Raw genomic sequence first — 57,671 nt, forward strand, 5'->3', positions numbered from 1 at the left:
GTATAAAGAAGAACAATTACCGGTTAAGCCACATGAGGCACCTTTTATGATGCTATTGTCACCTATCATTTTAGTTACTGGCGTGATTGTCATTGGACTTTTCCCTAGTCTGTTCAACAATGGCTTATTAACACATGCAGCCGACGCAGTCTTCGGTGATGAAGTGACAAAAGAAATTAGTTTTTGGCACGGGTTCATCCCACCCCTGTACATGTCTTTAACAGTGGTCGTACTTGGAACAATTCTTGTCTTAACAAAAACAAAATGGGAAAAAGTCTACAATATCTTACCTGGAAACTTTTCTTTCAATCAAATTTATGATTGGGGAGTTAATCAGTTAGAAGCTGCTAGTAATCGAATCACATTCACATATATGAATGGTTCCTTACGGCTATATATGGTGTTGTTATTAGCTTCTGTAACAGCTATTACCGGAACTGCTTTATTTATTAGTGATGGAATCAATTTCGAAGTAACGGATGTGGCTCCTGTCACCGTACACGAAGTGCTCATTGCAATTGTCATGGCAATTGCAGCTATTGCAACCATTTTTGTAACCAATCGCCTTGCTGCGATCTTAGTAGTTGGTGTTGTTGGATATGGTCTAGCTATTTTATTCGTACTTTATAGTGCACCAGATTTAGCACTGACACAACTGATTGTTGAGACCGTTACGGTTGCTCTGTTTTTGCTTTGTTTCTATCACTTACCAAACTTGACCAAACGAACAGAGTCAATCGCCCAACGTGGTGTAAACATAGTCATTTCAATCGGTTTCGGAGCATTGATGCTCGTCATGTCCATCAGTGCTTATAATAGCCAATTCTTTGAGACGATTTCCGATTACTTTACAGAAAACTCCTATAAGCTAGGCGGAGGAGATAATATCGTCAACGTGATTTTAGTCGACTTCCGTGGCTTAGATACACTTTTTGAAGTGTCTGTGCTATTTGGAGCCGGACTCGCCATATACACATTAATTCGATTTAGAAAAAATAAGGGGGCGAAATAATATGGAAATCTTGATGGCTATCTTGGCGTCCATTTTGTTCGCCACCGCCATATATAACTTATTGCAAAAGCAGTTTTTAAGAATCATTATAGGTACGGTACTACTGTCGCATGCTGCCCATCTTTTCTTGCTTACGATGGGAAAGTTGAAACGAGGAAATCCTCCTGTGTTGGTTGAGGGTGTAACGAATTATACAGACCCTCTTCCACAAGCTCTCATTCTGACATCAATTGTCATAAGCTTTGGGGTAACTAGTTTTCTACTCGTATTAGCTTACCGAACCTACACACTGAACAAATCGGATAATATGGATGAATTGAGAGGTAGTAGTGATGAGTAACTTAGCAGTTTTACCTATTGTAATACCTTTAATAGCTAGTGTTATCTCAGCGTTTATACCAAAAAAACTCGGTCTATCACGGGTCATTGCAAAACTATTTGCGATCATCTTTTTAGTATATGCGGGATACTTAGCTTGGGTTGTTTTCACGGACGGAATCATCGTTATGCAGTCAAGTGGCTGGGCCGCGCCGTTCGGCATATCGATTGTGGCAGATTATTTATCGGTGACGTTAGTTTTGATTACGTCCATCGTGACGACTGCAGCCGTCTTCTATGCACCTAGTTCATTAAGTCAACTACAAGAAACCTACTATTTTTATACATTTATGTTCTTAATGATCAGTGGTGTTGTCGGTGCATTTTTGACCGGAGACTTGTTTAACTTATTTGTTTTCTTTGAAGTATTGTTGATGGCCTCGTACGGACTCATTGTACTAGGTGGAGGAAAAGTACAATTAAGAGAATCTCTGAAATATGTTCTATTTAATGTATTTTCTTCCATGCTATTTGTCACGACGATTGGTTTTATTTATGCCTCAGTAGGCACGGTTAATATGGCCCACTTAGCTGAAAGAATTCAAGAAGCTGAGCAAGCAGGCGTATTAACGGGGCTTGCTGTCTTGCTGTTTTTCGTGTTTGCTATCAAAGCAGCCATTTTTCCACTATATTACTGGTTGCCTAACTCATATATCGTTCCAAATCCAGTCGTTTCAGCTTTATTTGGAGCATTACTTACGAAAGTCGGAATCTATTCGATCCTCCGTATGTATACTTTGGTTTTCAATAACGATGTCGGCATTACCCATGAGATCTTCATTTGGTTAGCGATGTTCACGATGTTATTCGGTGTCATTGGAGCCTTATCAACGCAAAATGTTAAACTGATTGTTACGTATAACATTATCCCAGCAATCGGATTCATTTTAATGGGAATTGGCTTATATTCAACATCCGGTATTGAAGGTTCAGTTTATTACTTAATCCATGACATGGTCATCAAAGCCGCCTTATTCTTTCTTGTTGGTGCTTTAGTTGTAGCGGCAGGTACAGATGATTTACGGAAAATGGGCGGCTTAATCACCCGATATCCTGTTCTAGGTTGGCTGTTTTTTGTCGGTTCTCTCGTACTGGCAGGTGTCCCACCGTTTAGTGGTTTTATAGGAAAGCTGTTATTATTAAGAGGTTCATTAGAACAAGAAGAGATCCTTTTAACGATCGCAGCCCTTATCACAAGTTTATTAATCCTATATTCCATGATTCGTATTTTCGTACGTGGCTTCTGGGGAGACACTGTTGAAGAGTTACCCGAAGGACAAAACAAAAAAGTTCGCAACTTAACCATTCCTGCTGCAATACTACTAGCGATCAGTATTTTTCTAGGAATTGGCGCTGAGTTTATCTATCCTCATGTTGAAACAATTGCCAATATGTTATTAGATCGCGCAGAATACATTAATGCCGTACTAAGGGAGTAAGATTTATGGCTATTCAAATTATATTCAATTTACTTATTGCATGTTTATGGATGTTTTTGACTGAGTCTTATACATTCGTCACTTTTCTGATTGGTTATATCATCGGTATAGCTTTATTGTTTTTACTTCGTCGCTTCATACCAGATGCGTTTTACTTTAAGCGAGTCTTATTGATGATCAAGTTGGTTTTACTCTTTTTTAAAGAATTAATTGTATCAACATGGCAAATTGCTAAACTCGTATATAAGCCTAAGTTGAATGTACAACCTGGAATTTTTGCACTACCAACAGATCTTCGGACGAATTGGGAAATTACGTTGCTAGCCAACTTAATTTCTCTAACACCTGGAACGTTGAGCGTATCTATTTCAGAAGATCATACAAAGATTTTTATCCATGCGATGGATATGCCGGACATTGAGAAAGAAATTGAAGGAATAAAGGAAACCTTTGAAAAAGCGATTATGGAGGTGACAAGATAATGTTTGAAGATTTTGGAGGTCAACTATTGGAATGGACAGTCATCATTTGTTTGATTGTCATTGCTATTTCGGTAGTTATCTTATTGATTCGCATTATCATTGGTCCAACGAATGCGGACCGTGCTGTCGCCTTGGATACAATGGGGATTAATTTGATGGCATTTGCTGGACTGACAGCAATTCATCTCGTGACGACTAAGTTAAATGATGTTATTTTATTGATTGGAATTTTGTTGTTTATCGGTACAATCGCAATCGCGAAATTCATTGAAAAGGGTGTTATCATTGATCGAAATAATCATTAGTCTATTTTTATTGATTGGCACCTTTTTCATTTTTTCAGGATCACTGGGAATTCTACGTTTTCCTGATGTTTATACGAGGCTTCACGCAGCTACAAAGGCTTCTACACTCGGTGTAGCGAGTGTCTTATTGGCAGCTTTCTTATACCTCTATGTAGACCATGGAATTATTAGTGGAAAGCTTTTGATCGGGATATGGTTTATTATGCTTACTGCCCCAATCAGTGGTCACATGATATCCAGAGCTGCTCATAATGCCGGAGTCAAGCTACATGAAAGTAGTATCCGTGATGAATTACAAGAAATGAATGAACAAAATGAAGCCGAACGCCAATCTGAATAACAGTTGTTTAATCATCATACGAAAAAACTGTACTCCTTTCGATGGAGTGCAGTTTTTTTATTGTTTTTAAGTTGGACAAGCACAAATTAAAATCTCCGCCATATAATTGGGATGTAGGCAAATATCTAGTCAACCGGGAGTGATGTTTTGCTTAGTTTTTTAAAACTACTTTCATTGTTCGTCCAGCACCCTTACTTTTTTGCCCTCTATATAAAGGGACAGATTTTTCCTCAACCGCTTTCAAAAGAAGATGAAAAAAAGTACTTAGACCTTTGGCAAAATGGAAACTTGGACGCTCGCAATAAACTAATTGAACATAACTTACGACTTGTAGCGCATATCGCAAAAAAGTATGAAAATAATAAAGAAGATCAAGAAGATTTAATTTCTATTGGTACAATCGGTCTAATCAAAGGTGTAGAAAGCTTTTCACCGGATAAAGGCACAAAGCTAGCAACCTATGTAGCAAGATGTATCGACAACGAAATACTGATGTTTCTTCGTTCCACAAAAAAAAGCAATAAAGATATGTCCCTACAAGACCCAATCGGTAACGATAAAGAAGGAAATGAGATTAGTCTTATAGACATATTACAATCAGATCAACCTGACCTCGCTGAAAAAGTTCAGACGACGATGGAAATCGAAAAAATATTCCAATATATTCATTTATTAAATCAGCGTGAAAAAGAAGTGATTGTAAAAAGGTATGGATTGAATAATCAAAAAGAATACACACAGCGAGAAATTTCTCAGTCACTCGGCATATCACGTAGCTATGTCTCTCGGATTGAAAAACGCGCACTTATGAAAATGTTTCATGCATTTTATCGTGAAAAAGAAAAAATTAAAAAGCAAAAAGAATCCTAAATGTTCAATAATCAAGCACGATTTGCTGGCATTATTTTGGACATATAATAAACCCTAGACGAAAATCGGTTTCATTGATCTTTGTCTAGGGTTTTCATTTATAACATATTCAATATAAAACTCGCACTGTTTTCTGCCGCTTTCGTAAGAAACCTTTCAAAACTGACTTCTGATGTTTTACCTGCAATGTCAGATAAAGAGCGAACAATCAAAAACGGTGTTCCGTATTGGTAACAAACTTGCGCGATGGCGGCTGCTTCCATCTCCAATGCTTTTACTTCTGGAAACCGACTGACAACCTGGCTCACACGATTAGCATCAGACATGAACGTGTCAGCTGTACCTATAATCCCAACAACCTTCTGAAAATCGCCTGTAAGCTCTTCAATGGAATCTTTGGCTCGTTGGATCAGTTGCTCATCAGATGTAAACACTTCAGGCATTTGGGGAATTTGACCAAATTTATAACCAAATGCGGTTGCATCAGCATCATGATGTAAAATCTTTTCACCGATGACTACGTCTCCAACTTCCAATGACGGATCCGTTCCACCAGCACTTCCTGTATTAATGACATAATCAGGCTGATACCGTTCATGTAAAATTGCTGTCGATAAAGCTGCATTCACTTTTCCGATGCCGGACTGCAATAAAATAACCTCATGCTCGCCATAGCTTGCAATATCATACTTGCAATTTGCTATCGTTTCTGATGATTGGACGGTTATCCGTTTCTTGATCGCTTCTACTTCTTCTTCCATTGCCCCTATAATTGCATATTTCATTTCTTAACTCCTTAGTACTATTATTCAAATCGATGTTTTTGATCGTTTTCTTCTAGAACTTTTACGAGTTGTGGTTGCCAGCCTTTATTTTCGATCCATTCTAAGTGGACACGATAGATTTCCCCATCTGTCTGGTTTTCAATTGTCGCTTCCACATAATTTGGTCTTCCGTCGCTTCCGAACCACCAATAAGTAATGTTCTCTGAATTAGCATTAATCGCCATCGCTGAAGCTTCTTCTAACTCTTGGCGGTCCTGACTGCCATCACCTAAATCAATCGAGTGTGGCTCATTTTGATTCGTTGGATAGGCATCCCAATTCCCTTTAATAACCTTAGTTACATTCTCTTCATCGGATTGCTCAACTTCAACATTTTCTCCGAAGCTGTTATATTCACCTGCATCTTCATCTGACGACTCTTCAGTTTCTTCCTCATCTGACTGTTCTTGTTCATCTGTAGATTGGTCTTCATCAGATGATGAATCCTCGTTACCTTCATCTGGATTCTCATTATTTTCTTCTTCCTGGTCTGATGATTCGGTTTTGTTCGATTCCCCGTCAGAAGACTCATTTAACTCCATACCTTCCTCAGAATCTTCATTTTCAGCCTCATCTTCACCAGAAAAGAAAAATAACATCACTAATAACAGTATTAAAATTCCTGCTAATATCAACATGTAATTGAGCATCTTTGTTGTTCTTCTTCTTTTTTCAAAACGTTCAGCTCTTGTATGTTCATTTTGATATTCATCTGCCATAACACGGACCTCCACGAAATGGATTTATTTAAGTAGTTGAATATGTAAATGTCCTACACAACAATGCGTAGGACAATACATATATAACACTTTCTTATTTCACTTCAGTAATTCGAACTTCCAATTCGCCACCTGGTGTAACGACGGTTACTTCTTCACCGACTTTTTTACCAAGTAAGCTTTGTGCCATCGGGGAATCATTTGAAATTCGACCCTCAAAAGGATCCGCTTCCGCACTTCCGACAATTTGATATTCTTCTTCGTCTCCGTCTGGTAATTCAACGAATTTAACAGTTTTACCTAACTGGACAATATCAGATACGTTTTCATCATTTTCAATAATGACAGCATAGCGAAGCATCGTCTCAATTTGAGAAATCCGGGATTCAACAAATGCTTGTTCATCTTTCGCTGAATCATATTCAGAGTTCTCGGATAAGTCACCAAAATCCCTAGCTATTTTAATGCGTTCAACCACTTCTGGTCGTCGAACGGTAATTAAATCATTTAATTCATCTTCTAGCTTCTTTTTCCCTTCTTCTGTCATAAAAAACTGTTTCTCTTCTGCCATTTCTAACACCTCTTTATATTTTCTAATCTGTTTGTCACTAATCCATTGTTATGAATGTTTGTCCTCAATAATACTTTTAATTTTTGTTGTCAATAAGTCGATTGCAACGTAGTTATGGCCGCCTTCTGGAATAATAATGTCTGCATACCTCTTTGCTGGCTCGACAAATTGCAGATGCATTGGTCTCACTACATTGACATATTGATCAATGACAGATTCAATCGATCTTCCACGTTCATTGATATCTCGCATCATTCTACGAATAATTCGTAGGTCAGAATCCGTATCAACGAACACTTTGATATCCATCATCTCACGTAATCTTTCGTCTTCAAGGACTAAAATTCCTTCTAAAATGATAACATCTTTTGGTTCAACGGTAATTGTTTCGTCAGACCGTGTATGCATTTCATAATTATATACCGGCTTTTCAATCGATTGACGATCTAAGAGCTTCTGTAAATCTTCCCTTAGTAAGTCATTGTCAAATGCTAGTGGATGATCATAATTTGTTTTTAATCGTTCCTCAAACGGTAAATGTGATTGATCCTTATAATAATAATCTTGTTCAATCACTAGCATGGATGTGTCTTTGAATTGATCATAAATTGCTTTTGTTACAGTCGTTTTGCCTGAGCCGCTTCCTCCAGCGACACCAATTATAATAGGTTTCTTGCTCACGGGAATCCGAAGCCCCTTTCTATTTTGTCTGTTTGATTGCCACTGTGATTCCGTCTCCGGTTTCCACAATCGTCGTTTCAAAACGTTCATCGTTCATTAACCATTGATTGAAGGAGTTAATTTTCGAACCTAGCTTGGATAACCGTTTGGATTCATTATTCTCTCCAGAAACATACCCCTTAAATAATACATTGTCAACTACCAATAAGCCATTCTTTTTTAAGAAAGGTGCTGTATAGTTTACAAAGTCTTTATTTTTTCCCTTGGCCGCATCTATTAACACAAAATCAAATTGTTCAGCTTCTGTCCGCTCTTTTAAATAATCGATTGCGTCTTGATGTATGGCTTTTATTTGATTCTCATAATTTAATGTTTGTATGTTTTTCATTGCTTGTCGATACCTAGTTTCGTCGACTTCCAAGGTTGTAATTTGAATACTCGAATCTACTTTCGCCATCTGTATAGCGGAATAACCGATTGCTGTTCCGATCTCAAGTATTTTTTTAGGCCGATGAATTCGAATCAACTGTTTGATGAATTGGATGCCGTCAACTTCCATAATCGGAACATGATGCTCAACTGCATATTCTGTAATTCTCCGTAATTCAGAGTCGGATCCTTCATACAATGACTGGATGTAACTTTGCGAAGCACGCATGACTTTCCTCCAACAGTGCATTATTCTTCAATTCCGTTATTTTATCATAAAAAAAGGTGGGAACGCGAATTCCAGGCGCTCCCTAAAATTTCTGTCCATTAGTCTTTCGGTGGACGGTATTCTTGAATATTTTGTTCATGTTCAGCGAATGTTTCTGCATAATACACTTCGCCTTCATACGATGCAACAAAATAAAGATACTCATGTTCTTCAGGATTCAATGCCGCTTCCATCGAATTTTTGTGGAAATTGGCAATCGGTCCAATTGGTAATCCTTTTATATGATACGTGTTATAAGGAGATTCAATCTCCAAGTCAGAATATAACACGCGCTCCTTATGTTCGCCATGAGCGTATAATGCAGTAGGATCTGTCTGCAGTTTCATATCTTCTTCTAAACGATTATAAAAAACGCCAGAAATCATTTTTCGGTCTTCCTTACTAACAGCTTCTCGCTCAAGTAATGAAGCCATTGTAATGGCATCATGAACATTAAAATCCGATGCTTCTATTTGGCTCATAAACGGTTGTAGTTGATTAGATGTTTCGGTCAACATCATGTTGACAACATCATCAATCGTTAGATCTTCCTGATAGATCGGATACGTAATAGCATATAAATAACCTTCTAGTGGATACCTAATTTCGTCCTGTAAAATATCTTCTCCAAGAATCGTTGGGTACCGTCCGATTAGGGATTGAATATATTCACGATCTTGCATTTTATCTAAAAACTCTTCTTCATTGATTGGCGTCTCTTTATCCAAACGGGCAGCTATTTGTTCCACTGTGAACCCTTCTGGAATGGTTATCGTATACAAAGGATCGACGAGTATCTTACCTGTTTTTAACGTTTCAATAACTTCATCAAGCTCCATGTTCTGTGCCAATAAATACTCTCCAGCTTGGAAGCCCGATTCATTTTTGAATTTCACATACAAACGAAAGATTAAACCGTTATTAATGATGTCTTTTTCTTCAAGGATGCTGGCGATCCCTTCTGTACTCGTACCTAATGGTATCTCTACTTCGATAATCTCCTTATTATCAGGGTCGACTGGACTAAGACCCTTGTCTATGTAGTTATAAATAGACAGTCCACCAATGATTAGAGCAATGATTACGAAAAAAAGGATGGTTATAATCCATTTTCGTGCAATCTTTGCTTCCCATATTCGCTTTTTCTTTACTTCTTTATAGGTTAATTTTGAATCATCATTGGAAGTTGACATGTTCTCTTCCCCCTATCTACCCGCTTCATTATAAAGTATTCATAGAATAATTTCTATAATTTCAGTAGAGTTTCCAAAAAATTGTCTAATAAATTGTCTTTCACAAAGAAATTGTTACGTGGAAATAGGGTGAAATAATGCTACCGTCCTTGTAAAAGCTCTTATAAAAAAATAAATTAATCTATAAAAAAGCCGGTCCTTGATGGACTCGGCTTTTTTTAGATCAATGAACCATCTTACTCTGTATCTTCTTCCTCGGAAAAAGTTGCGAGCATTTCTTCGACCATTTCCCATTCTTCATCCGTTTCGATTTCGTAAAGAGCCATGTCATCTTCATTTTCATCGCTTTCTTCATAGCGGAATGCATAAACTTCTACTTCATCTTCATCCACTTGATCGGAAGGGACAACGACGATATATGACTTTTCTGTTTCATCTACATCAAACGAGAACAACACATCAAAAAGATGTTCCTCACCATTTTCGTCCGGAATAATAATTCGTTCTTTCTCTTCCATTTTCAACACTCCTTTTTAGTTGGATTGATCCAGATAACCTTGAAGGATCAATACGGCTGCCATTTTATCAATGACTTTTTTTCTCTTCTTGCGGCTCATATCTGCTTCAAGTAATACACGTTCGGCGGCCATTGATGTCAATCGCTCATCCCAAAGAACCGTTTTGATTCCTAGTTCATTTTCCAGAAACGTGGCAAATCTTTTTGACGCTTCTCCACGGTCACCAATCGTACCATTCATATGCTTTGGAAGGCCAACGACAGCTTTGCTAATTTCGTGTTCTTTGATGATTGCCTCCATTTTGGGCAATATTTGTTCAAAACCTGCATGCTCATCCCAAGAAATTGTTTCAATTCCTTGAGCTGTGAAGTGTAGGGCATCAGAGACAGCAACCCCGATGGTTTTCTCCCCAACATCTAATCCTAATATCCTCATCTATTATCCTCTTTATTCGTTTTTAAGTAGTGCTTGACCACTTCCTCAATCAACTCATCCCGTTCAACTTTTCGAATCATATTCCGTGCATCTCGATGACGAGGGATGTAAGCAGGATCTCCTGACAATAGATAGCCGACAATTTGATTAATCGGATTATAGCCTTTTTCTTCAAGCGACTCATACACAGAATGCAAAATTTCATTTACGACTTGTTCTTGAGAGTCATCAGAAAACTGGAACTTCATCGTATGGTCTTGATTATCCATAATTGATCCCCCTCATTTCTACTTACCTTCATTATAAACGTAAATGCGTTCAAGAAGAAACATTTTTAATGTAGTCTTTTGCTGATTCTAATGCTTCACCAATTTTTTCAGGGTTTTTACCGCCTGCTTGGGCCATGTCTGGACGGCCTCCACCGCCACCTCCGCAAATAATGGCTGCTTGTTTAACCATATTCCCGGCGTGGTATCCTTTTTTCACTAAATCTTCTGATACACTACCAGCTAATTGAACCTTTTCACCATTTTCAATTGCTAATAAAATAATTCCTGACGTTAATTGTTGTTTGAATTCATCAACCATTTGTCTAAGTGCATTCATATCCTTAACATTAACTTTCGCTGCCAGTAGCGGTATACCTTCTACATTTTCTGTCTGCTCAATTAACTCGGCCGCTTCGACATTCGCCAAACGGGCTGATAAAGATTCATTTTCTTTTTGTAATGACTTAATGTCAGCAAACAATGTTTCTATTCGATTTGGAACTTCTTCTTCTCTTGTCTTCAGTAGGTTTGCTGCTTGGTGTAAATAGGATTGTTTATCTTCAAAAAATTCAAAAGCGCCTTTGCTTGTTTTTGCTTCAATACGTCTCGTTCCTGCACCAATACCAGATTCAGAAATAATCTTAAATAAGCCAATTTCCGCCGTATTTGTAACATGGCAACCACCACATAGCTCAAGGCTGTATTCACCAATAGAGACGACACGAACTTCTTTTCCGTATTTTTCACCAAATAGTGCCATCGCACCCATTTTCTTGGCTTCTTCTATATCATGGTAACTAACACGAACATGAATAGATTCCCAAATTTTTTCATTCACGTTTTTTTCAATTTCACTCAGCTCTTCTTCCGAGACTGCATTGAAATGAGAAAAATCAAATCGCAATCGATCCGGTGCAACCAGTGAGCCTGATTGATTAACGTGGTCACCTAATACATCCTTAAGTGCTTGGTGTAATAAGTGTGTCGCTGTATGGTTTTTAATTACTTTCTTACGTTTCGATTGGTCAACTTCTGCGGTAATGACATCGTCGGTGTGCAATGTACCTTCGTCTACTCTGACTCGGTGAAGGTTTTGACCATTCGGTGCTTTTTGGACGTCCAATACTGAAGCTTTTCCTTGCTCAGATTGAATGATTCCTTCATCGGCTACCTGTCCACCACTTTCTGCATAGAACGGCGTCTCTTTAAGAAATAGATAAACTTCATCACCTTGCTTTACTTCCTGAACCTCTTGTTTATCTTTAATCAATGCTGCAATAGTCGTTTCAACTTTCAATTGGTCATATCCAGTAAATTTACTGCTTACATGAATGTCTCTAAGAACTTGATCTTGAACTTGCATGGAGTCAACGTTTTGTCGAGCATCGCGTGCACGTTGACGCTGTGCCGCCATTTCTTTCTCAAATCCAGCTTCATCAATTTCAAAGCCTTCATCTTGGATATATTCTTCGGTTAATTCTTTCGGAAATCCATACGTATCATAAAGAACAAACACTTCATTACCCGGGAAGATATAACTTCCTTTTTCTTTCTCTTGTTTCATGATTTTTTCTAAAATAGCAAGTCCCTCTTGGAGTGTTTCGTGGAAACGTTCTTCTTCCGTCCGTATGACGTTTTGAATGAAATCACTTTTTTCACTGACTTCTGGATAAAAGTCTTTCATAATATTTGCAACGACTTCAACCAACTGATGAATAAATGGTTGGCTCATACCCAACTCTTTAGAAAAACGCACTGCTCTACGTAATAGTCTTCTTAAGACATAACCTCTTCCTTCATTTGAAGGTAATGCTCCATCTCCAATTGCAAATGCGACGGTTCTTACATGGTCGGCAACGACTTTAAATGCTGTATCGATTTCTTTTGATTGACCATATGTTTTTCCACTGATGTTTTCGATTTTTTCTAGGATTGGTTTAAATAAATCCGTCTCAAAATTCGTTGGCGTGTCTTGAATGACAGAAACAATACGCTCCAAGCCCATACCAGTATCAATGTTTTTATTCGGCAATGGTGTATACGTATGGTCTGGATTGTGGTTAAACTGAGAAAATACTAAATTCCAAATTTCTAAATAACGTTCATTTTCACCGCCTGGATATAGCTCTGGATCTTTGGGATCGTTTCCATATTTCTCTCCACGATCGTAAAAGATTTCTGAGTTTGGGCCGCTCGGACCTTCTCCGATATCCCAGAAATTTTCTTCAATCCGAATAATTCTTTCTACAGGCAGTCCGATTTTTTCTGCCCAAATCTTGTACGCTTCTTCGTCTTCTGGGTGAACAGTAACTGACAATTTTTCTGGATCAAATCCAATCCAATCTTTACTCGTTAGAAACTCCCATGCCCACTCAATGGCTTCTTCTTTAAAATACTCACCAATTGAAAAGTTGCCGAGCATTTCAAAAAATGTGTGGTGTCTTGCCGTAAAACCAACATTTTCAATGTCATTTGTTCGAATTGCCTTTTGAGCATTAACGATTCTTGGATTATTAGGGATTACGCGTCCATCAAAATATTTCTTTAATGTTGCTACCCCACTATTAATCCATAACAAAGTTGGGTCCTCATGGGGAACCAATGACCGGCTTGGTTCGACAGAGTGATTTTTTTCTTTAAAGAAATCTAAAAACATTTGTCTTACTTCACTAGATGTCAATAATTTCATCGTTCTTCCTCCTCAAGGTTTTCGTAAATTATAAAGCTTTGTTAGAGTCCGTTGTCGATCTTGTGATTCATCTTCACGATTTTTCGGCGGAGTCGATTGATTTATCGGCGGCTTCGCTCGATTTTTCGGCGGCGTCGATCGATTTTGCGGCAGTGCTTTTAGCGGAAGTTCTGTTAGTTCAAGATCCGCTGAAGTCGCCCCCGACACGATTCACAATTCTACAAATCAGTGCTACATCATTAAGAATTTAAATTGTGCCAAACACAAAAAAGCCCCTACAATAATATGTAGGGACGGTTATCCGCGGTGCCACCCTGATTATAGATTTTTAACAACACCAACCTTATTTACCTCATAAGTTGGTGATTGGAAAATCTATCAGCTCAATCACTGTAACGGAGTGGACCGGCGGGGATTAGCCGCTCTCTGGAATAGCGTTCAATGACATTCACTTAGCGTCTTTTACAGCCAGGAAGACACCTCTCTTGGAAGTGGCTATGTCATTTACTCGTTTCCTTCATCGATTTCGTAAATTTTACTTCTCTCGCTATTATATTGAATCTCTATCAGGCTGTCAATTTCTACTATCTTTCATCGGAAAATAAATCCTCTAAAAAATACTCAGGTTGTTGTACTTGGCTTACCAATTCCCTTGATTGTTGCTCATGATCGATTTCAACGAGACAATTCCAACAATAAAATCGCTCTTCGCCAATCATTCCAATGTTGCACGTATGACAGTTTGGGCATTTCATGGAAAATAACTCCTTTGTATTTTCCTCTCATTTTTTGTCATGAGGGCCCAAATTATGCATATTTAGATATATTCGTTTTGGCTGTTCGACATTCGCCTTCACTATGACTCAATTTTTGTATATTAATCCATAAAATCATATGGTGATAAACCATCATCATGTTTTTCAGCATCTTCTAATGGTAGTCCTTCGTAATCGTCTTCTGATTCAATTTTTGGCTTTACTTGTTTTGTCTCGATTATTTTATCAGATGAAGCTTCGTCTTGTGATCCACTCAGCTCTTTTGCCGATTCGCTGACTTCAATTGCGGCATTACGATCGATTTCATCTACACTCATTCCCCAAACATGTTTTAATCGTTCGACTAACGTCGTATTCCGGTTAAAGAAGTTCTTTTGTCGCAAACCATCCATCAGTTCGTTATATTCTCCACAAATAATGAGTGATGATTTTCCTCGTGTAATGGCTGTATAGATTAAGTTTTTTACGAGCATTCTTCTAAAAGAACGAACGATTGGAATAATGACGATTGGAAATTCTGAGCCTTGTGATTTATGGATTGAAATCGCATAAGCGAGCATCAATTGATTGAAATCTTGCCGTGTATAGGAAACTTCCAATCCTTCAAAATCCACAATCATTTCTTCTTTTTTCGTTTCGGTTTCCGTCGGTTTTTTAATCGCTCTTATTTCCCCAATATCGCCATTAAACACCTTTTTCTCTGGTTGATTCACAAGCTGAATGACTTTGTCGCCAGATCGATAGATGGAATCAAAGTGTTTTATTTCTCGTTTTTGTTGCGAAGGTGGATTAAATAGCTGCTGCAATGCTTCATTTAATGCATGAATGCCTGCTTTAGAACGATACATAGGAGCCAACACTTGAATATCACGTTGTGTATAGCCTTTCGCTAATGCACGCTCTACTATTTTTTCAATCATGACCGCTGTATTTTCTGTCGTTGTCGGAAAAAAATTAAAGTCACTGGATTTCGATAAATCAAGCTCTTCAAAACGGTCATTTTTAATCGCATGGGCTAACTTAATAATGGATGAATCTTCTTTTTGTCGATAGATCTCTTCTAGTCTAGCTACTTTAATACAATCGGACTTCAACAAATCGGAGAGCACTTCTCCTGGCCCGACTGATGGTAACTGATCTTCATCTCCTACAAGAATGACTTTCATTGAAGACGGAATCGCTTTGACCAATCGATTCGCAAGCCAAACATCGACCATGGAAAATTCATCGATGATAATTAGTTTTCCTTCCAGTTGATTACCTGCATCATATTCAAACTCATTTTCTCCACTCCAACCGAGCAAGCTATGAATCGTTTTCGCTTTCATCCCTGTTGATTCACTCAAACGCTTAGCTGCACGACCCGTCGGCGCGCATAGCAAATAATCGGAGTCTTTGATCGTTTTTTCTTTATCGCATAGTTTTTGATAACTCTCCAATATACCTTTCACAACGGTGGTCTTACCGGTCCCAGGTCCCCCGGTCAATATCATGACTTTTTCATCCAACGCCATCTTGATTGCTTCATACTGCTCTTCTCCGTATGATATACCTTCACGTTCCTCTAAGTCGCCAATCAGTTTTAATAGTTCACTTTCTGCATAGGTTGCATCCTCTTTTACTTCCTGAATCCGAGCAAGTTGCGATGCAATCCCTTCTTCTGCAAAATAAAGTTGAGGTAAATAGATTCGGTCATTTTCTTTCACGAGCAACGATTCTTCTATTAATGACTGAAAATAAATGTCAAATGAGAAGTCACCGTTAGTACCATGAGAAAACAGTAGTTCAGAAGCTTGGCGGATTAAGTATTTTTCATACACAAACACATGGCCGTTCAGTGATTCCTCTTCTAACACGTGTAAAATGCCTGCCTGAATTCGTGTCGGATGATCCTTGCGAATACCGATTTGTTGAGCAATTTCATCCGCTCGTTGAAATCCGAATCCTTCAATTTGGAATACAAGTTGGTAAGGGTTCTCTGTCAACACATCAAGCGTTTTTTCTTGATGTAACGCATAAATCTTTTGTGCGAGCTGGAGTCCGATTCCGTACTTGGACAATTCGACCGTTACACGATCAAAACCTTGATGAAGACGTAAATCTTGAATAAACTGCTGTTTCGTCTCTTTTTTCATCGATACGATTCCATCTAAAACCGTTTCATCCATGAGCACTTTTTCGACCGTATCAATCCCTAATTTACCGACGATTTTCTTCGCTGTCTTTAATCCAATTCCATAAAATAAATCACTAGCGAGATAACGGATTAAGCTTTCCTCGGTTTTCGGTAGCTCTTTTTCATAAGTGAAAACTTGAAATTGATCTCCGAACCGAGGGTGGCTTTCCATCTTGCCGTAAAATATATAATCATTTCCGTATGTAAGTTTCGGAAGATGACCTTTTACCACAAATTCATCTTCCTTTGTGTCTAAATTCGTTTCCTCTAGCTTGATCGATGCGATAGAAAATTGTTTTTCAGCATTATGGAATATCATATGATTCAGTTGGCCTTTTATATAAAGCTGTTCAGTCATTCCTTCTATCTCCTTCATCGATCAAATCAGTTATACTTCTTTCAAGTATTCTTCGACTTTAATTTTACCATCTGCTGCAAGCATGTGGTCCGGCTGTATATGAAGTGTTTTTTTGAAATAGGTCAATGCTTCTTGTGCTAGGTCTTTGTGTAAATAACACACTGCGATATTGTAGTGAGCATCTGCGTGTTGTTCGTCCAATTCCGTCACATACATTAACTGAGTCAATGCATGGTCGACTTGTCCATTATAAGCTAAGCTTAAACCATATTGGAACTGAATTTCTATGTCTTTTTTGTTTAACTCGCTTGCTCGTTGAAAATACGGAAGAGCGAGCTTTTCATTCTGTTGATTTCTTAATGAAACGGCAAGCATATAATAAGCATCTGCATCGTTTAAACCGTACTGTACAGCACTTTGAAATTCTTTTGCTGCCTGCTGATAATCTTCTTGCTCGAAATAAAGAACGCCTAAACCATAATAAGCCGTTCCTGATTTTGAATCAATCTCAATGGCACGATTAAAAAAGTTTTTTGCTTTGTCGTATTCACCCACATGGTTAAGTAGATTTCCGAAATTAATAAATCCAACGGGATCGTTTGGATTTTCCTCGATGTATTGATTGAATGTACTGGCAGCTTCCTCAAGTTCGTTCGCTTGCACGTGTTCGATTCCTTTTTCAATTAAGTTCATCCGTTCTACTCCTTTCGATTGCACAGCTATCTTCATATCGTTTACCCAATTTAACTTATATTTTATCGTATCGCACACCTCGTGCGAATATTTTTTTTAAAAATATGTACTTCATTATATTAGGCGTTTATCTGGCAAAAAAGCCACCACAATAATGTGCTGACTTTTAAGCTAGATATGTCAATTGTTTACCGTCTTTAAAAGCTCGATCGATCGTTCCGCCACCCAAACAACGGTCACCATCATAAAATACAACAGCTTGACCTGGTGTAATCGCCCGTTGTGGTTCTTTAAAGATGACGTTCGCTTGATCTTTATCGGAATCAACGATGACTCGAACGGCATAATCTTCCTGTCTATATCTGAACTTTGCCGTACACTCAATTGGTTCACTTAAATCAATATCTGTTAACCAATTCAAGTGGACAGCTTCTAATGAATCTGAATAAAGCGCTTCGTTATCAAAGCTTTGCCCTACGTAAAGTATATTTTCTTCTAAATTTTTCCCAATTACGAACCATGGATCACCCGCACCACCAATTCCAAGACCTTGTCTTTGACCGATTGTGTAGTACATTAATCCATCATGTTTACCTTTCACTTCGCCATCCAATGTTTGCATTTCACCTGGTTTGGCCGGTAGGTATTCACTCAAAAATTCTTTGAAGTTTCGTTCGCCAATAAAGCAAATTCCTGTACTATCTTTCTTCGTTGCAGTAGCTAAATCATGTTTTTTGGCAATTTCACGTACTTCAGATTTATCGAGCTCTCCTAAAGGAAACATCAATCTCGGAAGTATTTCTTTCGGAATCTGATTCAAAAAGTATGTTTGATCTTTATTTGAATCGACGCCGCGAAGCATTTGTGCTTGACCATCTATTTCATTGACTCGTGCATAATGTCCAGTCGCTAAGTAATCTGCTCCTAAACCCATTGCGTGGTCTAGAAATGCTTTGAACTTAATTTCTTTATTACACATGACGTCTGGATTTGGCGTGCGTCCCGCTTTATATTCATCTAGAAAGTAGGTAAACACTTTATCCCAATATTGCTTTTCAAAATTTACCGAATAGTAAGGAATGTCCAGCTGGTTGGCAACCCGTGCCACATCTTCATAGTCCTCTGTTGCTGTACACACACCGAATTCATCCGTGTCATCCCAGTTTTTCATGAAGATTCCCACGACATCATATCCTTGTTGCTTCAAAAGCAACGCAGTGACAGATGAGTCGACGCCACCAGACATACCAACTACAACTCTCGTATCTTCTGGTTTTTTCATTTTTATCACCACCTAACCTCTTGTATTGCTTGGTATTAATCTGTTTAAGATCTTGCTTATTTTTTCTACACAAAACTGTATATCTTCATCACTCGTTTCGATTCCAAAACTAAAACGAATGGAATTATATAGACGATCATTTTCTTCACCATACATTGCTTTTAATACATGGGACGGATCAATGGACCCAGCTGTACATGCAGAACCGGATGAGACAGCAATCCCTTCCAAGTCGAGATTGGTCAAAAACATCTCAACTTCTACACCTGGAAAACTAATATTTAATATATTTGGCATATGCTCTTCTCTTGTTCCATTCAAATGATAGTCAATGGAGAAATCATTCAATCCTTTGAAAAACTGTTTACTTAGCTTTTCGTAATGCATCAACCGTTCGTTCTGTTCTTTCTCCAGTAACTCAATTGCTTTTGTAAACCCTCTAATGCCAAGCATATTTTCAGTTCCTGATCGCCATTTTCTTTCTTGTTCACCGCCAAAGATTTGTTGTGCTAAATGAACATCGTCATTTCGATATAAAAACCCAATTCCTTTTGGCCCGTATATTTTATGCGATGAAACAGATAGTAGGTCTACGTTGAATGACGTGACATCGAGCTTTTCCAACCCATATGCTTGTACCGCATCTGTATGGAAAATGGCTTGGTGTTCTTTTAGCCGCTCCCCAATCGCCTCAATTGGCTGACGCATACCCGTTTCATTATTCACTCGCATGATGGAAACAAAAATCGTATCCGGTCGAAGAGCTTCTTCCACCGCTTCAACTGAAACAATGCCCGATTCATCAACTGGGAGAAAGGTTACTTCAAAGCCTTCCTTTTGCAGTTCCTCCATTGGATGCAAAACAGCATGATGTTCGATTTGCGTCGTGATGATATGTTTTCCTCGATGGGCATACGCTCTAGCAACACCGAAAATAGCCAAATTATTTGCCTCGGTCGCCCCGCTCGTAAATATAATTGAAGAAAAATCGGCTCCGATACTCCGTGCCGCTATACTTCTAGCATCATCCAATAATTTTCTACTTTCTCTACCGAAAGAATGGATGCTTGATGGGTTTCCATATGTTCCATCCAAAGCTTCCATCATTTCTTGCTTGACTTCAGGATGTAATGGAGTTGTCGCTGCGTAATCTAAATAAACGCGTTTCACAGAAGTCACCTACTTTTTCTATTAAATATAAAACATATGCTCTTCCTGATAAATAGAGCCATCATGTTCAGCTAAATCAGCTAATGTCGTTGAATCAAGAACATCTTTCACAGCATCACGGATTCTGCGCCACAATTCTTTCTGAGCGGGTTGTTCGTCATCCATTTCTTCAACGGGACGAATCGGCCCTTCAAGTGGTCTGATGATATCTGCTGCTGTTATATTTTTTGGTTCTTCAGCGAGCAAATATCCACCCTTTGCTCCACGAACACTTTTGACCAATCCTACATTACGCAACGGTGCAATTAATTGTTCAAGGTAATGTTCAGATAATTGATATTCTTGAGCAATTGCTTTTAGCGAAATCGGTTTTTTACTCGGGTGACCTTTCGCCAATGCGATCATTATCGTTAGTCCGTATCTCCCTTTTGTAGAGATCTTCATCCTTTATCCCCCTCATTAATAAACAACGTAACAGCAAGATTGATATCTTTGTAGAAAACCATCTGACATTATAGCATGTTTTATAACATTGTGGAATTTAATGAACTAGCGCTTTTTTGAATTCTGACGAGATTCATTCGCTAACTTTTTTAATTTCTCGTATGTTTGCGCATATCTTTTTTCTTCACCTAACATCTTCGGCTGATAATAAGTCATGCCACGAAGTGATTCAGGTAAATATTCTTGGTATACCCATCCCGTGGAAGAATGGTGTGGATATTGATATTCAATCCCATGACCTAAATGGGATGCACCTGCATAATGGGAATCTTTTATATGATCAGGTATATCTGCCGTAATACCTTTTTTGACGTGTTTAATCGCTTTGTCCAATGCTTTATATGCAGTATTCGACTTCGGTGATAAGCATAGCTCAATTGTGATGACACTAAGTGGAATTCTAGCCTCAGGCAAGCCTAATCGTTCAACTGATTGAATGGCAGATAGCACCCTTGCAGCAACGGCTGGACTAGCCAATCCAATATCCTCATAAGCAATGACCAACAATCGGCGCATGATGGCTTCCAGATCACCGCCTTCTAATAGCCTTGCTAAATAATATAAGGCGGCATCCACGTCACTGCCCCGGATGCTTTTTTGAAAACCGGACAGAAGATCATAATAAATGTCTCCCTTATTATCATGCACAAAACCTTTGTTTTGAATGCTTGATTCCACTGTTTCGAGTTCTACTTGATAGACACCTTCATCAGTCATGTCCGAAGCGAATACCACTTCTTCTAAAATGGTCAAAGCTGTCCGTCCATCACCTGTCGTTTCGGCTATTCGTTTCAGATGTTCCTCGGAAATATCAATCGTCATGTTTGATAACCCTTTTGGATCTTTTAACGCTCGATGAAGAAGCCCTAATATATCTTCTTTCTTTAATGGTTGCAATTGTTTAATTTGTCCACAACGAGAGCGAATCGCATTGTTTACACTATGGTAAGGGTTTTCTGTCGTAGCACCAATAAATGTAATAATTCCTTCTTCCATTGCATTTAACAAGGTATCCTGTTGTCCTTTATGAAAACGATGAATTTCATCAATGAACAAAAGGACGTTTCTTGTTAACTTAGCTTCTTGGATAATATGCTCGACCTCTTTTTTGCTGGCACTCGTTGCATTGATCGCAAAAAATTCCATGTTGGAGGAACCTGCAATGGCATAAGCCAAAGAAGTTTTGCCAGTTCCTGGAGGGCCATAAAGAAGCATTGAAGGTACATATCCATTTTTTATCATTTTATATAAAGAAGTGTCTTTACCAATGACATGTTTTTGACCGACAACTTCTTCAATTTTCTCTGGTCGCATACGGAAAGCAAGTGGTTCATTGTTAAACATATCGTTCTCCTTCAAATCATGTTCAATCTTTTATCTATTTTACTATATATATTCATTTATTTCTTAGTTTGAGCCTGGATTTCTATGTATATTATCTTCGCGACTTGCACATGATAGAAATAGGAAACTATCAATCGAGAACAAAAGGAGTTGGGAATATGGTTAAAGTGAGGCAAGACGCTTGGTCTCATGAAGATGATTTATTACTGGCAGAAACTGTGCTTAGACATATACGTGAAGGAAGCACACAGCTCGTTGCTTTCGAGGAAGTCGGCGACAAACTGAATCGAACGGCTGCTGCCTGTGGTTTTCGGTGGAACGCTGAAGTTCGTAAAAACTATGAAAAAGCAGTAGACTTAGCCAAGAGACAGCGTAAGGAACGAAAAAAGGCTATGAAACAACAAGCTACAGATCGTGTGACAAGCATTTCCAGAACGAAAGAAATCAATACAACGAAGCAACCTTCGACAATTGATGAAATTATTCATTTACTAGAACAACTGAAAGAATCTACCGCATTAAACAATGAAGCCGAGTTCGAGCAAATGAAGGAGTACAATCAACAATTAACCAATGAGAATGAAGAGTGGAAAGTAAAATACGAACAACTACAGAAAGATTATGAAACGTTAAAAGAAGATTACCAGACATTCGTAAATATCATGGATCGAGCAAGAAAAATGGTCGTATTGGATGAGGATTCATCCTTGTCTTCACCTGCTTTTAAGATGGCCAAAAATGGTAATTTAGAACAAATTGCTAAGTGAAACAAACAGAGCTCTAAACCCATTCATTAAGATTGTTACTAAATTTTTTCTATAAAAATATGTAAAAAAGCTATTCTAAGCGTCGCTTAAAATAGCTTTTTTCATATGTACACAATCCCAATTGTGCCGTTCCTCCTTAATGTTTTGAACCCGCTCCAGGCAGGTGGGTGTCCTGTTCTGCGTCTTGTATGTCCTCAAAAAGGCATATACGCCACGCAGAAACGCCAGACTCCCTTACATAAAAGTGTTCGGTCAAAACGTACGACGGAGAAGACGAACACATTAGGATTGCTTTGTTTCAAGTTTGTAATCAAATAATATCATATACATTTTTCAATATCAAGGGAAACAAGCGTCCAATTTTTGGTTTTCTTAAACTTTTTTTAGAATATTCAGCTTATTGACTTTCTTTCTTCTTCAATTCTAAATTCAGTTCCGCTAGTTGCTCATTTGATACTTGTGATGGCGCCTCTGTCAATGGATCTGAGGCTGAAGCTGTTTTTGGGAAAAGAATTGTGTCACGAAGGTTCGTCTTACCGGCCAAGAGCATTACTAAACGGTCAAAGCCTAACGCAATTCCCCCGTGTGGTGGTGCGCCGTATTCCAATGCTTCTAATAAGAAACCAAATTGTTCTTCCGCGGATTCTTTTGTAAAGCCAAGCGCTTCAAACATTTTGTATTGCAAGTCTTTTTCGTATATACGCAACGATCCGCCGCCAAGTTCGAATCCATTTAACACAACGTCATAAGCTTGTGCTTGGACATCTTCCGGTGATTCCGTCAGTTTTTCAATATGTTCTAATTTAGGCATTGTAAACGGGTGGTGAGCTGCATGATAGCGTCCGTCATCAGCATCATATTCAAATAATGGCCAATCAGTTACCCACAAGAAGTTCAGTTGATCTTCATTGATTAAACCTAGACTTTTTCCTAGTTTTAAACGCAATGCGCCTAAACTGTCGTAAACAATTTGTTTTTGATCCGCAACGAACAGCAGTAGATCATTCGCTTTTGCGCCCAATTGTTCACGTAATGAATTTGCGTCATCTTCATCGAAAAACTTAGCGATTGGACCTGTCAACTTGTCATTTTCATCAACTTTAATCCACGCTAACCCTTTTGCTCCATAGATCTTCACAAATTCAGTTAATTGATCGATGTCTTTTCTTGAAAATTGTTCGGCTTGATTTTCTACATTTAAAGCACTTACTTGACCGCCATTTTCTACCGTATGTTTAAACACATTAAAATTTGAAGTAGCAGCAAATTCATTAATTTGTTTTAACTCCATACCAAAGCGTGTATCTGGTTTATCTGAACCGTATCGTTCCATCGCTTCTTGATAGCTCATCCGAGGGAATGGGTTGGCGATGTCTTTACCTTTAACTTCTTTTACAACAAAGCGAAGCATTTCTTCCGTCAATTTCATGATTTCTTCTTGATTCATGAATGACGTTTCAATATCAATTTGTGTGAATTCAGGCTGACGGTCCGCACGCAAATCTTCATCACGGAAACAACGGGTAATCTGATAGTACTTCTCAAATCCAGAAACCATTAGCAGCTGTTTAAAGAGCTGTGGCGACTGCGGCAATGCATAGAATTCACCTTCATGAACGCGACTAGGAACTAAATAGTCTCTTGCGCCTTCCGGTGTACTCTTCGTCAAGACTGGCGTCTCCATCTCCAAAAAGTTTTGTCGATTTAAATATTGACGGATGGATTGAGCGGTCTTATGACGTAAAATAAATGTTTCTTGCATGGATTTACGTCTTAAATCTAAGTAACGGTACTTCAAGCGAATTTCTTCAGAAACATCGATATGTTCCTCAATTGGAATCGGTAGTCCTTTCGATTTGCTAATAATCGTTAGTTCGTTAGCGACAATTTCAAGTTCTCCTGTTTTCATCGATGGATTGATCGTACCTTCATCTCGGCGCTTCACTATGCCCGTTACCTCGATGACATATTCACTTCGAATTTTTTCAGCTTGCTCTAATGCTTCTTTCGATTCAGGGCTGAATACGACTTGTACGACTCCTGAGCGATCACGTAAATCAATAAAAATTAATCCGCCAAGGTCACGGCGTCGTTGAACCCATCCTTTTAATAATACAGTCTGATTCTCTTGGTCCAGCGTGAGCATACCGCTATGTGAACGTTCGAGCATTTTATTTCCCTCCTATATATGTTGCAATCTCGTTGAGTGGAACAGTTGTTTGTTCCCCTGTTGCTAGTTCTTTTACTTGTGCTTTACCTTCATTCATTTCGTTCTCACCAAGGATAACGACAAATTTTGCATTTGCCCGCTCAGCAGCCTTAAATTGTGCTTTCATTTTTTTATTCAAATAATCGCGGTCAGCCCGAATACCTTGTTGACGTAATTGATGAGTGAGCTCAGTTGCCGTGAAAGTCACTTCTTCACCGATCGAAACGATATAACAATCGATTCCTGCGTTCGTTTCAAGCGATAGCTTTTCAGCTTCCAGTGCCATCAGCAATCGTTCAATACTTAAAGCAAAACCGATTCCAGAGGTTTCAGGGCCACCAAGGTCTTCTATTAAACCGTTGTAACGTCCACCACCGGAAAGTGTAGTAATGGAACCGAATCCATCCGCTTCACTCATGATTTCGAAAGCGGTTTGTGTATAATAATCTAACCCACGCACCAGATTTTCATCAACGGTATAAGAGATCCCCATTGCATCCAAATGTTTTTTGACGGACTCAAAGTAATTACTCGAATACTCATTGAGGTAATCCAAAATGGAAGGTGCTGTTTTCATCGCTGGATGATCTTGATCGACTTTACAATCCAGTAAACGAAGAGGATTCTTTTCTAATCTCACCTGGCAATCTTGGCATAGCTCTTCTTGATGTGGTTGAAAATGTTCAATTAATGCTTTTCGGTGATTTTGACGACTTTCATGGTCACCTAAACTATTGATGACTAACTTCAATGACTTCAGTCCAAAAGCTTCGTAACACTCCATCGCAAACGCTAAAACTTCTGCATCGATTGCAGGATTGTCACTGCCGATCGCTTCTATGCCAAACTGAGTGAACTGGCGTGTGCGGCCTTGCTGTGGCCGTTCATACCTGAACATTGGACCGATATAATACAATTTAGTCGGTTGTTCTGGTAAACCATGCATCTTGTGTTGTACATAAGATCTTGCTACTGAAGCTGTCCCTTCAGGCCGTAGAGTTAAACTTCTCCCGCCTCTGTCTTCAAACGTGTACATCTCTTTTTGAACGATGTCTGTTGTATCACCGACACCTCGTTGGAATAGTTCAGTCCGTTCAAACATAGGCGTGCGTATCTCTTTATAATGATATTTTTCCGATAATTTTCGTAACGTATTTTCAATGACTTGCCACTTTTCTGTTGCTTCTGGCAGTAGATCTTCCGTGCCTCTAGGTATATGGATCAATGTCAATTCCTCCTTCGTTTTATGTAACTCTTTTGAAAATAAAAAAATCCCTATCAATCCGCATTCAATTGATAGGGACGAGTTTACCCGTGTTGCCACCCTGATTAAAGCAACCTAAGAAAGTTGCTTTCACTTCATTTCAATAACGCCTTTAGCGGCCTAAACCTACTTTTATTTCGGTAAGGCACCTCCAGAATGTCTTTCACAAAGGACATATGAGCCTGCTTTCAGCCATTGGCAAACTCTCTCTGAAATATGTGTTTCTTTGCTACTTTTTCCTTCGTAGGTATTCATTATTATTCAATTAATTTAAATTATCATAGCTATATTTAATTAGCTTGTCAAGATTTATCGTCTGTATCTATGATTAAGGTGACTGGACCATCATTGACCAATGATACTTCCATATGTTCACCAAATCTTCCCTCTTCCACTTCTATGCCTAACTGTCTAACCTTTTCATTAAATTGCTGGTATCGTTCAAGTGCTTGGTCAGGTTTAGCTGCTTGCATAAAGTTAGGTCTCCTGCCTTTCCTCGTATCTCCATATAAGGTGAATTGAGAAATAGACAATAGTTTTCCTTGAACATCGATGAGTGATCGGTTCATCTTTTCTTGATCATCTTCAAAAATTCGCAAGTTAACAATTTTTTCTGCTAAATAATCCACATCTTTCTCTGTGTCCTTTGTGGATACGCCGAGTAATACGACGAGCCCGTCTTGGATGGCTCCTGTTCGCTCTCCACTAACATCGACTGCACCACTAGTTACTCGTTGAATTACAGCTCGCATTGTTCTTACCCCTTTATCCAACAAAATTCATTAGTGTATTAGTCGCTGAACTGCAAAAACGTCTCTAATTTTTTTAATGCGTTCAACAATGCTTCGTAAGTGTTCTAAATTATGAATTAAAATCGTTAGATTAATCGTTGCAATTTTATTTTTGTCCGATTTGCCATTCACATGCGTTATCGAAGTATTTGTTTCATTGACAGCTTGTAAAATCTCATTTAAAAATCCGCTTCGATCATAGCCAGTGATTTCCAAGTCAACATGATAGCTCTGTTGACGCTGACTATTTCGTTCCCATTCCACATCAATCAATCGTGTTTCACCTTCATTGGAAACGTTTGGACAATCTGCACGGTGAACGGAAACGCCTCTTCCTTTCGTAATGAAACCGACAATTTCATCACCCGGAACAGGGTTGCAACATTTCGACAGACGAATAAGTAGATTGTCAAGACCACGTACGATGACGCCAGATGTTGATGCTCTACGTTTTCTTGGCGTTACTTCATTTTGAAGATTTTCAAGCGTCTGTTCAAGATTCACTTGTTTTTCTTTTTGACGAATTTTTTCTGTCACACGATTGGCAACTTGAAGAGCGGTGACACCTTGATAACCGACGGCCGCATACAAATCATCTTCATGTTGAAAATGAAATCTGTCCAAAGCCAATTGGATATTTTCTTCCGTCAACACTTCTTTCGGTTGGAGATCCATATTTTTAATCTCTTTTTCAACCATTTCTCGGCCACGTTGCACATTCTCTTCTTTCCGTTGCCTTTTGAAAAATTGCTTGATTTTGTTTTTCGCTTGAGTTGTCTGAGTAATTTTCAGCCAATCTTCGGAAGGGCCATACGAATGCTTGGATGTCATAATTTCGATAATGTCGCCTGTTTTTAATTGATAATCAAGCGGTACGATTTTTCCGTTTACTTTGGCACCGACTGTTTTGTTACCGACCTCTGTATGGATTCGATAAGCAAAATCTAGTGGTACGGATCCATTTGGAAGTTCGATGACATCACCTTTTGGAGTGAAAACATAGACCATGTCAGAGAAAAAATCGAACTTCAATGATTCCATAAATTCCTCTGCATCTCTCGTTTCACTTTGCCATTCCAATATTTCTCGGAACCAGGCTAGTTGTTTTGACATATCTTTTGGAGAATCGTTCTCTGATTTCCCTTCTTTATAAGCCCAATGTGCCGCAATTCCATACTCAGCAATTTCATGCATTTCAGAAGTTCTAATTTGTACTTCTAATGGATCACCTTCTGGTCCGATTACCGTCGTATGAAGCGATTGATATAGATTTGGTTTTGGCATTGCTATATAGTCTTTAAATCGCCCAGGCATTGGCTTCCATAACGTATGGATAATTCCCAATACAGCATAGCACTCTTTAATATTTCTCACGATGATCCGTACTGCTAACAAATCATAAATTTCGTTAAAATCTTTCTTTTGAATTGCCATTTTCTGGTAAATGCTATATAAGTGTTTTGGTCTTCCGGATATCTCAGCTTCGATGTTAATGTCATCTAATTGTTCATTAATTTCTCTAATAACCGTTTCAATATATTGTTCACGTTCACTACGCTTTTGTTTCATCAATTGAACGATTCGGTAATATTGCTGAGGATTCATATATCGAAGTGCAGTATCCTCGAGCTCCCATTTAATCGTTGAAATTCCAAGTCGATGCGCAAGTGGTGCGAAAATTTCTAACGTTTCATTCGCTATTCTTCGTTGTTTTTCTTCTGGAAGAAATGACAATGTGCGCATGTTATGCAGTCTGTCTGCAAGCTTAATTAAAATCACGCGAATATCCTTTGCCATAGCAATAAACATTTTTCGGTGATTTTCAGCTTGTTGCTCTTCTTTAGATTTATATTTAATTTTCCCTAATTTCGTAACTCCATCGACTAATTGAGCCACTTCTTCACTGAAAGCTTCTTTTAAATCATCATAAGAGATTTCAGTATCCTCAATGACATCATGAAGAAATCCGCCTGCAATTGTTGCCGGATCCATTCTTAAATCAATTAAAATATCTGCTACTTGAATGGGATGTAAAATATATTCTTGACCGGATTTTCTAATTTGGCCTTCATGTGCTTTGGCTGCATATTGATAGGCATGCTGAAGAAAAGCCACGTGTTCTTCATTCATATATTGACTGGCTCTTTCTAACACTTGTTCGATTGTCCGTACACTGTGTTTAGACATATACAACCACCTAGCTGCTTCCTTTTCTTTTTTTCCATTATTCATAAACAAATGACATATGTAAAGAGAAACACATCTTTTGTGCGGTTTATCATGTGTTGTTTAGCCAATAATCCTTGTTCCCACTCTAAATCGTTTTTGTTTGTACAGTATTCACTTGTGTGGATGAAATAAAAAAAGACTTGGCTGACTCTTCAGGAAGAAGAGCCAGCCTGTCATCTTATTCATATGTCATTAATGGTAGGATATCATAGCCTTTTAATTTGTCACGACCATTTAAATAGGCTAGCTCGATTAAAAATGCACAACCGACAACTTCTCCACCTAATTCTTCAACTAATTGAATCGTTGCTTCGACAGTACCACCAGTAGCCAATAGATCGTCTACTACTAAAACTTTTTGCCCTGGTTTAATCGCGTCTCTATGAATTGTCAGTACGTCTTTTCCGTATTCCAATCCATAATCAACCTTTATCGTTTCCCTAGGGAGCTTCCCTTCTTTTCTGACGGGCGCAAACCCAATTTCAAGTGCATAAGAAACGGGACATCCAACAATAAATCCTCTAGCCTCAGGCCCAACTACGAGTTCGGCACCTACTTTTTTAGCATACTCGACGATCTCGTCCACTGCTGATTTAAATGCTTTGCCATCATCCATCAATGTCGTAATATCTTTAAATTGAATTCCTTCTTTTGGCCAGTCTTCTACGATTGTTATATGTTTTTTATAATCCATGTAAGACTACTCCTTCCTTCCCTTGGCGACCGCGTCTCATGGAAATCCACTCTTTAAGTTCGTTGTAGTTTGAGTAATATAGCGTTTTTTCCATTTTAATTCGGTTTAACCGTTGTTGATAAGTAACTGATTCACTTAATTGTTTAGGTTCTGTTTGATCGATATAAAAAATGTCACCATCTACTATTTTAACAAAATCTAAATCAAAAAACACTTGGAGGATAAAATCTAAATCGTCTTCGCTCATTTTTTTCGCTTCAGCAAGCAAATGACGTTGTTGCTGTTGTATAACTTGATGTTTTTTGATCGTTTTAAATAGGTCTTTGAATACTTCTCTTGATGGGAATCGTTCAAAGTATGATGATCGTTCAATTTGATAGCATGCATATAGTGTGTGAAAAGAAAGCCGTCCCAATACGCCTTCCAGTTCCTCTAAACTATTCGGCAAATCATGAATCAGTATGTGTTTACGTTCATTCAATTGGTCAAATTCATTTATGCTTTCAGCATGCACGGTTAAGTACTTTGATTCCTGTGGTTTATTCTCTGGTTGGAAATAAATAGCTGCCAACTCATCTGGCGAAATTGTCGGCGGTAAAGTGAATCTTTTTCCTCGGAAATCAAAGAGCTGCCATTCATTGCATCGCAGATCTTTTAACAACACTTGTAGCTTTCGATTGCCGTTCCATTCGTTAATTTGTATTTCACCAGCTAGATCAATTTTACTTCCCATCGATAAGCGATCAACGACATCCCCAATTTGGAATCCAACAGCTTCAAGCTGTTTATCACCAACTAATCCCGTTAACTTTAAATGATTGCTTTTTGCACCAATTTTACGCAATTCCTTTATTTCAACATTGTTGATTTGGAATACTGGACGGTTATTATTCATACCAAAAGGTGCTAGCATCTCGACTAATTCTGGAAAGTCCATATCGACTTCCTCCCAATTAATCTCTTCTTCTATTTGAAGTGTCGGGTGGAAATCAGCTGGTGTTAATTCACTTGCGGCTTTTCGATTTAATTCAAGCCTCAATTCTTCAATGTCATCGATTCGTACAGTCATACCTGCTGCTTGAGGATGACCACCGAAATGAACAAATAAATGCTTCAGTTCCATACCGTGTTTGAAAATATCAAAAGCTGGAATACTTCTAGCACTTCCTTTAGCAGCTTGCTGTGTATGGTCAATGCTTAACATCAATGTCGGCCTGTTGTATTTATTAATGATTCGGGAAGCAACAATGCCTAATACGCCAGGATTCCAATCTTCTTTTGCGATGACAAGGACATGGTCATCTAAATAATTTGTTTCAATCATTTCATTTGCTTCTTCAAATATCTGTTGGACAAGTTTTTGTCTTTCTTTATTGATTTGGTCAATTTCCAAGGCCATCTCAGCAGCCAACACTGCATCATCTTCAAGTAATAAATCGACTGCCAAGCCTGCATCTTGCAATCGCCCAACAGCATTTAATCGTGGCCCTAAAACAAAACCAATATTTTCAGTCGTCATCGGGCCTTTTAATTTTCCGATATTTTTTAAAGCCATCAATCCTGGCATTTTCGTATAGGTTAATGCTTTTAACCCTTCTTTGACAATCACTCTATTTTCACCAACCATCGGTACGAGGTCTGCTACCGTACCAATAGAAGCCAAAGCTAAATAATCATCTTGCAATTCTCCAGTCAAAGCATGAGCCAATTTTAAGGCAACACCTGCACCCGCTAAATGATTAAACGGATAATCTGCCGATAACTTCGGATGAATCATCGCAACGGATTCAGGCAACTCATCTTGTTCTTCGTGGTGGTCCGTAATAATTAAATCCATCCCAAGTTCCCTTGCAAGTTTAGCTTCTTTTGGAGCGGCAACCCCGTTATCGACCGTAATGATCAAACCGACCCCATGAGCTTTTATTGCTTGAAAGGCTAACTCATTCGGTCCATAACCCTCTGTAAAGCGGTTAGGAATATAGTAATCTACATCAGCTCCCATTTTTCTTAAAACAGAAACTAAGATAGCGGTTGACGTTACACCATCTGCGTCATAATCGCCATATATCATCACTTTTTCATTCGTTTGAATTGCTTTTTGAATTCGGCTCACAGCAGCATCCATTTCATCAAACAAAAACGGATCGTACAATTGTTTTTTTGTAGGATAAAGAAAAGACTCTGCCTCTTCTTTACTATGTATCTTTCTCTTTGCCAACATGCGATTGACAATCGGAGATGAATGAATATTTGTTGGTTCATCAATCAGCTGATTATTTACCAACCAATTCATTTTGCTCTCAAGCATAATAAAAACACCCCTAACAAATCTATTATACTAGAGGTCGTTAGGGGTAGCAATAAAGATTAACTCCAATCACTCTTCTGATCACTATTTGAATTTTCTTCGTCTTGTAGATTAACTTCTTGGTCACCTTCATCGCTAATGGCATGATTTCCGTCCGTTAATTCTCCCTGTTGCTTAAGTTCCTCATTCTCTTTTTTCAGCTGTTTCATTTCTCTTTTTAACTGATAAAATTTAGCATACGTTACGCTCGCAACAGCCAAGCAACCGAGTAAAGCAGATAATAGAATAACAAGTATTAAAGGTACGTCTGTTTGTACGAATAAAAAGTCTACCTGTACCGAGTCAACATTAATAACAGCAAAAATCGCAATCAGCAAAGCAAATAATAGCGTTAATATAATCCATGTTTGTTGTTTCATTAAAGCCCCTCCTTATCACTTTTGTACATTGTTCTTTATTTACCCGGTAACCTCGCGAGTTATTCTTTTGGTGCGAATTAGTCAGCCAATAAAAAGATCCGAACGGAAACAAAAGTTCGTTCGGATCTCTCTGTTTAGTTTATACTTGCGGGCCACCAGATGGCTTTTTCTTCTTTTGAACAATTGGATTGGATTCGATACTTCTTCCTCTCCATACTAACCATAGTTGAGCTGCCAAGAACAAGGATGAATACGTTCCCGCAATCAAACCAACGATTAAAGCAAAGGAGAAATAAGTAATGGCTTGAGCACCAAATACAAACAGCATGACAGCTGCAAAGACAACCGTAATCACTGTATTGAAGCTACGAGTCAACGTCTGCATCAAGCTTTTGTTAACCACTTCTGCTAATTGCTTGAATGTCTTCACTCGTTTTTCGAGACTCAAGTTTTCTCTAATCCGATCAAACGTAACGATCGTATCATTGATTGAATAACCTACAATCGTTAATATCGCTGCAATGATTGTAATATCGAATTCAAATTGGAAAATGCTAAACAACGCCAAAATGAAAAATGCATCATGCAATAGAGCAATAATTGCTGTTATCGCGAATATCAATTCAAATCGTATGGCGACATATATGACAATACCGATTGAAGCAATTAAAACAGCATATACAGCATTTTTCGCCAGTTCCTGTCCTACTTGAGGAGAAACGGTACTGACACTCGGTTGGCTTCCATATAGTTCTTCGAAATGATTATTGACGGTTGCAATTTCTTCTTGCGTCAGCACTTTATCAAAGCGAACCATCGCCATTTCTTCGTTATCGCCAGCTAAGACTAGTTGTTTAGGTTCATGTCCCAGTTCTTCAAACTCTGAACGCACCTCTTCAACGGTCAACTGGTTATCTGACATCACTTGAACTCTTGAACCACTTTCAAAATCGACACCTAAGTTCAAACGCATTGTTGTTAAAAATATAGCTCCAACAATCACTAGCAAAATTGATGCACTGAAATAAATCTTGCGGTGTTTTACAAAATCAAATGTCTTACCTAAGAAAGTCGGTTTAACTTCTTCACCCTTATTGATGTCCATAATCTCATTCGGATTGACACCGAACCATCTTGGCTTGTTATTCAATGCTTTACTTTTAATCCATAGGTTCATTAGTAGTCTTGTACCATAAACCGCTGTAATAAAGCTTAGTAATATACTGATAATTAACATCGTTGCGAAGCCTTTGACCGAACTTGTTCCGAAAATAAATAAAACAATCGCAGCTAAAATTGTAGTAATATTAGCATCCAAAATCGTTGTAAATGAACGTTTATTACCAGCCCTTGCTGCTGATGCAACTGTTTTTCCTGCCTTTAATTCTTCTTTCAGCCGTTCGTACGTAATAATATTGGCGTCTACAGCCATACCAACACCTAATACGAGGGCTGCAATACCAGGAAGAGTCAATACACCATTAATCAAGTTAAAGACTAATAAAATTAAGTAAATATAAGCACTAAGTGAAATAACAGCAATGACACCTAAGAAGCGATAAACAATAATCATAAAAACAAATATTAAAATAACTCCTAGAATTCCAGCAAATACGGTTTTGTCGAAAGCTTGTTCCCCAAACTGAGCGCCGACAGCGACAGAATAGACTTCTGTTAATTCAGCAGGTAATGAACCCGCATTCAACATATCCGCTAAATTTTTAGCTTCCTCAACCGTAAAAGATCCGTCGATTTGAACATTTGTTCCAGGAATTGGCTTACTTACACTTGGTGCTGAAATAAATTTAGGGTCTTCCTTCCCGTACTCTTCAGCAAAGGAGTCCCCTTCTTGATAATCTAGCCAAATAACAATTAAGTTTTGTGGATAAGGTACCTCGGCTGTTGGCGTACTCGGTAATTGAGATACCTCTCGAGTTAACTCTTCAAAATTAGCATAATCACTATTAGAGAAATTTCTTTTTGTCTCTAATGTGACAATCGGTTGGTTAAACTCGTTGAAATTCTGCTGCGCACTGCCTTCAACCAGCTCTGAACCACCAAAGTAAAACTCATCTTCTACGCTTCGAAAAGACAGATTTGCTGTTGTAGAAAGTATTTCTCTCGCCTCATTTTGATCACTGACTCCGGCGAGTTGAACGCGTATTCGATTTTCTCCCTCGATATCTATTACCGGCTCATTAACACCTAAGATATCCACCCTTTTATATAAGCTTTGTACAACAGCTTCCATCATTTTTTTGTTTACTTCTTGGTCATCATCAGTCGGTTCAACTTCATAAAGGATTTCGAATCCACCTTGGAGGTCTAGACCTAGTGGAATATCTTTTGTAATTCCTTGTGTTGTCGTTCCTATAATTCCTCCTAAAAGTAAAACAATTAGAAAGAAGGCAATAATTCTGCCTTTTCTATTCATATGTAAGACTCCTTCCTAGTTAACGTTGCTTCTCTTCAACTTTACCCTTCTTCAGTTGCTATCTCTAATGAACCAATCTGCTGAAATAAATCATCCGTGTTTGCTTGCTCTTGTGCTTCGACAGTCAAATAGCTCATGTACGTGCTGCCGCTCAAATGCAATATATCTTGTATCACTTGATGAAGCCTTAATCGTTTTTCTTTTTTCCAGACTTTCGCTAAAAGACATGCCCAGATTTCTTCTTCATTGACGCCGTGATAGCCTAATAATTTTAATTCATCTACTTTACTTTGTAAAACTTCTCTCGTCTCATTCCGCCATTCATCAACATGTCGAGTATAATGATCCAATCGTTCGACGCTCCTGTCTATTTTGAATTGTCATCTATAAAAAGCGATATAAAGACTTGTCATGACTTGTACCTATTCAAGCATATAAATTATTGTACCTAAAAATTATTCATTTGAGAAGGCAGGGCCCATAAGATGTCGAAACAAACATTTATTAAAGGTGCATTAATTTTAATTGTCGCTGGTATGATCAGCCGATTACTTGGCTTTGTCAATCGTATGATTATGGCCAGGTTATTAGGAGAAGAAGGCGTCGGAATCTATATGCTAACGGTTCCGGCATTATTGTTGATGATTACATTATCCCAAGTAGGTATTCCTGTTGCCGTTTCTAAATTAGTCTCTGAAGCGATTGCTATTAATGACCGCAGACGGATTAAAAAAATTCTATATAGTTCGTTTACGATTACAGTAACTCTAAGTATTATATTAACGATCTTTTTTTCCATGTTCGTTCCAGTTATTGCAGATAAACTCTTATTAGACCATCGGACATTGCTACCGATGCTTGTTATGAGCCCAATCATCATCATTATCGCTATTTCATCGGTGCTACGTGGATATTTCCAAGGTCTCCAAAACATGAAGCCGCAAGCGTACGCGCAAGTTATTGAACAAGTTATTCGTATTGTCCTTGTCGTCATTATGATTAAATTGTTGCTACCTTTCGGACTGGCTCATGCAGCAGCAGGTGCTATGGGGTCTGCTGTTCTTGGCGAACTTGCTTCCTTAGCATATATTTTTTACTGTTTTCAAAAATCACAGAAGAGAAGACAATTATCCGTGTCACGCTATCCTTTTCGTTCATTAAAAAGTACGTATGCAAATATATTTCAAATTGCCTTACCAACAGCAGGAAGTCGGATGGTCGGATCCATCACTTATTTTTTTGAACCCATTCTTGTCTCACAAAGCTTATTTATCGCAGGGTATACAGTATCGCAAAGTACGTCACTTTATGGACAATTGACTGGCTTTGTCATGCCTCTTTTATTACTGCCGACGTTTATTACCCATTCACTATCTGTCGCCTTAATCCCTTCGGTTAGTGAATCAAATGCTTTAAAACATCATCGAACCGTTCATTTCCGTATCACCCAAGCACTGCGGCTATCCTTTGTGTCTGGTGGTTTGGCAACAATCTTATTTATGTTATTATCAGCAAGTTTACTTCAGCTGATTTATGGAACGAATAATGGTGCCGATTTTCTAAGTTTTATGGCTCCATTTTTTATCTTGTTGTACTTCCAAGCTCCTCTTCAAGCTGCCCTTCAAGCATTGAATTATGCTAAACACGCGATGATTAACAGTCTAATTGGAGCAACGGTTAAGCTGTCCGTCTTATGGGTACTCGCAACAAACCCGAATTTTGGCATAGATGGTGTTATTCTATCTGTTGTAATAGGTATATTGGTTGTTACCTTACTGCATTTCGCGGCTTTATATCGATTAATTCGGTTCAAATTACCAGTCTCATTGATCATTCGAATGGGCTTTCTTCTTACCAGTTTATATTTTATTGGAAATTGGATGATTACACACTTATCTTTCACATCGAACTTTCAAATGATTTTGTTTGTTTCTGTCAGTTTAGGTGTCTTGTATTTAATTGGTTTAATCATTATGAAGTTAGTGACCATCGAAGAATGGAGACAGCTTTTTCAAAGACGCACGAATTAAATGTTAGTTGAAGAGACTAGGTACTGTTTCGAATGCTGCAAATCGGGGGTAGAGCGTAATTTTGAGCTCTACCCCTTTTTGGGTGTTTCTATTCAAAGATAGCGGACAGATTGGATGCTCTACCTGTGATTAGAGCGCTTCTATTTAAAGATGACGATCAAATTTAGAGGCTGGGACAAATCAAGGTTATAAACTCAGAAACACGAATATCAATCTAACTTAGCGTAGGAAATATACGGAGACTTCTGCGGGAGCAAAAGCCTAGGTGAGACCCCACAGTGCGAAGCACGAGGAGGCTCAACAGCTGCCCGCGATATAGAAGACACTGCGATTTATCGCAGATGTCGCCTTATGCCCTGTGGGTAAAAGCGCAGTATATTTCCGAAGCGGGTATTTCCGCATTACTAAATTAGATTGTTCATATCTGAGTCAACTTTAAAGGTTTTGTCCTAGCCCCTTCTATTCAAAGATAGCAATCAGATTTGGTGCTTTACCTGTGATTAGAGCACTTCTATTCAAAGATACAGAACAAATTTAGTGCTCTATCTGTGATTAGAGCGCCTCTATTCAATGATACCGACCAGATTTGGTGCTCTACCTGCGATTAGAGTGCTTCTATTCAAAGATACAGAACAAATTTAGTGCTCTATCTGTGATTAGAGCGCTTCTATTCAAAGATACAGAACAAATTTAGTGCTCTCCCCGTGATTAGAGCGCTTCTTTTAATCACACAAAAAAACACCGACCGAAGTCAGTGCCTGTTCATTCATCTAACCATTTTTCCATTGAAAAGAAATAACCGCACGCGGGAATTCGACCTCCTCCTCACCATAAGTGTATGCATATTCTTTCTGCTCCCATAGACGTTTCCAATCAATTAGTCGTCTAGTTTGTAAATTAAACTTAGAAATACCTCACGTACAAATAAACGGATGATAAAATCATAGAGATCATCACGATCAACATTCCATAAGCCATAAAGGTAATAAAACGTATTTTAATTTGGTGTGTACTCGCTATTCCAGCAACGACAACATTCGCTGATGCGCCCAATAAGGACCCGTTTCCACCTAGACAAGCACCTAGTGCCAGTGCCCACCACATTGAATCGGTAGCAACTATTCCATATTGCTCAAATTCAAACAAGACTGGAATCATTGCAGCGACATAGGGAATGTTATCCAAAAATCCAGATAACAAACCTGCTGACCACAAAATGTACATAGATGATGTCATTGGGTCACCACCAGTAATCTCCAAAAAGCTTTCTGCCATTCGATCGATTAATCCAACTTCCTCTAAACCTCCTACGAGCACAAACAATCCGATGAAAAAGAACAACGTCGTCCATTCCATTTTTTCAAAAACGGTTTCTGTCATCTTATCTTTTTCTGATAAAAGTAATAAAAGTAATGCCGAACAGAAAGCAATCGTCGTCAGTTCAATATGTAAAGGACCGTGAAATGTAAAACCGACAATTGTTAAACTGAGGATAACGAGAGATTGATATAATAATGGCGTTTTCTTCAGTACGTCTGTTGGCTTAATTTCTCTCATCGATGCAGCCGCATTTTGTTGACGTAATTGATTTCGAAACAGTAAAAATAATAACCCCATAACAACCGTGAAAAGGATAAGAATAATAGGTCCTAAATGAACGATAAATGAAATAAAAGTAAAACGTTCTACAGCCTGTCCGATCATAATGTTTGGCGGATCACCAATCATCGTCGCTGTCCCGCCAACATTCGAAATGATGATGACCATAATCAAGTATGGTATCGCGGGAAGATTTAATTGCTTTGTCATATTGATGATGACAGGAACCAAAAGCAGAACCGTTGTGACATTGTCCAGTAATGCGGATCCAACTGCCGTCATCACTCCAATCCACATAAATAATGGGACCGGCTTACCATTAACCTTTCGAATCATCCAAAGTGATACAAATTCAAATACACCTGTTTTCTGCGTAATTGATATGAGAACCATCATGGAAAATAATAAAACGATCGTACTCCAATCAACATATGTTGATAGTGCTTCATCGACACTGAAAATATTGAATAAAATGAGGATTGCAGCTCCACATAATGCGACGAGTGCCCGGTTGATTTGATCCCAAAGTAAAAAAATGTAACTGATGATGAATACAACTAACGTAACGATTAGCTCCATATTCTTGTCCCCTTTAATCTCTCTTATCAAATAAGTACGTCTTTTTATATGGAAACATGCATAATTTATAGCAATAGTCTATTTCGAGGGGGAACAAAAATGAATAATCGATTACGCGGCATTTTGTACGGTATTGCTACAATACTAGTTCTCATGTTTTTATGTAGCCTAGTCATTGCTATGTTTGTTAAATTTACAGAGTTTTCAAGTGCGACGTTAACATGGACAACCTTTGTCGTCAGCATTCTCGTTTTAATGATCGGAGGATTCATCGCCGGTAGGAAAACGCTTCATAAAGGATGGCTCACTGGGCTTTTAACTGGAGCTATTTACGTATTCGGAGTCATGCTATATCAATTTTTAGCTTATGACTACTGGCTTGCCGACCGCCAAGCAACGTATTTTCTTATTTTCCTCATTGCAGCCATTACAGGGAGTATGTTTGGAGTCAATTTCTCAAAAAATGAAAGATAATTATTTCACTGATCAACGATCCAAGTTATTCGAATTAGTTTCATCCAAATTCTATACAAATTTAGATAAAAAAACTGACCAATCAGCTACTTGCTTATTGGTCAGTTTTTCATATTATTGATTGTTTTTTACTTCACGAACAGAAGAGCGATCGTATGTAAGTTTGTTTCCATCATTTACTTCAACCACGATCGTTCCCTCGTCTAACGCATGAATACGGCCATGCATACCACCGATAGTGACAATTTCGTCACCCTTTTGAAGATTGTTTTGCATTTCTCTAACTTGTTTCTGTCTTTTTTGTTGTGGACGAATCAAGATAAACCAAAACAGTACAATGAACAATACAATCGGTAATAATCCTGTCAATGCTTCCATTTATATTCCTCCTTCCTAGAAGTTCTTTGCGTTTGGTTTGTTAAAACCATATCGTTCAAAAAACTCTTCTCGAAAATCTCCTAAACGATCTTCAGCAATTGCTTCTCGCACTTGCTCCATCAATTTTACCAAAAAGTAAAGGTTATGATAAGTAGTTAACCTTATTCCAAACGTTTCATTTGCTTTAATTAAGTGTCGAATGTAAGCTTTTGTGTAATTTCGACATGTGTAACAGTCACAGTTCTCATCAATTGGTGTAAAGTCTCGAGCAAACTTAGCATTCCGGACGACCAATCTCCCATTTGATGTCATGCACGTCCCATTTCTTGCAATTCTGGTCGGCAGGACACAATCGAACATGTCGATGCCTCGAATCGCTCCATCAATCAATGAATCCGGCGACCCGACACCCATCAAATATCTCGGTTTCTCATCCGGTAATAAATGTGTCGTGAAGTCCAACACCTTGTTCATCACATCTTTTGGTTCACCAACGGACAAGCCACCAATGGCATAACCAGGAAAATCAAGTGACACTAAATCACGTGCACTTTGTTTTCGAAGCTCTTCATATTCTCCACCTTGTACAATACCGAAAAGCCCTTGCTCTGTTGGGCGTTGATGAGCAGCTAAACATCTTTCCGCCCATCGAGAAGTTCTTTCCACCGATTTCTTCATATACTCAAAGCTTGCCGGGTATGGTGGGCACTCATCAAACGCCATCATAATATCAGAACCGAGATCGTTTTGAATATGCATCGCCTTTTCTGGAGATAGAAACAGTTTTGCACCACTAATATGGTTTCTGAAGTGGACACCTTCTTCTTTTATTTCACGCATGTCTGAAAGGCTGAAGACTTGGAATCCACCAGAGTCTGTTAAAATCGGCTTGTCCCAATTCATGAACTGATGAAGGCCGCCTGCTTCTTTTATAATATCTTCTCCAGGTCGAAGCCATAAATGGTACGTATTTGATAATATGATGTTCGCACCGATTTCATTCAATTCTTCGGGGCTCATCGTTTTGACGGTCGCCAATGTACCAACTGGCATAAAAACAGGCGTATCAAAAGAACCGTGGGGTGTGTGCACGGTTCCTAAACGCGCGCCTGTTTGCTTACAAACTTTTTTTAACTCATAGGTGATAGCCATGAACTCTCTCCTTGATATCGAATTTCAAAAATGATTAATAGATAAACATTGCGTCACCGAAGCTAAAGAAGCGATAAGATTTTTCAACTGCTTCTTTGTACGCTTTCAATGTTCGCTCTTGACCAGCAAACGCGCTGACTAACATGATCAATGTCGACTTTGGCAAATGAAAATTCGTGATCATTGCGTCAATCGCTTGGAATTTGTACGGTGGGTAGATAAATATATCCGTCCACCCGCTTCTGGCTTCGAATACTCCACCTGTATCACGCGCGATTGTTTCTAATGTTCTTATTGAAGTCGTTCCAACAGCGATAATTCGATTCCCTTTTGCTTTAATGTCATTCAGGTCTGAAGCAGTCTGTTCGTCCAACCGATAAAACTCAGCGTGCATCTCGTGTTTTTCAATATCATCAGTTTGGACAGGTCGGAATGTTCCTAAACCGACATGCAATGTAATATAAGCGATGTGCACACCTTTTTGCTTAATTCGTTCAAGTAATTGCTCTGTAAAATGCAATCCCGCAGTCGGAGCCGCTGCTGATCCTACTTCTTTCGCATAAACCGTTTGATAACGGTCTTGGTCGTCTAATTGCTCTTTAATGTAAGGCGGTAGTGGCATTTCACCTAGCTGATCGAGAATTTCCATGAAAATGCCTTCGTAATGAAAGCGAACGACTCGGCCGCCATGTTCTTTTTCTTCAAGACATTCAGCTTTTAATAAGCCATCGCCAAATTGAATCCACGTTCCTGCTTTTACCTTCTTGGCAGGCTTCACAAGTACTTCCCAATCATCTCCATTTACTTGATGGAGTAATAATAATTCAACCTTACCATATGTGTCTGCCTTATAACCCATCAAACGAGCCGGAAGTACTTTTGTATTGTTTAACACAAGACAGTCACCAGGGTTTAAATAATCAATGATATCCGTAAATTGCTGATGGTGAAATTGGTCTTTCGCTCTGTCAATCGTGAGCAATCTCGAAGCCGAGCGATCTTCAAGCGGTGTTTGTGCAATTAATTCTTCTGGTAAGTCAAAGTCAAATTCATTTATATCCATGCTTTTCCTACTTTCTATTGATTACCGATTACTTAAATTTACCTAAAAAATAAAATATAAGTGATAAGATAATACTAATGATAATGGAGGTCATGATTGGAAAATAAACAGTCGTGTTACCTTTTTTGAACACGAGGTCACCAGGAAGCTTTCCAATCACTGTCCAAATGATTCCAACAATCACGAATACAATACCTATAAGGATTAGAATTTTTCCTAGCCCATCCATTTAGTCGTTAACCTCCCTATTGAAGTGGCGATATGCTTCAAATGTCGCTATCCGCCCACGTGGCGTGCGTTGAATGTATCCTTTTTGCAATAAGAAAGGTTCATATACGTCTTCAATAGTTTGAGATTCTTCTCCTATGGTCGCTGCCAATGTTTCCAATCCGACAGGACCGCCTTGGAACTTGTCAATAATACCCAATAAATACTTATGATCAATATGATCCAATCCTGCTGCGTCGACTTGTAACATATTCAGTGCTTCTTTTGTGATGTCTACAGTAATCGTATCCATGTCATTCACTTGCGCTATATCACGCACCCGCTTCAGCAGGCGATTGGCAATACGAGGCGTGCCGCGTGAACGAGAGGCAATTTCATTCGCCGCATCGTCTTCAATTTCCATTTCAAAGATATCAGCTGTCCGTTTAATGATATGGCTAAGATCTTTTTCTTCATAAAACTCCAGACGACTTAATACACCGAACCGATCACGGAGCGGGGCAGAAAGTAATCCAGCACGAGTTGTTGCACCTACAAGCGTGAATGGAGGCAAATCTAGCCTTACTGAACGCGCACTATCCCCTTGACCGATCACGATATCCAAAAAGAAATCTTCCATCGCTGGATACAGTATTTCTTCAACCGCCCGAGGTAGACGATGAATCTCATCAATGAACAATACATCACCAGTTTCAAGAGATGATAAAATTGCTGCAAGATCGCCAGCTCTTTCAACCGCTGGACCTGATGTCGTTCTAAACTGTACACCCATTTCATTCGCAATGATTGAGGCTAATGTCGTTTTACCTAATCCTGGTGGGCCATATAATAAAACGTGATCCAATGGTTCTTCTCGCATTTTAGCCGCTTCAATAAATATGCTTAAATTTCGTTTTGTTTTTTCTTGTCCTATATATTGCCTCAAGATTTGAGGTCTTAAACTTTGCTCTACCTGAAGATCATCTTCTTGAAGATCTCCAGAAATCATCCGATCATCCATCATTCCACCCACTTACCGTATTAATAGTTGCAATCCTTTCTTCACTACATCGTCTGTTGATTCCAGGTTTTCAGCTTTAAGTTTTCCTTCAATGGATTTGATTTCTCGGTTGGAATATCCGAGGGCTCTTAATGCCTCAATCGCTTCATCAACATAAGGACTCGTTGCGTGGATCATATGAATTGTTTCTGTTGTTTTAGAATCACCATGATAAGTCAGCCACTCTGTCACTTTCCCTTTTAAATCCAATATCATCTGACGTGCCGTTTTCTTTCCGACACCAGGGAATTTAGTCAAGAATTTTTCATCCTCTTGCTCAATAGCTTGAGCAAAATCTCTGACAGGAGCTTGTCCAATAATTGCACTGGCGCTTTTAGGTCCTATCCCAGATACTTGTATTAATTTTTTAAATAAAGACTTCTCTTCTTCCTTTTTGAATCCATATAACATGTGTAAATCTTCACGAACATATTGGTATGTATAAACTTTTACTTCTTGTCCTAAAGATTCTTGAAATTGATAAGGATTGGCACAATATATTTCATAGCCGATTCCCGCCGTTTCAACGACTAAAAACTCGTCTTCAATCTCCTCTAATTTCCCACGAACATAAGCAAACATGAGCTTCTCTCCTATCTTGAACAAATGTTCTATCTATAGTTTAACATGGAAACCAATCCTTGTGGCTTTATATGAACGATTGAAAAACCAGTCATGATTAACGAAGAACCATAACTGGTGTTACGTATTATTTCATATTGTGATGCACATCTTGAACATCATCGAGATCTTCGAGCATATCAATCAGCTTATTCATCTTTTCTTGATGGTCTTCCGCCACTTCTGCATCTGTGTCAGGAATCATCGTCAGTTCAGCTGCTTCCAGTGGATAATTCTCTTCCAATGTCTTTTTACACGACTCAAAATCCTCGACGGTTGTATACAATTCAAATACTTCTTCATTAGATTCGATCTCTTCACAGCCAGCTTCGATTGCTTCTAACATAAATTCGTCTTCATCAACCGAAACATTATCTTGTGCGATGACAATATATCCTTTTCGTTGAAACATAAAAGAAACACAACCATTTTCACCTAGGTTGCCATCATTTTTAGAAAAAGCATGTCTGACTTCTGAGGCTGTCCGGTTTCGATTATCTGTCAACACATCAACCATCACTGCTACGCCTCCAGGCCCATACCCTTCATACGTCATCTCTTCATAATTTTCGCCATCAACGTTTCCGGCAGCTTTCTGAACTGCACGATCGATATTGTCTTTAGGCATGTTATTGGACCGCGCCTTATCAATTGCCAAGCGAAGCGCTGCATTCGTTTCCGTATCTGTTCCACCTTGCTTTGCAGCTACGAAAATCTCCTTCGCTAACTTCATGAATATTTTTCCCCGTTTTGCATCTTTGGCATTCTTTTTATGTCTAATATTATGCCATTTTGAATGTCCTGCCATAAAACTCCTCTTCCCTTCTCGATTAATCGACTAAATCATATACGCGATATACGCGACCGCTTTCGATTGCATCGCGTTTATGAATTAATTGAAACAATAATTCAGCCACTTCAGTTGGACTTCGTAACTGTCCTTCTTGCTTGAACTGCTTAAACTTCTCAACATCTTTAAAGTTTTGTGTAAATGAACCGCGAATTTCAGTTTGCATTTCCGTGTCCATAATACCAGGACTAAAAGCAACGTGTAACTCATCTTGTCCAAGCTCAGCAGCTTCAGTAGCCGCAGTTTGTGTAAATAGATTGATCGCTGCCTTCGTTGATCCGTAAACACTCCAACCATACGTGCTACGCTCAGCAGCTCCAGAAGTAATATTTACGACTGTAAGCGGCACACCATGAATCGCTTTTTTCAACTCATTAAGAAGAATCATCGGCGCGGTCGTATTTAATGATACATGCTTTGAAATTTCTTCACTATCCATGTGACCAACAGGACCGATCGGTGAAACCATACCAGCATTATTAATCAATAAGATTTCCTCTAACGATTCTTCTTTAAGTATTTGTGTAATTTCTTTTGCAACAGATATTACAGATTGAGGATCACTCAAATCCGTAGGCAAATGAGTGTGCGTTAATTGGTGTGTGGAAGCTTCTTGTTGCAATGAAGGCAGTTCAGATTTCCTTGCTATGGTAATGAGCTGATAATCTTTTTTCAACGCAAGTCGTGCAGCTTCTTCCCCAAGTCCTCTTGAAGCACCTGTAACAATAGCGAATTTCATGTCGTATCTCCTCCCTTTTTGTATTTATTTCAGAGAAATTCAATCAAACGTTTGATGAACTAGTTATTCTATCCTCGAATCATAATAATCAGGATCTACATCCACAATTATATCAGAACGACCAGTGATTTCTTCAACAATATCTTTGACACGTTTGACTGTTTCCTTTGGCTCAGAACGATTTTCTAAATTAATCGCAACGTAAATTTTGTCTTTTGTAATAGCGAGGCCTGCCTGCCGAACTTCTTCTAATTGCATCAATTCATAATAAATTTGGCGTTCAGTTTTACTTCCAGGTCCTTCTGAATCACTCGTGTTCTCTTTGGAATTATCCATCGTACGTTCTAAATTTTTCTGCTCATAATATTCAGTAGGGTTCGAATACAAATTATAACGGATTAACTCCTCATCTGTCACCTCTTCGTCTTTTTGAAGTGCACCATCTGCTCGTTTATCCTTCTCCGGGTTGACCCATGTACAACCAGCCAAAATAATAGCTATAAGGATGAAAAAAAGAATTTTTTTAATCATTTAAAAACACCTCCTTTAGTTAGTTTGAGAAAGGAGGTGTTAACCATACATTTTATGAGGTGAAAATTGATGGAAAAACACACAGTTTACTTAATAAGAATAAATGTAACCCATACACGGATTATAATATACCATAGGTTGCTGGTGTGCAGGATAGGACGAATCATGTAGAAATGTCATATCTGTATACAGTTGTTGTGTAATCGGTGAGTACTGTTCTGTTTTAGCATATGAATTGTCATGGTTTCCCATTGTTTGGTAACCCCATATATGTTCATCTTCTTGAATGTACGGAAGATAGTTTGCCGCTCTTTCAGGTGGTTCCATGCGAGACAACTGATCTTTCGTTAACTCTTGATCCTCACCGAGACCTTCTGTACGGTTATTGTGTTCGTTCTGTTTGGCTGCGACAGGTGCAGGCTCTTCTGCTTGCTTGTCACGCTGGTTAGGAACTCTCAATTTCATGCCTTCCATGAGTTCATATGGATCTGCAATTTGTTTGTTCATACGGACAACTTCTTGAAAGGAAAGATCATATTTCTCTGCGATGGACTTGATCGTTTCACCTCTTCGGACAATGTGAATTCTCAACATAAATGACTCCTTTCGTATCAATCTATACATATATACATAGTTTATGCAAGATCCCGAAAAAATTGAGTCATTCGCCTGTAATTCATGGATCGGTTCAAACACAAAAAAACTGTACATCCTTAAAAAGGAAGGTACAGTTTTTTTCATTACTCAACAAACTCAAATTCGAAATCGAGTAAGCGTACGGTGTCTCCGTCGCCTGCCCCTCTTTTGCGAAGCGCTTCGTCAATTCCTAAGTGACGCATTTGTCTCGCAAACCGGCGAACAGATTCATCTCGGTTAAAATCAGTCATTTTAAACAACCGTTCAATTTGAGGCCCTGATAATACATAGGCTCCGTCTGGATCTCTCGTTATACGGAAGCTTTCATCGTCTTTTTCATGTCGATAGATGACGCGTTCATCTTGAAGATCCTCTTCTTCCGTTTCAAATGTATTTTTCGGAATTTGTTCCAATGTATCCGCAATTGCATATAGAAGTTCATTTAATCCTGACTTCGTCAAAGCTGAGATTGGGAATATTCTTTGTGATGACTCGAAATGCTGTTTAAATTGTTCAAGCTGTTCTTCAGCTCCAGGCATGTCCATTTTGTTTGCAACAATAAGCTGGGTACGTTCCATCAAACGTTGATCATATTGCTCAAGCTCTTGATTAATCGTTTGATAATCGTCATAAGGATCTCTACCTTCAGTTGCGGACATATCGACCACATGAACGATTAATCGCGTGCGCTCAATGTGACGTAAAAATTGATGCCCTAGTCCGACACCTTCATGAGCACCTTCAATCAATCCTGGTAAATCCGCTATTACAAAGCTCCGATCATCTTCCGTCCGCACCATACCTAAATTAGGGTTGAGCGTCGTAAAATGATAATCGGCAATCTTAGGCTTTGCAGCACTGACGACAGATAATAGAGTCGATTTCCCAACACTTGGGAAGCCAACTAACCCAACATCCGCCAATACTTTTAGTTCAAGTTGTACATACAACTCTTCACCTGGCTCGCCATTTTCAGCAATTTCGGGAGCACGGTTTCGCGCATTACTAAAGTGGATATTTCCACGTCCACCGCGTCCGGCTTTTGCAATGACCGCGCGTTGTTTATGTTCAATTAAATCCGCAATGACTTTCCCGGTATCTGCATTTTTCACGGTCGTCCCTGGTGGCACAGGAACGACGAGCGGATCTGCGTTTTTACCGTGCATACCTTTGTTCATTCCATTTTCACCGCGGGTTGCTTTAAAATGTTTTTGATAACGAAAGTCCATTAACGTATTCAAACCTTCATCTACTTCAAAAACAACATCACCACCGCGGCCGCCGTCACCCCCGGCTGGACCACCCATCGGTTCATATTTTTCTCGTCTAAAAGCTACGATTCCATTACCACCATCGCCTGCTTTGACGAAGACTTGCACTTGATCTACAAACATTCTCTCACCTACTTATAACAATATTGAAAAACAATTTTTTGTAAATCATTTTTCGCTTCGTTTTCTGAATCATTCTGTTTATCTTTTTCCACATTTGTAATAATATAATCAATCTTAATTTCTGGTTGATACGACAGGTGAATCGATAATGAAGTATCTTCCTGGGCGATTTCTTCAACTTTATCGATCACTGTTTGAGCATCTTGGCACATAACTTGGACATAATTTCGAAGTGACTGCGACTTACCAGTTGTTTGATATTGTAAGCTGACTTCTGGGTGTTGTATTTTCCACAATAGAATTAAACGGACATACTCAGGTGCATCTAAAGACTGCAACACCCTTTCTGCATTCAGTTCACCAATGAAGCGATTCAGCTTTTCCATTGATTCCTCTTTCATATTCATACTTTGGTAGCCGTGAATTACTTGGAGTTCATTCAATAGTTTGTGCCGATATAGCTTCATCGTATTTAAAAAAGTTTCCGTATCCATTGCGATCACCCATTTGCGATTTTTCTCTATTTTAACATAAATAAAGACAATCACCTTGTCGTTCGTCGAAGTATTTTCTGATCATCGCCTGTTTGCCACAAACAACAATAATTCTTTTAGACCAAAAAAAACTGGTCCAAAAGGTTTTCTTTTGAACCAGTTCTTTATGTGTATGATTAAGCTTCTTGAACTTCTGGATGAACACTGACTTTCTTACGGTCACGTCCATAACGTTCGAATTTAACAACACCGTCAATTTTAGCAAAAAGCGTGTCATCACCACCGCGGCCAACGTTATCGCCTGGGTAAATTTTCGTACCGCGTTGACGATAAAGAATGGAACCACCAGTTACGAATTGGCCGTCTGCACGTTTCGCACCAAGACGTTTGGATTCTGAATCACGACCGTTTTTGGTACTACCAGCACCTTTTTTCTGCGCGAAAAACTGAAGATCTAAACGTAGCATGTGAAAGCACCTCCTTATTGATTAGATAACTTTATATATTCGCCATAATCATTTTCAATCGTTTGAATAGACACAACCATACCTTCAAGCAATGTTTGGGCTTTATGAAATGATTTATCATCCATTTGCGGTGATAATGTCATTTTTAAATAGCCACCTTCTGCACCTTGCTCAATTTCAGGTTCGACATTACATAATGAAATAATTGAATTGATTGTTCCGAACGATACAGCAGAGGCTGCTGCACAGACCAAATCGTGCCCATATGGACCGCTATTGGCATGTCCGGATAATTCAAAAGAGATAATTTCATTTTGATCGTTTCGTTCAACGATAACTTCTACCATTGAATTCTTCCTTACAGACTAATGTTTTTGATAGTAACTTTCGTGTAAGGTTGACGATGACCTTGTTTACGCTTGTAATTTTTCTTTGGCTTATATTTGAAAACAGTGATTTTACGTCCTTTACCCTGCTTCTCAACAGTTCCAGTAACGCTAGCGCCATCTACGAATGGAGCGCCCACTTTTGTTTCATCTCCACCAACGAAAAGTACTTTGTCAAAAGTAACTTCATCACCAGCTTCACCGACTACTTTTTCCAAGTAGACTGTTTGGCCTTCTTCAACTTTAACTTGTTTACCACCAGTTTCGATAATTGCGTACATTCTTGCACCTCCTCGTTTACTTAGACTCGCCATAAAGGTACTCATTCGCGATGAGTTTAGTAACCTTTTCTGCGCGGTTGCAGCAAATTGGTGCGACAATTTGCATAACAATAAAACATTACCATATACTAAAACAATTTGTCAATCGGTTTTCCTTCTGTTTGAAGTTTTTCTAGCAACCAATCGACATCCCCTATTTTAAATAATTTGAATGGACTTTGTAAAGAGGAATCTGCATGAATGACTAAAGAAAATGTAAACTCATGATGTTGATGTAACTTTCGTATAGCTTCCCTTACATAAACTAAGCTATTCGGTTTAACGGAAACCTCTATACACTCTACTCTTTCAGCCTGATAAGCTAAAAGCTCATCCTCTAACTGGTGAACAATAAATTCTTCTGAGCGCTGAATTACCGGTTCTTCGACTTGGAAATAATCATAAATGCTCTCACCTGTTCGCTTGGCTGTCAATTCCATTAATCCTAGTTTTGTCATGCCAACTACTTGAATCGGTAAGTTCCATTGTTGAATGGTACCTCTAAGAAGCTTCTCGATCGATTTACGGTTTTCTTTTTGTTTTAAGTTGATAAAATCAATTAAAATAATTCCAGAAATCTCTCGTAATTGCACCTCTTTTAAAGCCGATATTGCTGCCTCTTTGTTTACATCTTGAAAAAGCCGTTCACTCACTTGATGACTCCGTGAACGTGCAGTGTTTACGTCGATGACCGTCATAGCTTCTGTACGGTCAATCACCAATTCCGCTCCACTATTTAACTTTACTTTTCGAGCAGTGAATTTTTCACTTAACTGAGTCAATGAAAAAGGTCGATGTCGATAAAAAAGTGCATCAAACTGAATGCGCTCGCTTACTTGAGGAAACTTTTTGCGTAACACTCCAGCATAATTGACATCATCACAAACGATTTTATCGATAAATTCAATTTCGTTTTGTAAATGTTCGTCCCAAGAATCCTTCTGTCGAACGACAATCCCCAATTTGTGTTTCGTTTGTTGTTCAAATCGTTTCCATTTCGATCTTACATCATTGAGTGATTCAATGAGTTGCTCATCAGTCAAATGTTGTGCCGCCGTTCGGACAAGAACACCCTCATATTCACTTAGTTGTTTGCTAAGTAATGTATCAATATCGCTAGCTTTTTGTTTTGGCATTTTTGAAGAAATTTTTAATGTCGATTCATTTGGAAAAAATACAATATAGTCATTTGAAAACTCGAGTTGGTTGCTAACTGTCATTCGTTTTGTATTGGTGGCTGTTTTTTCGACCTGTAACAAAAGACGCTTTCCTTTATAAATCGATTGGGTTTGTTTTTTTAATGGCATGTAAGCCTCCTCGTTTCCAAGGTCGATAAAGGCCGCTTGAATGCGCGGATCAATATCTTGAACAACACCGATTACTAAATCACCAACACGGTAGGAGGATGCTGTTTGAAAGAAAAATTGAGTGATATTCCCGTTCGTCAATTCCAAACAATATTGTTTGTCTGACTTGACCTGTAAATATAACGTTCGCATGTACTTTTCCACCAATCATGATTTTGGGTGATCCGCCGAAAATAATAAAGATAAATAATCGTCTTCAGATAATAAGCCTTGATCTTCAATGTGTATGAAATGATAATGGTTTTTTCTGAAACGCTTCATCATTTCTTGAAGTGAAGTTTGAATTGGAAACTCCAGCTTATGAATTTTGTTGCGATTAACCGTTGGATACATGTACCTCGCAAGCATATGCTTCATCAAGTAAAGATAATGACGTTTATTTGTAAGCCAATTATCTAGCCATAGGATTGCAGATAAGACGATTAGCGGCGGACTGATCCATCCATTTATGAGCAGTATACCATTTGCAACGACAATCATAAATATCGAGAAGTTTGTCGATAAGAGGATTGAACGATGAAATGGGAGCCAGTGACTGATTATAAAGAAAAGAAATCTTCCCCCATCGAGAGGGAGAATTGGCATTAAATTAAATAGAAGCAGGATTGTATTCATCCAAATGAATTGATCGAGATAATAGTCTGGTATCGACGTAAATGATAAAAGATGGATGACACCAAAAACCCAAATGTGTTGGACCGGCCCAGCGATAGTGACCCACAACTCTTCATGCGTTGGACGGTTATAAAAATCCTTTGTTTCCATGACGCCTCCAAATGGCCAAATGACTAACCGAGTCACTTCCCATTGAAAATATTTTGCGACAGCTAAATGCCCACATTCATGAATGAATATGAGCATAAACAAAGCAGCCATCTCGATAAATAAACCGAAAAAGTAGCTGAGCAATAATAAGATTAACAATAATGGATGAACTTGAATGACTGATAATACAGAATGAATGGTTTTAATATTCATCCTTGCCCTCTAAAATTTCTTGTAATGGATTCAAGTACTCGGTTCCATCTTGGATTGCAAAATACAATGCTGATGTACCTAGCTCATCTGGTTTCACAGTTCCAATCGGTTGATTCGCGGGGATCGTTTGATAGTGAAATACCTCTATTTCATCCAATTGACCATAGATTGATTTTCGACCATCTTCGTGTTGCAACACAATCGTTCGTCCTGTATCTGGTTTGTTCCCTGCGAATAATACAGTTCCTTTTTCTAATGCATATACAGACTCTTCTGCAGAAACTTCAATATGTATACCTTTTCCTTCAGATGTGATACGTTCTTCGTCCAGTCCTGAAACAGGTATAGATAAGATGTTGCCAGATAGTTCATTCGGTTCAGCTTGATCAAATCCCAAGGAAACAAACGTACCTCCGAAATGAGTCTCATACCAGGAATGCATCGTGGCGAATGGTAAATCTTCCGTTAATGCATAATGAACTGTTTCTTTTGATTGTTTAATGATTGGTAATTCCGAGTTGTAGACGAGAAATGTAAGAAAGAAGATAAATACGGATAATAAAAACTTCGGAAACCAAGTTGATTTCAGTTGGATTGTTCCCGGATTGCTCGAATTGGATAGCCCATTTGGCTGATTTCCATATCGCTCATCATCACTTAACAACGGAGAATGATTGATACTAATTTTCGTTCCTGTTTTCATGTTCTTTCGATGAACGATATTTTTTCTTATTTCGTCTAATTTTTTGCTCATAATCATCCGTCCTTTTTTCTTTTGTACTAGCCTATTCGGACGGGCTATCAATTATGATTATGTTCATATGGAATCGTTCATAAAGTTATAAGTGGTTCGAAGGCAAATGTCAGGGAGGCTGGGACAAAATCCTTAAGGTTGCTTCAGATAAGAGCATTTTAATTTAGTGATGTAAAAATACTCGCATGTAAAAGGCCAAGTGAGTGTTTCGGAGATTTATATGGGAAGAACTAACGGCTTCTCGATTACTTTTCAAGTTATGAATCACTTTGTTTGCGTATCGAGACGGCTTCTCGATTACTTTTCAAGGTGCGAATCACTTTGTTTGCGTGTCGAGACGGCTTCTCGATTACTTTTCAAGTGTGAGTCACTTTGTTTGTGTATCGAGAAGGCTTCTCGACAGCGGGTGCAGCCATCTCCGTATAAACAAAAACTCCTTCACACAAATATAGTGAAGGAGATAAATATATCAATTTAGCTTTTCATTCCAAATATCTTTTTTACTTTGGACATAAATCCTTTTTCTTCGTCGAATGACATCAACGGAACAGATTCACCTAAAATTCTCCGAGCTATATTTCGATAGCTAATTGATGCTTTTGTATTTGGTTGGAAAGCAACAGGCTCACCATGGTGTGAAGCTTTGATTACATCTTCATCGTCTAAAATAACACCAAGTAAATCGATGGAAAGCGTCGAAACAATGTCATCTACACTTAACATATCACCACTATCAATCATGTGCTTTCGAATGCGGTTAATAATCAAATGAGGATCGTTCAAACCTTCTTTTTCCAACAGACCGACAATACGATCCGCATCCCGCACACTTGATTTCTCAGGTGTAGTTACAACGATTGCTTTATCCGCACCTGCCACCGCGTTAGAAAAGCCTTGTTCAATTCCTGCCGGACAATCGATTAATATGTAATCGTAATCAGGCTTTAATTGCTCAATCAAGTCTTTCATGGCTTCAGCAGTAATATCATTTTTATCATTGGTCTGTGCAGCAGGCAACAGGTGCATACAATCGAACCGTTTGTCTTTCACCAATGCCGTCTGCAGTTTACAATTTCCATCGATCACATCAACGATATTGAAAATGATTCTATTCTCCAACCCTAATACTACATCCAAATTACGCAAGCCTATATCTGTATCAACCAAACATACCTTTTGATCTTTTAATGCTAGCGCAGTTCCAATATTTGCAGTGGTTGTCGATTTTCCGACACCACCTTTTCCGGAAGTAATTACGATTGCTTCACCCATTCTCGATACCCCTTTCCAATCGATCGATGAGATTTGGTCGTACCTTTGGCAAGTAGTTCACTTTCTCTACTTCTATCATATCATTTTCGAGATTAATATAAGCAAACTCGCGATTCGAGCCTTCGACATCATAATCTGGAGACCGACTGATTTTATTGGCAATCCTAAGTTGACTTGGATTCATATAGGAAGCTACGATGACGCATTCCTTATTACCATTGGTACCTGCATGAGCGATCCCTCTTAGTTTCCCAAAAACATAAACATTACCGGTGGCCATCACCAACCCACCAGGATTGATATCTCCAAGAATTAAAGCGTCACCTTCTACCTGATGAACTTGTCCAGAACGAACATTTCGAATCGCAGGCCTAACAGACATATTATTGACTTGTTTCGTCACTTCATCACTTGTCAGCACATACGATTGGAATTGCTTAATACGATAGCTGCTACTATTTTCTATAATCTCACGAATATCTTCTTTCTGTTCTGCTCGCAAGTAACGATATTGACTATGTAAAATCAATTCGGTACGGTCTTCTTTATTACTGTTCTCAAGCTTTTTGTTCAGCACATTCAACAGTTGCTCAAATGAACATTCATCATCCAAATATACCGTTATGCCTTCCTGCGTTCCTTTCATCAGAACAACTTGTTTACTATCATTCAAAGAGGATCGCCCTCCAATCTTTTATCTCTCAATCTATTTTACCAAAGAATCATCGTTTCGGCTGTTCTTTCCATTTCGTTAATTTTTTTGAGAAATACGGAAAAATCATTATGAAAAATAATAGATTCATTAAGACAGTCGGCGTTAACCGTTCCATCAAGTATTCTTTGATCGGCAAATCAATAACACCAATTAAAAAATAGGTTCCATAGATTAAAAATTCGCAAACAATTAATGCGTAGAACACTAGAAGTAAAGTAACTAAAAAATTAACATGTAATAACTTCTTAAACAAGTGAACGCCATATAAGGAGACTCCATAAGCAAATAAATAAACACCTAGTAAGTCTGTATAAACTAATTCAGAAATAAAAGCAAATATAGCGCCATATAAAATTCCCGCATAACTATGTTCTTGATCATAATACAAAGTAATGATGACCGAGAAGACTAGAACCCAGTGAGGGATAAAATATAACTCCAATAAAACGTTATTCGGTAAAAGCTCTGTTGCAATACTTTCTGCTATCAATAAAACAAAAAGAATGAGAGGAAGGAATAAACCTTTCATACTATTCTTCCTCCTCATCGATCACTGGTGAATGTAAGTCCCGATCTACTACCATCAAGTGATTGATATCATATAAATTAGCGGCAGGCTTAACATAAGCGATTTTAGTCAACCCGTATTGGTCCATTTCAACACGTTCGACAGTACCAATCAATAATCCTTTCGGAAAAACGCCACCTAAGCCCGAGCTGACAATCGTCTGCCCTTCTTCGATGTCATCTTCATTCTCTAAGTCACGGAAAATCAAAGATTCCGTTTCTTCGTCGTATCCTTCGATTAAACCAAAGATCGGTTTTTCTTGATCAACCTCAACGCTGATTCTATTTTGTTCATCGAAACCACTTAGTAATTGTACGGTAGATGTTAACTGAGATACTTCAATCACTTTTCCGACCATACCTTCACCATTTGTAACGGCCATATTTCGTTTGATGCCGTGTTGCTGACCTTTATTAATGGTGACATGGTCAAACCATCTTTCAGGACTACGTGCAATTACTGTTGCTTTCACTTGGCTATAATCACTTAACGACTCTTCCATATCAGCTAACGCTTGTAAATCTTTATTTTCTCTTTTTAAATCATTTAATTGAAAAGCTTGAGCTTTAAATGATTGTAATTCTTTTTTCAAAAGCTCGTTTTGTTCATATACATCTTGCACATCGTCAATATCTTCAATGATATCTATCACCAGATTAATTGGTGTGTAAATGATATTTTGAAAAAAACCGACAGTATCCAATACAAAGTCACTAACGATGTTTGTATTAGACTCGGTCCGCATGGAGTATCCAATTAATGCGACAATGATGATTAAACCTGTTAATAAGACAATTAATTTTCTTTTTCGAAAAAACGAAGGCATAGAACTAGCACCTACTTAACTTAATGTGTTTCGTTTTGCGACATGTGGAGATCGTTTAAAATATTCAATGTGTTCCAAAGCTTTCCCAGTACCAATTACAACAGAATCTAACGGATTATCGGCGACGAATACAGGCATATTCGTTTGCTCACTAATCACTTCATCGATTTTATTCAATAATGCCCCGCCTCCGGTTAACACAATTCCATAATCCATGATATCCGCGGCTAACTCAGGTGGAGCTGTCTCTAATGTTTGTTTTATTAAATTGACAATTGCATCGACAGTTTCATGGATTGCATAGGCGACTTCATCATTACCAATGGTTATCGTTTTTGGTAAACCAGAAATAAGATCTCTACCTCGTACATCCATTTCTTCATTATTATCTAATTTCTTTGCAGATGCAAGCTCTGTCTTTAACATCTCTGCTGTCGATTCACCAATTAATAGACTATATTTTCTTCTTATATATTGAATGATTTGCTCATCCATTTCATCGCCGGCTGTTCGGATCGATGCACTCGTAACCGTTCCACCCAAAGAGATGATTGCAACTTCCGTTGTACCACCACCAATATCAACAATTAAACTACCGGTTGGTTCCCATACAGGTAACCCTGCGCCAATACCTGCTGCGAATGGCTCTGATATCGGTAATGCCTGTTTGGCGCCTGCTTGCCTCGTCGCATCTAAAACCGCACGCTCTTCAACCATAGTGATTCCTGAAGGTACACAGACGATAACATTTGGCTTCCTTGAGAAGAAGGTAGGTTTCCCTTGTGCTTTATGGATATAATATTTCATCATTTCAGCTGTCGTATCGTAATCCGCAATGACACCATCCCTCATCGGGCGAATGACTGATAATCTCCCAGGTGTTCGACCAATCATTTGTTTTGCTTCATTTCCGACCGCAATGACTTCTTTCGTATGATTATCTTGAGCAATCATGGTCGATTCGCGCAAAATAATTCCTTTTCCTTTCAAATAAACCAATGTATTGGCCGTTCCTAAGTCAATTCCAAAATCTCTCGTAAAAATCGATGTTGCCATCATGATCGTCCTTTCTTCATCCCTTTTTATTAAAGGGTACGTTCCGCTCGTATCAAACATGAATAAGCGCCTCAACAAAATGATCATTTGCTGGTAGGCGCTTAGCTATCCATTTTGTATTTATATTATACGCAATTCTAGTAAAAATAGATAGGTTAATGAGACTCATATTTCCTTGTTTTTATTGTCATTTAAATGAAAATTTTCGTACGGGAAGGAAAATAATAGAAAGGAAGATAAGATATCGTGTAGATTCATAAAATTCAATATTAAAATAAAGCGGAAAAGACGTATTGAAAAGGATTATACATATCC

61 protein-coding genes, 1 other RNA gene and 3 other annotated features (2 of these 65 running past the window's edge) are annotated in these 57,671 nt (G+C 38.5%); of the genes, 10 read left to right on the forward strand and 52 right to left on the reverse strand.

Translation table 11 applies throughout. The annotated features are described in order from the left end of the window. The 7 genes from FPQ13_RS01555 to sigK form a co-directional block, all read left to right on the forward strand. On the forward strand, positions 1–1,012 hold the 3' portion of the coding sequence (locus tag FPQ13_RS01555; RefSeq protein WP_144087538.1) for a Na+/H+ antiporter subunit A. 1,322 nt of this gene lie to the left of the window's left edge; the window shows 1,012 of its 2,334 coding nt (coding positions 1,323–2,334); its start codon lies off the left edge, out of view; its stop codon occupies positions 1,010–1,012. A 1-nt stretch (position 1,013) separates the two neighbouring features. After that, entirely contained in the window at positions 1,014–1,352 is a 339-nt protein-coding gene (locus FPQ13_RS01560) for a Na(+)/H(+) antiporter subunit C (protein ID WP_144087539.1), read from the forward strand. Beyond that, positions 1,345–2,829, forward strand: coding sequence for a Na+/H+ antiporter subunit D (locus tag FPQ13_RS01565; RefSeq protein ID WP_144087540.1), 1,485 nt, complete (start codon positions 1,345–1,347; stop codon positions 2,827–2,829). Before FPQ13_RS01560 ends, FPQ13_RS01565 begins: the two co-directional genes overlap by 8 nt. A 5-nt stretch (positions 2,830–2,834) precedes the next feature. Beyond that, complete coding sequence (locus FPQ13_RS01570) at positions 2,835–3,311, forward strand: Na+/H+ antiporter subunit E (protein ID WP_144087541.1); 477 nt, start codon at positions 2,835–2,837, stop codon at positions 3,309–3,311. Continuing rightward, positions 3,311–3,616, forward strand: coding sequence for a Na(+)/H(+) antiporter subunit F1 (locus FPQ13_RS01575; protein ID WP_144087542.1), 306 nt, complete (start codon positions 3,311–3,313; stop codon positions 3,614–3,616). Before FPQ13_RS01570 ends, FPQ13_RS01575 begins: the two co-directional genes overlap by 1 nt. Beyond that, positions 3,597–3,956, forward strand: coding sequence for a monovalent cation/H(+) antiporter subunit G (mnhG, locus tag FPQ13_RS01580; RefSeq protein WP_144087543.1), 360 nt, complete (start codon positions 3,597–3,599; stop codon positions 3,954–3,956). The genes FPQ13_RS01575 and mnhG overlap by 20 nt, the downstream gene beginning before the upstream one ends. Before the next feature lie 147 nt (positions 3,957–4,103). After that, a complete protein-coding gene (sigK, locus tag FPQ13_RS01585) occupies positions 4,104–4,826 on the forward strand; it encodes an RNA polymerase sporulation sigma factor SigK (protein WP_144087544.1) in 723 nt (240 codons plus the stop codon). Between the two features lie 98 nt (positions 4,827–4,924). On the opposite strand, the gene mtnN is transcribed toward sigK, so the two are convergent. The 17 genes from mtnN to FPQ13_RS01665 all read right to left on the reverse strand — a co-directional run bounded on the left by mtnN (position 4,925) and on the right by FPQ13_RS01665 (position 21,725). After that, positions 4,925–5,611: a 5'-methylthioadenosine/S-adenosylhomocysteine nucleosidase gene (mtnN, locus tag FPQ13_RS01590; protein ID WP_144087545.1), complete on the reverse strand. Its 687-nt coding sequence runs from the start codon at positions 5,609–5,611 to the stop codon at positions 4,925–4,927. A gap of 20 nt (positions 5,612–5,631) precedes the next feature. Next, positions 5,632–6,369: a YrrS family protein gene (locus tag FPQ13_RS01595; RefSeq protein ID WP_144087546.1), complete on the reverse strand. Its 738-nt coding sequence runs from the start codon at positions 6,367–6,369 to the stop codon at positions 5,632–5,634. 94 nt (positions 6,370–6,463) lie between these two features. Then, positions 6,464–6,940: a transcription elongation factor GreA gene (gene greA / locus FPQ13_RS01600; protein WP_144087547.1), complete on the reverse strand. Its 477-nt coding sequence runs from the start codon at positions 6,938–6,940 to the stop codon at positions 6,464–6,466. 48 nt (positions 6,941–6,988) lie between these two features. After that, positions 6,989–7,621, reverse strand: a complete 633-nt coding sequence (gene udk, locus FPQ13_RS01605) for a uridine kinase (protein ID WP_144087548.1) — start codon at positions 7,619–7,621, stop codon at positions 6,989–6,991. 19 nt (positions 7,622–7,640) lie between these two features. Continuing rightward, positions 7,641–8,279 (reverse strand): O-methyltransferase, encoded by a 639-nt coding sequence (locus FPQ13_RS01610; RefSeq protein ID WP_186279507.1) that lies wholly within the window; start codon positions 8,277–8,279, stop codon positions 7,641–7,643. A 98-nt stretch (positions 8,280–8,377) separates the two neighbouring features. Further along, positions 8,378–9,511 carry an endolytic transglycosylase MltG gene (gene mltG, locus FPQ13_RS01615; protein ID WP_144087550.1) on the reverse strand — a complete coding sequence of 378 codons (1,134 nt, stop codon included), beginning with the start codon at positions 9,509–9,511 and terminating at the stop codon, positions 8,378–8,380. Positions 9,512–9,747: 236 nt separating this feature from the next. Beyond that, a complete protein-coding gene (locus FPQ13_RS01620; protein WP_144087551.1) occupies positions 9,748–10,035 on the reverse strand; it encodes a DUF1292 domain-containing protein in 288 nt (95 codons plus the stop codon). A 9-nt stretch (positions 10,036–10,044) separates the two neighbouring features. Then, positions 10,045–10,464, reverse strand: coding sequence for a Holliday junction resolvase RuvX (ruvX, locus tag FPQ13_RS01625; protein ID WP_144087552.1), 420 nt, complete (start codon positions 10,462–10,464; stop codon positions 10,045–10,047). Further along, positions 10,461–10,733 (reverse strand): IreB family regulatory phosphoprotein, encoded by a 273-nt coding sequence (locus tag FPQ13_RS01630; protein ID WP_144087553.1) that lies wholly within the window; start codon positions 10,731–10,733, stop codon positions 10,461–10,463. The genes ruvX and FPQ13_RS01630 overlap by 4 nt, the downstream gene beginning before the upstream one ends. 49 nt (positions 10,734–10,782) lie before the next feature. Beyond that, the gene (gene alaS, locus FPQ13_RS01635; RefSeq protein WP_144087554.1) at positions 10,783–13,422 is read right to left on the reverse strand and encodes an alanine--tRNA ligase; all 2,640 of its coding nucleotides are present in this window, start codon (positions 13,420–13,422) and stop codon (positions 10,783–10,785) included. A gap of 286 nt (positions 13,423–13,708) precedes the next feature. Then, positions 13,709–13,952 (reverse strand) — a binding site (T-box leader). A gap of 54 nt (positions 13,953–14,006) precedes the next feature. Then, positions 14,007–14,177, reverse strand: a complete 171-nt coding sequence (locus tag FPQ13_RS13360) for a hypothetical protein (protein ID WP_186279508.1) — start codon at positions 14,175–14,177, stop codon at positions 14,007–14,009. Positions 14,178–14,299: 122 nt separating this feature from the next. Further along, entirely contained in the window at positions 14,300–16,732 is a 2,433-nt protein-coding gene (gene recD2, locus FPQ13_RS01640; protein ID WP_144087555.1) for an SF1B family DNA helicase RecD2, read from the reverse strand. Between the two features lie 30 nt (positions 16,733–16,762). Then, the gene (locus tag FPQ13_RS01645; protein WP_144087556.1) at positions 16,763–17,425 is read right to left on the reverse strand and encodes a tetratricopeptide repeat protein; all 663 of its coding nucleotides are present in this window, start codon (positions 17,423–17,425) and stop codon (positions 16,763–16,765) included. Positions 17,426–17,591: 166 nt separating this feature from the next. Beyond that, positions 17,592–18,707, reverse strand: a complete 1,116-nt coding sequence (mnmA, locus tag FPQ13_RS01650) for a tRNA 2-thiouridine(34) synthase MnmA (protein WP_144087557.1) — start codon at positions 18,705–18,707, stop codon at positions 17,592–17,594. 12 nt (positions 18,708–18,719) lie between these two features. Beyond that, the gene (locus FPQ13_RS01655; protein WP_144087558.1) at positions 18,720–19,877 is read right to left on the reverse strand and encodes a cysteine desulfurase family protein; all 1,158 of its coding nucleotides are present in this window, start codon (positions 19,875–19,877) and stop codon (positions 18,720–18,722) included. 21 nt (positions 19,878–19,898) lie between these two features. Then, positions 19,899–20,321: a cysteine metabolism transcriptional regulator CymR gene (cymR, locus tag FPQ13_RS01660; protein ID WP_144087559.1), complete on the reverse strand. Its 423-nt coding sequence runs from the start codon at positions 20,319–20,321 to the stop codon at positions 19,899–19,901. Positions 20,322–20,426: 105 nt separating this feature from the next. Continuing rightward, complete coding sequence (locus FPQ13_RS01665) at positions 20,427–21,725, reverse strand: replication-associated recombination protein A (protein WP_144087560.1); 1,299 nt, start codon at positions 21,723–21,725, stop codon at positions 20,427–20,429. A gap of 158 nt (positions 21,726–21,883) precedes the next feature. On the opposite strand from FPQ13_RS01665, the gene FPQ13_RS01670 reads away from it, so the two are divergent. Beyond that, positions 21,884–22,492: an RsfA family transcriptional regulator gene (locus tag FPQ13_RS01670; RefSeq protein ID WP_144087561.1), complete on the forward strand. Its 609-nt coding sequence runs from the start codon at positions 21,884–21,886 to the stop codon at positions 22,490–22,492. Positions 22,493–22,602: 110 nt separating this feature from the next. Here FPQ13_RS01670 and ssrS read toward each other — a convergent pair. From ssrS to FPQ13_RS01720, 10 genes are all read right to left on the reverse strand, one after another. Next, positions 22,603–22,784, reverse strand: a non-coding RNA gene (ssrS, locus tag FPQ13_RS01675) — 6S RNA. Positions 22,785–22,889: 105 nt separating this feature from the next. Beyond that, complete coding sequence (gene aspS / locus FPQ13_RS01680; RefSeq protein ID WP_144087562.1) at positions 22,890–24,662, reverse strand: aspartate--tRNA ligase; 1,773 nt, start codon at positions 24,660–24,662, stop codon at positions 22,890–22,892. A 1-nt stretch (position 24,663) separates the two neighbouring features. Continuing rightward, the gene (gene hisS, locus FPQ13_RS01685; RefSeq protein ID WP_144087626.1) at positions 24,664–25,923 is read right to left on the reverse strand and encodes a histidine--tRNA ligase; all 1,260 of its coding nucleotides are present in this window, start codon (positions 25,921–25,923) and stop codon (positions 24,664–24,666) included. A gap of 73 nt (positions 25,924–25,996) precedes the next feature. Beyond that, positions 25,997–26,219: a binding site (T-box leader), on the reverse strand. A 48-nt stretch (positions 26,220–26,267) separates the two neighbouring features. Continuing rightward, on the reverse strand, positions 26,268–26,717 hold the full coding sequence (gene dtd / locus FPQ13_RS01690) for a D-aminoacyl-tRNA deacylase (protein WP_144087563.1): 450 nt from the start codon (positions 26,715–26,717) through the stop codon (positions 26,268–26,270). A gap of 30 nt (positions 26,718–26,747) precedes the next feature. Then, positions 26,748–28,943 (reverse strand): RelA/SpoT family protein, encoded by a 2,196-nt coding sequence (locus tag FPQ13_RS01695; protein ID WP_144087564.1) that lies wholly within the window; start codon positions 28,941–28,943, stop codon positions 26,748–26,750. Positions 28,944–29,163: 220 nt separating this feature from the next. Beyond that, complete coding sequence (locus FPQ13_RS01700; protein WP_144087565.1) at positions 29,164–29,679, reverse strand: adenine phosphoribosyltransferase; 516 nt, start codon at positions 29,677–29,679, stop codon at positions 29,164–29,166. After that, complete coding sequence (recJ, locus tag FPQ13_RS01705) at positions 29,669–31,987, reverse strand: single-stranded-DNA-specific exonuclease RecJ (RefSeq protein WP_144087566.1); 2,319 nt, start codon at positions 31,985–31,987, stop codon at positions 29,669–29,671. The genes FPQ13_RS01700 and recJ overlap by 11 nt, the downstream gene beginning before the upstream one ends. Before the next feature lie 59 nt (positions 31,988–32,046). After that, on the reverse strand, positions 32,047–32,406 hold the full coding sequence (locus FPQ13_RS01710) for a LapA family protein (RefSeq protein WP_144087567.1): 360 nt from the start codon (positions 32,404–32,406) through the stop codon (positions 32,047–32,049). Between the two features lie 139 nt (positions 32,407–32,545). After that, positions 32,546–34,840: a protein translocase subunit SecDF gene (gene secDF / locus FPQ13_RS01715; RefSeq protein ID WP_144087568.1), complete on the reverse strand. Its 2,295-nt coding sequence runs from the start codon at positions 34,838–34,840 to the stop codon at positions 32,546–32,548. Between the two features lie 41 nt (positions 34,841–34,881). Continuing rightward, complete coding sequence (locus FPQ13_RS01720) at positions 34,882–35,190, reverse strand: post-transcriptional regulator (RefSeq protein ID WP_144087569.1); 309 nt, start codon at positions 35,188–35,190, stop codon at positions 34,882–34,884. A 135-nt stretch (positions 35,191–35,325) separates the two neighbouring features. Between FPQ13_RS01720 and spoVB the strand changes: the two genes are divergently transcribed. After that, entirely contained in the window at positions 35,326–36,870 is a 1,545-nt protein-coding gene (spoVB, locus tag FPQ13_RS01725; RefSeq protein WP_144087570.1) for a stage V sporulation protein B, read from the forward strand. Between the two features lie 903 nt (positions 36,871–37,773). Here spoVB and FPQ13_RS01730 read toward each other — a convergent pair. Further along, positions 37,774–39,048 carry an ArsB/NhaD family transporter gene (locus FPQ13_RS01730; RefSeq protein WP_144087571.1) on the reverse strand — a complete coding sequence of 425 codons (1,275 nt, stop codon included), beginning with the start codon at positions 39,046–39,048 and terminating at the stop codon, positions 37,774–37,776. A 99-nt stretch (positions 39,049–39,147) separates the two neighbouring features. On the opposite strand from FPQ13_RS01730, the gene FPQ13_RS01735 reads away from it, so the two are divergent. Further along, positions 39,148–39,522: a TIGR04086 family membrane protein gene (locus tag FPQ13_RS01735; protein ID WP_186279509.1), complete on the forward strand. Its 375-nt coding sequence runs from the start codon at positions 39,148–39,150 to the stop codon at positions 39,520–39,522. Between the two features lie 114 nt (positions 39,523–39,636). On the opposite strand, the gene yajC is transcribed toward FPQ13_RS01735, so the two are convergent. The 24 genes from yajC to radC all read right to left on the reverse strand — a co-directional run. Continuing rightward, complete coding sequence (gene yajC / locus FPQ13_RS01740) at positions 39,637–39,900, reverse strand: preprotein translocase subunit YajC (RefSeq protein WP_144087573.1); 264 nt, start codon at positions 39,898–39,900, stop codon at positions 39,637–39,639. A gap of 15 nt (positions 39,901–39,915) precedes the next feature. Beyond that, complete coding sequence (gene tgt / locus FPQ13_RS01745) at positions 39,916–41,052, reverse strand: tRNA guanosine(34) transglycosylase Tgt (RefSeq protein ID WP_144087574.1); 1,137 nt, start codon at positions 41,050–41,052, stop codon at positions 39,916–39,918. 34 nt (positions 41,053–41,086) lie between these two features. Beyond that, positions 41,087–42,115 (reverse strand): tRNA preQ1(34) S-adenosylmethionine ribosyltransferase-isomerase QueA, encoded by a 1,029-nt coding sequence (gene queA, locus FPQ13_RS01750; RefSeq protein ID WP_144087575.1) that lies wholly within the window; start codon positions 42,113–42,115, stop codon positions 41,087–41,089. Positions 42,116–42,143: 28 nt separating this feature from the next. Then, positions 42,144–42,344 carry a DUF2905 domain-containing protein gene (locus tag FPQ13_RS01755; protein ID WP_144087576.1) on the reverse strand — a complete coding sequence of 67 codons (201 nt, stop codon included), beginning with the start codon at positions 42,342–42,344 and terminating at the stop codon, positions 42,144–42,146. Continuing rightward, positions 42,345–43,343 carry a Holliday junction branch migration DNA helicase RuvB gene (gene ruvB, locus FPQ13_RS01760; protein WP_144087577.1) on the reverse strand — a complete coding sequence of 333 codons (999 nt, stop codon included), beginning with the start codon at positions 43,341–43,343 and terminating at the stop codon, positions 42,345–42,347. 12 nt (positions 43,344–43,355) lie between these two features. Then, positions 43,356–43,964, reverse strand: coding sequence for a Holliday junction branch migration protein RuvA (ruvA, locus tag FPQ13_RS01765; protein ID WP_144087578.1), 609 nt, complete (start codon positions 43,962–43,964; stop codon positions 43,356–43,358). A 127-nt stretch (positions 43,965–44,091) separates the two neighbouring features. Next, positions 44,092–44,811 (reverse strand): YebC/PmpR family DNA-binding transcriptional regulator, encoded by a 720-nt coding sequence (locus tag FPQ13_RS01770; protein ID WP_144087579.1) that lies wholly within the window; start codon positions 44,809–44,811, stop codon positions 44,092–44,094. Positions 44,812–44,833: 22 nt separating this feature from the next. Next, complete coding sequence (locus FPQ13_RS01775; RefSeq protein WP_144087580.1) at positions 44,834–45,592, reverse strand: SDR family NAD(P)-dependent oxidoreductase; 759 nt, start codon at positions 45,590–45,592, stop codon at positions 44,834–44,836. Positions 45,593–45,655: 63 nt separating this feature from the next. Further along, positions 45,656–46,123: a YhcN/YlaJ family sporulation lipoprotein gene (locus FPQ13_RS01780; protein WP_144087581.1), complete on the reverse strand. Its 468-nt coding sequence runs from the start codon at positions 46,121–46,123 to the stop codon at positions 45,656–45,658. Between the two features lie 90 nt (positions 46,124–46,213). Continuing rightward, entirely contained in the window at positions 46,214–46,717 is a 504-nt protein-coding gene (locus FPQ13_RS01785) for a LysM peptidoglycan-binding domain-containing protein (RefSeq protein WP_186279510.1), read from the reverse strand. Between the two features lie 146 nt (positions 46,718–46,863). Beyond that, entirely contained in the window at positions 46,864–48,153 is a 1,290-nt protein-coding gene (gene obgE / locus FPQ13_RS01790; RefSeq protein WP_144087583.1) for a GTPase ObgE, read from the reverse strand. An 8-nt stretch (positions 48,154–48,161) separates the two neighbouring features. Next, complete coding sequence (locus tag FPQ13_RS01795; protein ID WP_144087584.1) at positions 48,162–48,647, reverse strand: Spo0B domain-containing protein; 486 nt, start codon at positions 48,645–48,647, stop codon at positions 48,162–48,164. Between the two features lie 176 nt (positions 48,648–48,823). Next, positions 48,824–49,114: a 50S ribosomal protein L27 gene (gene rpmA / locus FPQ13_RS01800; RefSeq protein WP_144087585.1), complete on the reverse strand. Its 291-nt coding sequence runs from the start codon at positions 49,112–49,114 to the stop codon at positions 48,824–48,826. A gap of 14 nt (positions 49,115–49,128) precedes the next feature. Then, positions 49,129–49,461: a ribosomal-processing cysteine protease Prp gene (locus FPQ13_RS01805; protein ID WP_144087586.1), complete on the reverse strand. Its 333-nt coding sequence runs from the start codon at positions 49,459–49,461 to the stop codon at positions 49,129–49,131. Between the two features lie 11 nt (positions 49,462–49,472). Then, positions 49,473–49,781, reverse strand: coding sequence for a 50S ribosomal protein L21 (gene rplU, locus FPQ13_RS01810; protein ID WP_144087587.1), 309 nt, complete (start codon positions 49,779–49,781; stop codon positions 49,473–49,475). Positions 49,782–49,793: 12 nt separating this feature from the next. Then, positions 49,794–49,870: a sequence feature (ribosomal protein L21 leader region), on the reverse strand. Positions 49,871–49,909: 39 nt separating this feature from the next. Continuing rightward, the gene (locus tag FPQ13_RS01815) at positions 49,910–51,319 is read right to left on the reverse strand and encodes a ribonuclease E/G (protein WP_144087588.1); all 1,410 of its coding nucleotides are present in this window, start codon (positions 51,317–51,319) and stop codon (positions 49,910–49,912) included. Positions 51,320–51,334: 15 nt separating this feature from the next. Further along, complete coding sequence (locus FPQ13_RS01820; RefSeq protein WP_144087589.1) at positions 51,335–52,165, reverse strand: site-2 protease family protein; 831 nt, start codon at positions 52,163–52,165, stop codon at positions 51,335–51,337. Continuing rightward, a complete protein-coding gene (locus FPQ13_RS01825) occupies positions 52,155–52,919 on the reverse strand; it encodes a M23 family metallopeptidase (RefSeq protein WP_186279511.1) in 765 nt (254 codons plus the stop codon). Before FPQ13_RS01825 ends, FPQ13_RS01820 begins: the two co-directional genes overlap by 11 nt. Positions 52,920–53,393: 474 nt before the next feature. Continuing rightward, positions 53,394–54,191, reverse strand: a complete 798-nt coding sequence (gene minD, locus FPQ13_RS01830; RefSeq protein ID WP_144087591.1) for a septum site-determining protein MinD — start codon at positions 54,189–54,191, stop codon at positions 53,394–53,396. Continuing rightward, positions 54,184–54,864: a septum site-determining protein MinC gene (minC, locus tag FPQ13_RS01835; protein ID WP_144087592.1), complete on the reverse strand. Its 681-nt coding sequence runs from the start codon at positions 54,862–54,864 to the stop codon at positions 54,184–54,186. The genes minD and minC overlap by 8 nt, the downstream gene beginning before the upstream one ends. 49 nt (positions 54,865–54,913) lie before the next feature. Then, the gene (gene mreD / locus FPQ13_RS01840; protein ID WP_186279512.1) at positions 54,914–55,435 is read right to left on the reverse strand and encodes a rod shape-determining protein MreD; all 522 of its coding nucleotides are present in this window, start codon (positions 55,433–55,435) and stop codon (positions 54,914–54,916) included. Position 55,436: 1 nt separating this feature from the next. Continuing rightward, the gene (gene mreC / locus FPQ13_RS01845; RefSeq protein ID WP_144087594.1) at positions 55,437–56,300 is read right to left on the reverse strand and encodes a rod shape-determining protein MreC; all 864 of its coding nucleotides are present in this window, start codon (positions 56,298–56,300) and stop codon (positions 55,437–55,439) included. Between the two features lie 15 nt (positions 56,301–56,315). Further along, the gene (locus FPQ13_RS01850) at positions 56,316–57,356 is read right to left on the reverse strand and encodes a rod shape-determining protein (RefSeq protein ID WP_144087595.1); all 1,041 of its coding nucleotides are present in this window, start codon (positions 57,354–57,356) and stop codon (positions 56,316–56,318) included. Positions 57,357–57,659: 303 nt separating this feature from the next. Next, positions 57,660–57,671, reverse strand: the 3' portion of a protein-coding gene (radC, locus tag FPQ13_RS01855; RefSeq protein ID WP_281281181.1) for a RadC family protein. Its footprint extends 678 nt past the window's final position; 12 of the gene's 690 nt are visible here — the last part of the coding sequence; its start codon lies beyond the right edge, outside the window; the stop codon is at positions 57,660–57,662.

The organism is Allobacillus salarius (assembly GCF_007559425.1).
Classification (GTDB): domain Bacteria; phylum Bacillota; class Bacilli; order Bacillales; family Alkalibacillaceae; genus Allobacillus; species Allobacillus salarius.

Coding starts and splice junctions, on each gene's coding strand:
- minD (WP_144087591.1), bottom strand. CDS start 54,191: ATGGGTGAAGCAATCGTAATTACTTCCGGAAAAGGTGGTGTCGGAAAA.
- FPQ13_RS01710 (WP_144087567.1), bottom strand. CDS start 32,406: ATGAAACAACAAACATGGATTATATTAACGCTATTATTTGCTTTGCTG.
- mreC (WP_144087594.1), bottom strand. CDS start 56,300: ATGCCTTCGTTTTTTCGAAAAAGAAAATTAATTGTCTTATTAACAGGT.
- ruvX (WP_144087552.1), bottom strand. CDS start 10,464: ATGAGGATATTAGGATTAGATGTTGGGGAGAAAACCATCGGGGTTGCT.
- FPQ13_RS01735 (WP_186279509.1), top strand. CDS start 39,148: ATGAATAATCGATTACGCGGCATTTTGTACGGTATTGCTACAATACTA.
- FPQ13_RS01825 (WP_186279511.1), bottom strand. CDS start 52,919: ATGAGCAAAAAATTAGACGAAATAAGAAAAAATATCGTTCATCGAAAG.
- yajC (WP_144087573.1), bottom strand. CDS start 39,900: ATGGAAGCATTGACAGGATTATTACCGATTGTATTGTTCATTGTACTG.
- FPQ13_RS01785 (WP_186279510.1), bottom strand. CDS start 46,717: ATGTTGAGAATTCACATTGTCCGAAGAGGTGAAACGATCAAGTCCATC.
- FPQ13_RS01770 (WP_144087579.1), bottom strand. CDS start 44,811: ATGGCAGGACATTCAAAATGGCATAATATTAGACATAAAAAGAATGCC.
- alaS (WP_144087554.1), bottom strand. CDS start 13,422: ATGAAATTATTGACATCTAGTGAAGTAAGACAAATGTTTTTAGATTTC.
- FPQ13_RS01755 (WP_144087576.1), bottom strand. CDS start 42,344: ATGGATGGGCTAGGAAAAATTCTAATCCTTATAGGTATTGTATTCGTG.
- mltG (WP_144087550.1), bottom strand. CDS start 9,511: ATGTCAACTTCCAATGATGATTCAAAATTAACCTATAAAGAAGTAAAG.
- ruvA (WP_144087578.1), bottom strand. CDS start 43,964: ATGTTTGCTTATGTTCGTGGGAAATTAGAGGAGATTGAAGACGAGTTT.
- ruvB (WP_144087577.1), bottom strand. CDS start 43,343: ATGGATGATCGGATGATTTCTGGAGATCTTCAAGAAGATGATCTTCAG.
- rpmA (WP_144087585.1), bottom strand. CDS start 49,114: ATGCTACGTTTAGATCTTCAGTTTTTCGCGCAGAAAAAAGGTGCTGGT.
- cymR (WP_144087559.1), bottom strand. CDS start 20,321: ATGAAGATCTCTACAAAAGGGAGATACGGACTAACGATAATGATCGCA.
- FPQ13_RS01575 (WP_144087542.1), top strand. CDS start 3,311: ATGTTTGAAGATTTTGGAGGTCAACTATTGGAATGGACAGTCATCATT.
- FPQ13_RS01795 (WP_144087584.1), bottom strand. CDS start 48,647: ATGGATACGGAAACTTTTTTAAATACGATGAAGCTATATCGGCACAAA.
- mnmA (WP_144087557.1), bottom strand. CDS start 18,707: ATGAAAAAACCAGAAGATACGAGAGTTGTAGTTGGTATGTCTGGTGGC.
- FPQ13_RS01565 (WP_144087540.1), top strand. CDS start 1,345: ATGAGTAACTTAGCAGTTTTACCTATTGTAATACCTTTAATAGCTAGT.
- recJ (WP_144087566.1), bottom strand. CDS start 31,987: ATGCTTGAGAGCAAAATGAATTGGTTGGTAAATAATCAGCTGATTGAT.
- secDF (WP_144087568.1), bottom strand. CDS start 34,840: ATGAATAGAAAAGGCAGAATTATTGCCTTCTTTCTAATTGTTTTACTT.
- FPQ13_RS01595 (WP_144087546.1), bottom strand. CDS start 6,369: ATGGCAGATGAATATCAAAATGAACATACAAGAGCTGAACGTTTTGAA.
- mreD (WP_186279512.1), bottom strand. CDS start 55,435: ATGAAAGGTTTATTCCTTCCTCTCATTCTTTTTGTTTTATTGATAGCA.
- FPQ13_RS01815 (WP_144087588.1), bottom strand. CDS start 51,319: ATGCGAACGTTATATTTACAGGTCAAGTCAGACAAACAATATTGTTTG.
- FPQ13_RS01695 (WP_144087564.1), bottom strand. CDS start 28,943: ATGTCTAAACACAGTGTACGGACAATCGAACAAGTGTTAGAAAGAGCC.
- FPQ13_RS01570 (WP_144087541.1), top strand. CDS start 2,835: ATGGCTATTCAAATTATATTCAATTTACTTATTGCATGTTTATGGATG.
- FPQ13_RS01805 (WP_144087586.1), bottom strand. CDS start 49,461: ATGGTAGAAGTTATCGTTGAACGAAACGATCAAAATGAAATTATCTCT.
- FPQ13_RS01630 (WP_144087553.1), bottom strand. CDS start 10,733: ATGGATAATCAAGACCATACGATGAAGTTCCAGTTTTCTGATGACTCT.
- greA (WP_144087547.1), bottom strand. CDS start 6,940: ATGGCAGAAGAGAAACAGTTTTTTATGACAGAAGAAGGGAAAAAGAAG.
- FPQ13_RS13360 (WP_186279508.1), bottom strand. CDS start 14,177: ATGAAATGCCCAAACTGTCATACGTGCAACATTGGAATGATTGGCGAA.
- mtnN (WP_144087545.1), bottom strand. CDS start 5,611: ATGAAATATGCAATTATAGGGGCAATGGAAGAAGAAGTAGAAGCGATC.
- FPQ13_RS01560 (WP_144087539.1), top strand. CDS start 1,014: ATGGAAATCTTGATGGCTATCTTGGCGTCCATTTTGTTCGCCACCGCC.
- queA (WP_144087575.1), bottom strand. CDS start 42,115: ATGGATATAAATGAATTTGACTTTGACTTACCAGAAGAATTAATTGCA.
- FPQ13_RS01850 (WP_144087595.1), bottom strand. CDS start 57,356: ATGGCAACATCGATTTTTACGAGAGATTTTGGAATTGACTTAGGAACG.
- FPQ13_RS01665 (WP_144087560.1), bottom strand. CDS start 21,725: ATGTTTAACAATGAACCACTTGCTTTCCGTATGCGACCAGAGAAAATT.
- obgE (WP_144087583.1), bottom strand. CDS start 48,153: ATGTTTGTAGATCAAGTGCAAGTCTTCGTCAAAGCAGGCGATGGTGGT.
- FPQ13_RS01670 (WP_144087561.1), top strand. CDS start 21,884: ATGGTTAAAGTGAGGCAAGACGCTTGGTCTCATGAAGATGATTTATTA.
- tgt (WP_144087574.1), bottom strand. CDS start 41,052: ATGGCTATCACCTATGAGTTAAAAAAAGTTTGTAAGCAAACAGGCGCG.
- aspS (WP_144087562.1), bottom strand. CDS start 24,662: ATGCTCGAACGTTCACATAGCGGTATGCTCACGCTGGACCAAGAGAAT.
- spoVB (WP_144087570.1), top strand. CDS start 35,326: ATGTCGAAACAAACATTTATTAAAGGTGCATTAATTTTAATTGTCGCT.
- FPQ13_RS01730 (WP_144087571.1), bottom strand. CDS start 39,048: ATGGAGCTAATCGTTACGTTAGTTGTATTCATCATCAGTTACATTTTT.
- FPQ13_RS01820 (WP_144087589.1), bottom strand. CDS start 52,165: ATGAATATTAAAACCATTCATTCTGTATTATCAGTCATTCAAGTTCAT.
- dtd (WP_144087563.1), bottom strand. CDS start 26,717: ATGCGAGCTGTAATTCAACGAGTAACTAGTGGTGCAGTCGATGTTAGT.
- FPQ13_RS01645 (WP_144087556.1), bottom strand. CDS start 17,425: ATGAACTTAATTGAAAAAGGAATCGAACACGTGCAAGCGAACGAACTT.
- FPQ13_RS01700 (WP_144087565.1), bottom strand. CDS start 29,679: ATGGATTATAAAAAACATATAACAATCGTAGAAGACTGGCCAAAAGAA.
- FPQ13_RS01775 (WP_144087580.1), bottom strand. CDS start 45,592: ATGAAATTCGCTATTGTTACAGGTGCTTCAAGAGGACTTGGGGAAGAA.
- rplU (WP_144087587.1), bottom strand. CDS start 49,781: ATGTACGCAATTATCGAAACTGGTGGTAAACAAGTTAAAGTTGAAGAA.
- FPQ13_RS01780 (WP_144087581.1), bottom strand. CDS start 46,123: ATGATTAAAAAAATTCTTTTTTTCATCCTTATAGCTATTATTTTGGCT.
- FPQ13_RS01610 (WP_186279507.1), bottom strand. CDS start 8,279: ATGCGTGCTTCGCAAAGTTACATCCAGTCATTGTATGAAGGATCCGAC.
- recD2 (WP_144087555.1), bottom strand. CDS start 16,732: ATGACTGAACAGCTTTATATAAAAGGCCAACTGAATCATATGATATTC.